At 60.7% G+C, this 55,700-nt stretch carries 54 protein-coding genes and 1 pseudogene; 31 read left to right on the forward strand and 24 right to left on the reverse strand.

The features are described 5' to 3' along the window. The 10 genes from ACI2KB_RS27080 to ACI2KB_RS27125 all read left to right on the forward strand — a co-directional run. On the forward strand, positions 1 to 1,307 hold a 1,307-nt coding region (locus tag ACI2KB_RS27080), incomplete at its 5' end, for a DUF2235 domain-containing protein (protein WP_404639814.1). Then, positions 1,304 to 1,939 carry a DUF2931 family protein gene (locus tag ACI2KB_RS27085; RefSeq protein ID WP_404639816.1) on the forward strand — a complete coding sequence of 212 codons (636 nt, stop codon included), beginning with the start codon at positions 1,304 to 1,306 and terminating at the stop codon, positions 1,937 to 1,939. The genes ACI2KB_RS27080 and ACI2KB_RS27085, both read left to right, overlap by 4 nt. Next, entirely contained in the window at positions 1,926 to 2,414 is a 489-nt protein-coding gene (locus ACI2KB_RS27090; protein WP_404639818.1) for a hypothetical protein, read from the forward strand. Before ACI2KB_RS27085 ends, ACI2KB_RS27090 begins: the two co-directional genes overlap by 14 nt. After that, entirely contained in the window at positions 2,411 to 3,037 is a 627-nt protein-coding gene (locus ACI2KB_RS27095) for a DUF2931 family protein (RefSeq protein WP_404639820.1), read from the forward strand. Before ACI2KB_RS27090 ends, ACI2KB_RS27095 begins: the two co-directional genes overlap by 4 nt. 495 nt (positions 3,038 to 3,532) lie before the next feature. Beyond that, positions 3,533 to 4,786, forward strand: coding sequence for an MdtA/MuxA family multidrug efflux RND transporter periplasmic adaptor subunit (locus ACI2KB_RS27100; protein WP_404639822.1), 1,254 nt, complete (start codon positions 3,533 to 3,535; stop codon positions 4,784 to 4,786). Beyond that, positions 4,783 to 7,974, forward strand: a complete 3,192-nt coding sequence (locus ACI2KB_RS27105) for an efflux RND transporter permease subunit (protein WP_404639824.1) — start codon at positions 4,783 to 4,785, stop codon at positions 7,972 to 7,974. The genes ACI2KB_RS27100 and ACI2KB_RS27105 overlap by 4 nt, the downstream gene beginning before the upstream one ends. Then, positions 7,971 to 11,078, forward strand: coding sequence for an efflux RND transporter permease subunit (locus ACI2KB_RS27110; RefSeq protein WP_404639826.1), 3,108 nt, complete (start codon positions 7,971 to 7,973; stop codon positions 11,076 to 11,078). The genes ACI2KB_RS27105 and ACI2KB_RS27110 overlap by 4 nt, the downstream gene beginning before the upstream one ends. A gap of 16 nt (positions 11,079 to 11,094) precedes the next feature. Continuing rightward, positions 11,095 to 12,540, forward strand: coding sequence for an efflux transporter outer membrane subunit (locus ACI2KB_RS27115; protein WP_404639828.1), 1,446 nt, complete (start codon positions 11,095 to 11,097; stop codon positions 12,538 to 12,540). A 195-nt stretch (positions 12,541 to 12,735) separates the two neighbouring features. After that, positions 12,736 to 13,146 (forward strand): VOC family protein, encoded by a 411-nt coding sequence (locus tag ACI2KB_RS27120; protein WP_404639830.1) that lies wholly within the window; start codon positions 12,736 to 12,738, stop codon positions 13,144 to 13,146. Between the two features lie 19 nt (positions 13,147 to 13,165). Beyond that, positions 13,166 to 13,384, forward strand: a complete 219-nt coding sequence (locus ACI2KB_RS27125) for a 4-oxalocrotonate tautomerase family protein (RefSeq protein ID WP_404639832.1) — start codon at positions 13,166 to 13,168, stop codon at positions 13,382 to 13,384. An 88-nt stretch (positions 13,385 to 13,472) separates the two neighbouring features. Here the strand turns inward: ACI2KB_RS27125 and ACI2KB_RS27130 are convergent, their stop codons facing one another. The 3 genes from ACI2KB_RS27130 to ACI2KB_RS27140 all read right to left on the reverse strand — a co-directional run bounded on the left by ACI2KB_RS27130 (position 13,473) and on the right by ACI2KB_RS27140 (position 16,532). Continuing rightward, entirely contained in the window at positions 13,473 to 14,114 is a 642-nt protein-coding gene (locus tag ACI2KB_RS27130; RefSeq protein WP_404639834.1) for a GAD-like domain-containing protein, read from the reverse strand. An 8-nt stretch (positions 14,115 to 14,122) separates the two neighbouring features. Continuing rightward, complete coding sequence (locus ACI2KB_RS27135; protein ID WP_404639836.1) at positions 14,123 to 15,328, reverse strand: DUF6861 domain-containing protein; 1,206 nt, start codon at positions 15,326 to 15,328, stop codon at positions 14,123 to 14,125. Between the two features lie 316 nt (positions 15,329 to 15,644). Then, positions 15,645 to 16,532, reverse strand: a complete 888-nt coding sequence (locus ACI2KB_RS27140) for a LysR family transcriptional regulator (RefSeq protein WP_404639838.1) — start codon at positions 16,530 to 16,532, stop codon at positions 15,645 to 15,647. A 128-nt stretch (positions 16,533 to 16,660) separates the two neighbouring features. Here ACI2KB_RS27140 and ACI2KB_RS27145 point away from each other — a divergent pair, with 128 nt between their 5' ends. From ACI2KB_RS27145 to ACI2KB_RS27165, 5 genes are all read left to right on the forward strand, one after another. After that, positions 16,661 to 17,374, forward strand: coding sequence for an SDR family NAD(P)-dependent oxidoreductase (locus ACI2KB_RS27145; protein WP_404639840.1), 714 nt, complete (start codon positions 16,661 to 16,663; stop codon positions 17,372 to 17,374). Positions 17,375 to 17,813: 439 nt separating this feature from the next. After that, positions 17,814 to 18,266, forward strand: coding sequence for a (2Fe-2S)-binding protein (locus ACI2KB_RS27150; protein WP_404639842.1), 453 nt, complete (start codon positions 17,814 to 17,816; stop codon positions 18,264 to 18,266). Then, a complete protein-coding gene (locus tag ACI2KB_RS27155; protein WP_404639844.1) occupies positions 18,266 to 20,518 on the forward strand; it encodes a molybdopterin cofactor-binding domain-containing protein in 2,253 nt (750 codons plus the stop codon). The genes ACI2KB_RS27150 and ACI2KB_RS27155 overlap by 1 nt, the downstream gene beginning before the upstream one ends. A gap of 16 nt (positions 20,519 to 20,534) precedes the next feature. Beyond that, positions 20,535 to 21,887 (forward strand): c-type cytochrome, encoded by a 1,353-nt coding sequence (locus ACI2KB_RS27160; protein WP_404639846.1) that lies wholly within the window; start codon positions 20,535 to 20,537, stop codon positions 21,885 to 21,887. Between the two features lie 12 nt (positions 21,888 to 21,899). Next, a complete protein-coding gene (locus ACI2KB_RS27165; protein ID WP_404639848.1) occupies positions 21,900 to 22,919 on the forward strand; it encodes an XdhC family protein in 1,020 nt (339 codons plus the stop codon). 112 nt (positions 22,920 to 23,031) lie between these two features. Here the strand turns inward: ACI2KB_RS27165 and ACI2KB_RS27170 are convergent, their stop codons facing one another. Next, positions 23,032 to 23,406: a lysozyme inhibitor LprI family protein gene (locus ACI2KB_RS27170; protein ID WP_404639850.1), complete on the reverse strand. Its 375-nt coding sequence runs from the start codon at positions 23,404 to 23,406 to the stop codon at positions 23,032 to 23,034. Positions 23,407 to 23,811: 405 nt separating this feature from the next. Continuing rightward, on the reverse strand, positions 23,812 to 24,732 hold the full coding sequence (locus ACI2KB_RS27175; protein ID WP_404639852.1) for a LysR family transcriptional regulator: 921 nt from the start codon (positions 24,730 to 24,732) through the stop codon (positions 23,812 to 23,814). A gap of 236 nt (positions 24,733 to 24,968) precedes the next feature. Between ACI2KB_RS27175 and ACI2KB_RS27180 the strand changes: the two genes are divergently transcribed. Together ACI2KB_RS27180 and ACI2KB_RS27185 are read left to right on the forward strand one after the other, a co-directional pair. After that, the gene (locus ACI2KB_RS27180; RefSeq protein ID WP_404639854.1) at positions 24,969 to 26,096 is read left to right on the forward strand and encodes a TauD/TfdA family dioxygenase; all 1,128 of its coding nucleotides are present in this window, start codon (positions 24,969 to 24,971) and stop codon (positions 26,094 to 26,096) included. Between the two features lies 1 nt (position 26,097). Beyond that, the gene (locus ACI2KB_RS27185) at positions 26,098 to 26,682 is read left to right on the forward strand and encodes an HD domain-containing protein (RefSeq protein ID WP_404639856.1); all 585 of its coding nucleotides are present in this window, start codon (positions 26,098 to 26,100) and stop codon (positions 26,680 to 26,682) included. An 18-nt stretch (positions 26,683 to 26,700) separates the two neighbouring features. Here ACI2KB_RS27185 and ACI2KB_RS27190 read toward each other — a convergent pair whose 3' ends face one another. Both ACI2KB_RS27190 and ACI2KB_RS27195 read right to left on the reverse strand, forming a co-directional pair. Next, the gene (locus ACI2KB_RS27190) at positions 26,701 to 27,072 is read right to left on the reverse strand and encodes a VOC family protein (RefSeq protein ID WP_404639858.1); all 372 of its coding nucleotides are present in this window, start codon (positions 27,070 to 27,072) and stop codon (positions 26,701 to 26,703) included. Between the two features lie 231 nt (positions 27,073 to 27,303). Then, positions 27,304 to 28,215 (reverse strand): LysR family transcriptional regulator, encoded by a 912-nt coding sequence (locus ACI2KB_RS27195; RefSeq protein WP_404639860.1) that lies wholly within the window; start codon positions 28,213 to 28,215, stop codon positions 27,304 to 27,306. 110 nt (positions 28,216 to 28,325) lie between these two features. Here ACI2KB_RS27195 and ACI2KB_RS27200 point away from each other — a divergent pair, with 110 nt between their 5' ends. Both ACI2KB_RS27200 and ACI2KB_RS27205 read left to right on the forward strand, forming a co-directional pair. Continuing rightward, the gene (locus ACI2KB_RS27200; protein WP_404639862.1) at positions 28,326 to 29,438 is read left to right on the forward strand and encodes an alkene reductase; all 1,113 of its coding nucleotides are present in this window, start codon (positions 28,326 to 28,328) and stop codon (positions 29,436 to 29,438) included. Next, entirely contained in the window at positions 29,438 to 29,980 is a 543-nt protein-coding gene (locus ACI2KB_RS27205; RefSeq protein ID WP_404639864.1) for an ester cyclase, read from the forward strand. Before ACI2KB_RS27200 ends, ACI2KB_RS27205 begins: the two co-directional genes overlap by 1 nt. Positions 29,981 to 30,186: 206 nt before the next feature. Here ACI2KB_RS27205 and ACI2KB_RS27210 read toward each other — a convergent pair whose 3' ends face one another. Genes ACI2KB_RS27210 through ACI2KB_RS27220 form a run of 3 tightly spaced genes read right to left on the reverse strand, consistent with a single transcriptional unit; the run spans position 30,187 to position 32,868 of the window. Beyond that, positions 30,187 to 30,327, reverse strand: coding sequence for a hypothetical protein (locus ACI2KB_RS27210; RefSeq protein ID WP_404639866.1), 141 nt, complete (start codon positions 30,325 to 30,327; stop codon positions 30,187 to 30,189). Positions 30,328 to 30,372: 45 nt separating this feature from the next. Further along, positions 30,373 to 31,284 carry a magnesium transporter CorA family protein gene (locus ACI2KB_RS27215; RefSeq protein ID WP_404639868.1) on the reverse strand — a complete coding sequence of 304 codons (912 nt, stop codon included), beginning with the start codon at positions 31,282 to 31,284 and terminating at the stop codon, positions 30,373 to 30,375. 3 nt (positions 31,285 to 31,287) lie between these two features. Then, a complete protein-coding gene (locus ACI2KB_RS27220) occupies positions 31,288 to 32,868 on the reverse strand; it encodes a RimK family protein (protein ID WP_404639870.1) in 1,581 nt (526 codons plus the stop codon). Between the two features lie 94 nt (positions 32,869 to 32,962). On the opposite strand from ACI2KB_RS27220, the gene ACI2KB_RS27225 reads away from it, so the two are divergent. Both ACI2KB_RS27225 and ACI2KB_RS27230 read left to right on the forward strand, forming a co-directional pair. Next, complete coding sequence (locus ACI2KB_RS27225; protein ID WP_404639872.1) at positions 32,963 to 33,424, forward strand: GNAT family N-acetyltransferase; 462 nt, start codon at positions 32,963 to 32,965, stop codon at positions 33,422 to 33,424. A 232-nt stretch (positions 33,425 to 33,656) separates the two neighbouring features. Further along, the gene (locus ACI2KB_RS27230; protein WP_404639874.1) at positions 33,657 to 33,956 is read left to right on the forward strand and encodes a hypothetical protein; all 300 of its coding nucleotides are present in this window, start codon (positions 33,657 to 33,659) and stop codon (positions 33,954 to 33,956) included. A 15-nt stretch (positions 33,957 to 33,971) separates the two neighbouring features. Here ACI2KB_RS27230 and ACI2KB_RS27235 read toward each other — a convergent pair whose 3' ends face one another. The 3 genes from ACI2KB_RS27235 to ACI2KB_RS27245 form a co-directional block, all read right to left on the reverse strand. Continuing rightward, complete coding sequence (locus tag ACI2KB_RS27235; protein WP_404639876.1) at positions 33,972 to 35,564, reverse strand: ATP-binding protein; 1,593 nt, start codon at positions 35,562 to 35,564, stop codon at positions 33,972 to 33,974. Beyond that, positions 35,561 to 36,592, reverse strand: coding sequence for an alcohol dehydrogenase catalytic domain-containing protein (locus tag ACI2KB_RS27240; protein ID WP_404639878.1), 1,032 nt, complete (start codon positions 36,590 to 36,592; stop codon positions 35,561 to 35,563). The genes ACI2KB_RS27235 and ACI2KB_RS27240 overlap by 4 nt, the downstream gene beginning before the upstream one ends. 133 nt (positions 36,593 to 36,725) lie before the next feature. Next, complete coding sequence (locus ACI2KB_RS27245) at positions 36,726 to 37,586, reverse strand: alpha/beta fold hydrolase (RefSeq protein WP_404639880.1); 861 nt, start codon at positions 37,584 to 37,586, stop codon at positions 36,726 to 36,728. A gap of 386 nt (positions 37,587 to 37,972) precedes the next feature. Between ACI2KB_RS27245 and ACI2KB_RS27250 the strand changes: the two genes are divergently transcribed. The 6 genes and pseudogenes from ACI2KB_RS27250 to ACI2KB_RS27275 all read left to right on the forward strand — a co-directional run bounded on the left by ACI2KB_RS27250 (position 37,973) and on the right by ACI2KB_RS27275 (position 41,588). Beyond that, positions 37,973 to 38,926, forward strand: a complete 954-nt coding sequence (locus ACI2KB_RS27250) for a GlxA family transcriptional regulator (RefSeq protein WP_404639882.1) — start codon at positions 37,973 to 37,975, stop codon at positions 38,924 to 38,926. Positions 38,927 to 39,142: 216 nt separating this feature from the next. After that, positions 39,143 to 39,262: pseudogene (locus ACI2KB_RS27255) on the forward strand (SDR family NAD(P)-dependent oxidoreductase); the annotation flags it as partial. A gap of 209 nt (positions 39,263 to 39,471) precedes the next feature. Next, on the forward strand, positions 39,472 to 40,113 hold the full coding sequence (locus tag ACI2KB_RS27260; RefSeq protein WP_404639884.1) for a response regulator transcription factor: 642 nt from the start codon (positions 39,472 to 39,474) through the stop codon (positions 40,111 to 40,113). Positions 40,114 to 40,129: 16 nt separating this feature from the next. Next, on the forward strand, positions 40,130 to 40,546 hold the full coding sequence (locus ACI2KB_RS27265) for a helix-turn-helix domain-containing protein (protein WP_404639886.1): 417 nt from the start codon (positions 40,130 to 40,132) through the stop codon (positions 40,544 to 40,546). Positions 40,547 to 40,549: 3 nt separating this feature from the next. After that, positions 40,550 to 40,921: a response regulator transcription factor gene (locus ACI2KB_RS27270; protein WP_404639888.1), complete on the forward strand. Its 372-nt coding sequence runs from the start codon at positions 40,550 to 40,552 to the stop codon at positions 40,919 to 40,921. 43 nt (positions 40,922 to 40,964) lie between these two features. After that, positions 40,965 to 41,588 carry a glutathione S-transferase family protein gene (locus ACI2KB_RS27275; RefSeq protein ID WP_404639890.1) on the forward strand — a complete coding sequence of 208 codons (624 nt, stop codon included), beginning with the start codon at positions 40,965 to 40,967 and terminating at the stop codon, positions 41,586 to 41,588. 48 nt (positions 41,589 to 41,636) lie between these two features. Here the strand turns inward: ACI2KB_RS27275 and ACI2KB_RS27280 are convergent, their stop codons facing one another. Genes ACI2KB_RS27280 through ACI2KB_RS27305 form a run of 6 tightly spaced genes read right to left on the reverse strand, consistent with a single transcriptional unit; the run spans position 41,637 to position 47,712 of the window. After that, positions 41,637 to 42,005, reverse strand: coding sequence for a Na+/H+ antiporter subunit G (locus ACI2KB_RS27280; RefSeq protein ID WP_404639892.1), 369 nt, complete (start codon positions 42,003 to 42,005; stop codon positions 41,637 to 41,639). Further along, a complete protein-coding gene (locus ACI2KB_RS27285; RefSeq protein WP_404639894.1) occupies positions 42,002 to 42,280 on the reverse strand; it encodes a K+/H+ antiporter subunit F in 279 nt (92 codons plus the stop codon). The genes ACI2KB_RS27280 and ACI2KB_RS27285 overlap by 4 nt, the downstream gene beginning before the upstream one ends. Continuing rightward, a complete protein-coding gene (locus tag ACI2KB_RS27290; protein ID WP_404639896.1) occupies positions 42,277 to 42,765 on the reverse strand; it encodes a Na+/H+ antiporter subunit E in 489 nt (162 codons plus the stop codon). The genes ACI2KB_RS27285 and ACI2KB_RS27290 overlap by 4 nt, the downstream gene beginning before the upstream one ends. Beyond that, entirely contained in the window at positions 42,762 to 44,432 is a 1,671-nt protein-coding gene (locus ACI2KB_RS27295) for a monovalent cation/H+ antiporter subunit D (protein ID WP_404639898.1), read from the reverse strand. Before ACI2KB_RS27295 ends, ACI2KB_RS27290 begins: the two co-directional genes overlap by 4 nt. Then, positions 44,429 to 44,773: a Na+/H+ antiporter subunit C gene (locus tag ACI2KB_RS27300; protein ID WP_404639900.1), complete on the reverse strand. Its 345-nt coding sequence runs from the start codon at positions 44,771 to 44,773 to the stop codon at positions 44,429 to 44,431. The genes ACI2KB_RS27295 and ACI2KB_RS27300 overlap by 4 nt, the downstream gene beginning before the upstream one ends. Next, on the reverse strand, positions 44,773 to 47,712 hold the full coding sequence (locus tag ACI2KB_RS27305; RefSeq protein ID WP_404639902.1) for a monovalent cation/H+ antiporter subunit A: 2,940 nt from the start codon (positions 47,710 to 47,712) through the stop codon (positions 44,773 to 44,775). The genes ACI2KB_RS27300 and ACI2KB_RS27305 overlap by 1 nt, the downstream gene beginning before the upstream one ends. A gap of 346 nt (positions 47,713 to 48,058) precedes the next feature. On the opposite strand from ACI2KB_RS27305, the gene tusA reads away from it, so the two are divergent. Together tusA and pdxB are read left to right on the forward strand one after the other, a co-directional pair. Beyond that, positions 48,059 to 48,313 carry a sulfurtransferase TusA gene (gene tusA, locus ACI2KB_RS27310; RefSeq protein WP_404639904.1) on the forward strand — a complete coding sequence of 85 codons (255 nt, stop codon included), beginning with the start codon at positions 48,059 to 48,061 and terminating at the stop codon, positions 48,311 to 48,313. Between the two features lie 78 nt (positions 48,314 to 48,391). Further along, positions 48,392 to 49,534: a 4-phosphoerythronate dehydrogenase PdxB gene (gene pdxB, locus ACI2KB_RS27315; RefSeq protein ID WP_404639906.1), complete on the forward strand. Its 1,143-nt coding sequence runs from the start codon at positions 48,392 to 48,394 to the stop codon at positions 49,532 to 49,534. On the opposite strand, the gene ACI2KB_RS27320 is transcribed toward pdxB, so the two are convergent. Next, positions 49,531 to 50,511: a zeta toxin family protein gene (locus ACI2KB_RS27320; RefSeq protein ID WP_404639908.1), complete on the reverse strand. Its 981-nt coding sequence runs from the start codon at positions 50,509 to 50,511 to the stop codon at positions 49,531 to 49,533. The genes pdxB and ACI2KB_RS27320 overlap by 4 nt on opposite strands. Before the next feature lie 187 nt (positions 50,512 to 50,698). Continuing rightward, positions 50,699 to 50,872: a PA1571 family protein gene (locus ACI2KB_RS27325; protein WP_404639992.1), complete on the reverse strand. Its 174-nt coding sequence runs from the start codon at positions 50,870 to 50,872 to the stop codon at positions 50,699 to 50,701. A gap of 297 nt (positions 50,873 to 51,169) precedes the next feature. Here ACI2KB_RS27325 and ACI2KB_RS27330 point away from each other — a divergent pair, with 297 nt between their 5' ends. After that, positions 51,170 to 52,945 (forward strand): ABC transporter transmembrane domain-containing protein, encoded by a 1,776-nt coding sequence (locus tag ACI2KB_RS27330; protein ID WP_404639910.1) that lies wholly within the window; start codon positions 51,170 to 51,172, stop codon positions 52,943 to 52,945. Between the two features lie 219 nt (positions 52,946 to 53,164). On the opposite strand, the gene ACI2KB_RS27335 is transcribed toward ACI2KB_RS27330, so the two are convergent. Further along, positions 53,165 to 53,452 (reverse strand): pyrimidine/purine nucleoside phosphorylase, encoded by a 288-nt coding sequence (locus ACI2KB_RS27335; protein ID WP_404639912.1) that lies wholly within the window; start codon positions 53,450 to 53,452, stop codon positions 53,165 to 53,167. 88 nt (positions 53,453 to 53,540) lie between these two features. Next, positions 53,541 to 54,083: an exonuclease domain-containing protein gene (locus ACI2KB_RS27340; RefSeq protein WP_404639914.1), complete on the reverse strand. Its 543-nt coding sequence runs from the start codon at positions 54,081 to 54,083 to the stop codon at positions 53,541 to 53,543. Positions 54,084 to 54,550: 467 nt separating this feature from the next. Here ACI2KB_RS27340 and ACI2KB_RS27345 point away from each other — a divergent pair, with 467 nt between their 5' ends. Further along, positions 54,551 to 55,381: a substrate-binding periplasmic protein gene (locus tag ACI2KB_RS27345; RefSeq protein WP_404639916.1), complete on the forward strand. Its 831-nt coding sequence runs from the start codon at positions 54,551 to 54,553 to the stop codon at positions 55,379 to 55,381. A 48-nt stretch (positions 55,382 to 55,429) separates the two neighbouring features. Here the strand turns inward: ACI2KB_RS27345 and ACI2KB_RS27350 are convergent, their stop codons facing one another. Beyond that, entirely contained in the window at positions 55,430 to 55,597 is a 168-nt protein-coding gene (locus ACI2KB_RS27350) for a DUF2897 family protein (protein WP_108240131.1), read from the reverse strand. Positions 55,598 to 55,700: the final 103 nt, after the last annotated feature.

The raw sequence follows: 55,700 nt of genomic DNA on the forward strand, positions 1-55,700 counted from the left end.
GCAACAAATACGGCTTCGATGGGTTTACCGGGAGCGCGTTTGCGCAGGCGCCGGATAACAGCTACGGGAATGCGCCGAGTAATGTGGTGTATTTGTATCAACTGTATCCCGACGACACCCAAACACCTACTGGTGCTCAGGCCGATATTGGTTACGTCAAGGTTTATGTAGAGGGCATCGGTACGCGGAGTGGTGGTAAAGATGCCACGGTGATTGGTCAAGGCTTAGGACGAGGTGAAACTGGTGTTGTAGCTAGAGTGGCGCAAGCTCCGGGGTTGCTTGAACGACAGCTAGATATTTTCCAGAAGACAAATTCCGGAAAACCAGTCAGGGATATCCAAATTGATATTTTTGGATTTAGCCGTGGTGCCGCCGCCGCCCGCCATTGCGCCAACGAATTTCTCAAGCCGGGCTGCGGGATTTTCAAAGAATTACTTCAGCCTGGGCGCTTTGGGTTGGTGAACAGTTTTGATCCAGCGGTGGGTGTGAAGCTCAACCTGATCGGTTTGTTCGACACTGTGGCGGCCATCTCTTCGCCTGAGCGTGGCGACTGGAGTCCGGCCAACAACGACAACAACGGTGTCAACCTGTACTTGCCTCCCCGCTGTGCCCGCGAAGTGATTCAGTTGGGGGCCCGGGATGAGTGCAGGCTCAATTTCGCACTGAATGGCGTACTGAGTCATCACCTGCAAATCAGCCTTCCCGGCGTGCATTCGGACATTGGCGGAGGCTACCTGCCTAATGCTTGGGAGCGTCTGTGGCTGGTCGAGCCCAAACGGATTGAGGTCGCAGCGGGCCGCTCATTGGAGTCGCATCCGCAATGGCTGGCCATGGTCGCGCAGGCGGAGGCGTTGCGCGCCAGCGGCCTGAATGGCGACGGACGTATCGAAGCCAAAGCCTGGGCGGCTGCTCAGGCTCATCACCGAAGGGATGGCAACGACACGCAGGCCTACTGGCTCACCGTAACGCTGGAGCGAAGCGTTCGTGGGGAGCTCGCGCTGGTCGCGTTGCGCGTGATGCGCGAGCTGGGCGTGCGCCATGGTGTGCCTTTTGACGAGATCAGCGACAGCGATCAGCGCTTCAAGCTGCCCACCGATCTGGCGCCTGTCGCTGACCACATCATCGAGCAGGTGCTGGCGGGTTCTTCGGTCGTGCTTGATCCCGATCAAGAGCGCTTGCTGCGCTCGCGCTACATCCACCAGTCGGCGCACTGGACACCGACCAAAGGTGTGATGCTTGCCAAACCTGCACCGGATAACCGCCGCAACGTGTACCTCGATCAGCCGCAAAAGGGGTACCCGCAATGAAACGGCTGATGCTTTTGATCGTGCTGCTGATCAGCCTCTGCGCCTGTGCCAGAGGTCCACAATCGATACCTCCTCCCAAGCTGCCTTATCACGCGTGGTATTTGAGTTTGGCTGCACCAAGGCACATGGAGGTTTGGGTTGAAACCGTTGATGTGATCGATCAACGCGGATTGCCGTTTTTTTACATTCATGCGGGCGTTGCCGGCTACCCCCGACAGACAGTGGGGTGGCATGTCGCGGGCTCTGCGAAACCTATCAGCAATGTCGATCTCCCAGAACGTCTTTTTCTGCGCTGGCAATCTCTGGTTGAACCGCAAGCCTACAAGATTCGTATCCCGATACCCCAATGGGTGCGTGACGAGATGGTCAAGCCCGAGCGCGTGTTTTGCACTGGTTCTAAAAAATGGAAAGACGACTATCGGGACATCATCAGCTTAGGTATGGCACCGGGTGGAATTGTAAAAGTATGGGTCGGAGGAGCCTGTTTAAAAGATAAGGAAGTAGGCCGCTACCAAGCCGAAATCGAACCCCGCGGCCCATACCTGAACAACAAGGGCGAGTACTACCGCGCGCCCACGCCAGAAGCTAAGGCATGGATCGAGAAAAATGGAATTCCCTATGGCAGTTGGTAAGCGTTGCTCAGCTTTCCCGCTGAGTGCCAGCGGGCTGAATGGTGACGGAAACATTGAGGCCAAAGCCTGGGCGGCTGCTCAGGCTCATCACCGAAGGGATGGCAACGACACGCAGGCCTACTGGCTCACCGTAACGCTGGAGCGAAGCGTTCGTGGGGAACTCGCTCTGGTCGCGTTGCGCGTAATGCGCGAGCTGGGCGTGCGCCATGGTGTGCCTTTTGACGAGATCAGCGACAGCGATCAGCGCTTCAAGCTGCCCTCCGATCTGGCGCCTGTCGCTGACCACATCATCGAGCAGGTGCTGGCGGGTTCTTCGGTGGTTCTGGATCCCAATCAAGAACGACTGCTGCGCTCGCGCTACATCCACCAGTCGGCTCACTGGACACCGGCCAAGGGTGTGATGCTTGCCAAACCTGCACCGGATAACCGCCGCAACGTGTACCCCGATCAGCCGCAAAAGGGGTATCCGCAATGAAACGACTGATGCTTCTAGTTGGGCTGCTGATCAGCCTCTGCGCCTGTGCCAGTGGTCCACAACCGATACCGCCTCCCAAGCTGCCTTATTACGCGTGGTATGTGGGATTGGCTGCGCCCAAGCACATGGAGGTGTGGGTCGAGACAGTGGATGTGATCGACCAGCGAGGGCTGCCGTTTTTCCATGTGACCGGAGGGGTTGCGAGCTATACGGGTAGCGCTAAGGGCTGGCACAACGGAGTGTCGGGTGGAATGCCCATCAACAACGTCGATCTCCCTGAACGTCTTTTTCTGCGCTGGCAGTCGCTGGTTGAACCGCAAGCTTACAAGCTTCGTATTCATATCCCTCAATGGGTGCGAGACGAAATGGTGAAACCGGAGAGAGTGTATTGCCAAGGAGCGAAGGAGTGGATCGATGATTATCGAAAGGTGATTTCACTGGGCATGGCGCCGGGGGGCATCATTAAGGTGTGGCTGGGGGGACCCTGTCTGGCCTTCAAGGAAATCGGCCGCTACCAGGCCGAAATCGAAACCCGTGGCCCGTACCTGAACAACAAGGGCGAGTACTACCGTGCCCCCACGCCGGAAGCCAAGGCATGGATCGAGAAAAATGGAATTCCCTAGGGCAGTTGGTAAGCGTTGCTCAGCGATCCAGCTGCACCGGTCAGCCGCAGCACGGTGGCCGCCATAGAAATCAACAGGTGATAGGTATTCATGGCTGCACCCAAGAGAAATTCCATCATCTGATCAGACGATGAACTGCAAAGATCCCGTTTTGAGCCGCCAACACTGTCATCTATTCAGTGTTTCGACTGTCTTTCGTACCCTTTTTGATACGTCTTGGCAACCATCCCGATACAAACACGATAAACCCTGCAAACCCCACCCCATAAGGCTTTGCCGAGTGTAAATAGTCTGCAAAGTCGGTCTTTACAACTTGTTGTTGCCCTTCTTGCGCGGCTAAATGTTTTGGCGGCGCGCTGATGTTTCCGACCCTGGAATCTTTTCGCCTGCTGCACGGTCCATTGGCGGCATATGGTCATTTAGCCACTACGCTGATCTCTGATGCAGCTCGTGCTGGCCGTTGCACCCTGTCCCTAGTCCACACAGAAGTTTCCAATGACCCAGAATTCAGCAACCCGTTCTCGCAAGCGCATTGTTGTTGCGCTCCTGATCGTTGCAGCCATTGGCGCTGTTGTGGTGTACCTCAAGCACACGCCTGCGTCGGCCCCCGGTGCCGGTGCCGAGAATCCTGCGCTCGCGGCACCCGGCGGGCGGCATGGCGGGCCGGGCATGATGATGGATGCCGGGGCGCCGGTCAGCGTGGCGGTGGGCACAGCGGGTACGGCGGACGTGCCGGTGATTCAGCAGGCGCTGGGCACCGTGATTCCCAATTACTCGGTGACGGTCACCAGCCGGGTCGACGGTGAGTTGATGGCGGTGTATTTCACCGAAGGCCAGTACGTGAAGAAGGGCCAATTGCTGGCGCAGATCGACCCTCGCGCCTATCAGGCGACGCTGGATCAGTATCAGGGCGATCTGGCGCAGAATCAGGCGCTGCTCAAGAGCGCGCAACTGACCGCCGAGCGTTATAAACGACTGTTCGCCAAGGACTCCCTCGCCAAACAGGATCTGGACACGCAGATCGCCACCGTCGGCCAATATGCGGGTGCGGTGAAGGCCGATCAGGGCCAGATCGACGCCGCCAAACTCAATCTGCTCTACGCCAGGATCGTCTCGCCGATTGATGGCTATGTCGGCCTGCGTCTGGTGGATCCGGGCAACATCGTGTCGTCCAGCAGCACCACCGGCATCGTCACGGTGACCCAGACCAACCCCATCGCCGTGACCTTCAGCCTGCCCCAAGCGCAACTGGCTTCGTTGCTGCCCAAGGTGCGCAAGGGTGAAGCCCTGAACGTGCAGGCGCTGGACCAGTTGGGCACCACGCCGCTGGCCACAGGCACACTGAAATTCATCAGCAACGAGATCGACACGGCCACCGGCAGCATCAAGTTGAAAGCGCAGTTCGATAACCCGGACGAGAAGCTGTACCCCAACCAGTTCGTCAACGTGAAGCTGACCACCGACACCCTGCGCAACGCCGTTGTCGTGCCGTCGGCTGCGGTGCAACTGAGCAGCGACGGCGAGTTTTTGTACGTGGTGAAAGATGGCAAGGCCACGCGCCGCACGATCAAGACCGGCCCGGTGATGGGCGATCAGACCGTCATCAGCCAAGGCGTAGCCCAAGGCGAGCAGGTGGTCACGCGGGGCATCGATCACTTGCGTGAAGGCAGCAAGGTCGAGGTGGAGAAACCGGCCACTGAGACAACGGCCAAAACTGCCAAGCCTGCCCAGGGTGCTGTCGCCCCATGAATCCATCGCGACTGTTTATCCAGCGTCCGGTAGCCACCGTGTTGTTGATGCTGGCGGTGATGTTGGCCGGTATTTTCGCCTATCGCTTGCTGGCGACCTCGGCGCTGCCGGAAGTGGACTACCCGACCATTCAGGTCAGCACCTTGTATCCGGGCGCCAGTTCCAGTGTGCTGGCCTCGGCGGTCACCGCCCCGCTTGAACGTCAGTTGGGGCAGATGGCGGGCTTGTCGCAGATGTACTCGACCAGCTCGGCGGGAGCTTCGGTGATCACCCTGAAGTTCTCGCTGGACTTGTCGCTGGACGTGGCCGAGCAGGAAGTGCAGGCCGCCATCAATGCCGCCGACAGCTTGCTGCCCACCGACTTGCCCAACCCGCCGACCTACAAAAAGGTCAACCCGGCGGACACCGCCGTGCTCACGCTGGCGGCGACGTCTGACAGTCTGCCGCTCACTCGCGTACAAGACCTGATCAACACTCGCGTGGCGCTCAAGCTGTCGCAGATTTCCGGCGTGGGCATGGTCAGTCTGGCGGGCGGTCAGCAGCCTGCGGTGAAGATCGAGGTCAACCCCACCAGCCTCGCGGCCCACGGCCTGACGCTGGAAGACGTCTACAGCAAGGTCAACGCCGCCAACGTCAACGGCTCCAAAGGCGGCTTCGACGGCCCGTCCCATTCGATCACCATCGACGCCAACGACCAGTTGCGCGATGCCGTGGAATACGGCGAACTGGTGCTGGCCTACGAGAACGGCGCGGCCTTGCGCCTGAAGGACGTGGCGACCACCGCCGAAGCCCCGCAGGACCAGTACCTGGGCGCCAGCGCCAATGGCAAACCGGCGATTGTGATTGCCGTGCAACGCCAGCCCGGCGCCAACGTTATCGAAGTGGTCGACAGCATCAAGACCAAGCTGGCGACCCTGCAATCGGCCTTGCCGGATTCGGTGAAACTCACCGTCATCAGCGACCGCACCCAGACCATTCGTGCTTCGATCAAGGACGTGCAGATCGAGCTGCTGCTGTCCATCGGTCTGGTGGTGTTGGTGACCTTCGCCTTCCTCGGCAACTTCACTGCCACACTGATTCCGAGCCTCGCCGTGCCGCTGTCGCTGATTGGCACCTTTGGCGTGATGTACCTGGCCGGGTTCAGCATCAACAACCTGACGCTGATGGCGCTGACCATCGCCACCGGCTTCGTGATCGACGACGCCATCGTCGTGGTGGAGAACATCTCGCGGCATCTGGAGGAGGGCGAAGAGCCGATGGCCGCAGCCTTCAAAGGCTCGCAGGAAATCGGCTTCACCATCATCTCCCTGACGTTCTCGCTAATCGCTGTACTCATCCCGCTCCTGTTCATGGGCGATGTCGTGGGGCGGCTGTTTCGCGAGTTCGCCATCACCTTGGCCGTGGCGATTCTGGTGTCGATGATTGTCTCGCTGACCCTGACGCCGATGCTCTGCGGCCATTTGCTGCGCCATGTGCCGGAAGAGGGGAAAGGACGTTTTGCGGCCTGGGGCGATCGTCAGTACCAGAAGGTGCTCGATGGCTATGATCGGGGGCTGGTCTGGGTGCTGGATCATCAAAAACTGACCCTGTTGATCGCCGTCGGCACCGTCGCCCTGACCGGTTTTCTCTATCTGGTCGTGCCCAAAGGCTTCTTCCCGACGCAAGACACCGGGCTGATTCAAGGCTTCACCCGCGCCTCGCAGGACGTGTCGTTCACAGAGATGGCGCGCCGTCAGCAGGCGATGGTGGACGTGGTGCGTCAAGACCCGGCGGTGGAGTCGGTGTCGTCAACCATCGGCGTCGATGGCAACAACGACTCGCTGAACAATGGCCGTTTGCAGATCGAACTCAAGGGCTTTGAAGAGCGCGATGAAACCGCCAGCCAGGTCATAACCCGGTTGGAAAAATCTGCCAGCGCGGTGGCGGGCATTCGCCTGAATCTGGTGTCGTCCCAAGACCTGACCGTCGACGACCAACTGACCCCCAGCCAGTACCAATTCACCCTCGACGACTCGGAAAGCGCCAACCTGTCGGCGCTGATTCCCAAGTTGATGGAGAAGCTGCAAAACCGTCCGGAAATGCGCGATGTCATCGACAATTTGCAGGATCAGGGGCTGGTGGCTTACGTCGAGCTGGATCGCGCAGCGGCCATGCGTTACGGCATCAGCGCCTCGGACGTAGACACCGCGCTGTACAACGCCTTCGGCCAGCGGTTGATTTCCACCATCTTTACCCAGTCCAACCAGTACCGCGTGGTGCTGCAAGTGCCGGGGCATTTCCAACAGTCGCTGGCGGCGTTCGACAATATCTATCTGGCGTCGGCGAGCAGTACCAACGGCAGCAACAGCAGCACCACGACCACATCCAGCACCTCCAGCTCGACCACCAGCAGCACCACAACGACTGCCACGCAGATGGTGCGCCTGACCGACATCGCCAAGGTCGGCCAGCGCACCGGTTCGCTGTCCCTCAGCCGTCTGGATCAGTTCCCGGCGGTCACGGTGTCGTTCAACCTGGCGGACGGTTATTCGCTGGAGCAGGCGCAGCAGGCGATCAGTCAGGTCATGGCCGACCTCAATGCGCCGAGCAGCATCACCCTGCGCTATCAGGGTGCAGCCGAAGCATTCCAGACCGCGACCGGCAACACGCTGTGGCTGATCCTCGCCGCGCTGGTGACGATGTACATCGTGCTGGGCATGCTGTACGAGAGCTTCATTCACCCGGTGACGATCCTCTCGACGCTGCCTTCGGCGGCCATCGGCGCGCTGTTGGCGCTGCTGCTGACCGGCACCGAATTCAGCCTGATTGCGTTGATTGGGGTGATTCTGTTGATCGGCATCGTCAAGAAGAACGCGATCATGATGATCGACTTCGCCCTGGAAGGCCGACAGCACCAGCGCCTGAATGCCCGCGAGGCGATTCATCGGGCGGCGCTGCTGCGTCTACGACCGATTCTGATGACCACGCTGGCAGCGTTGTTCGGTGCCTTGCCGCTGATGTTGGCGACGGGCGCGGGTGCTGAACTGCGCAGGCCGCTGGGTTTGGTGATCGTTGGCGGGCTGTTGCTGAGCCAGATCCTCACGCTGTTCACCACGCCGGTGATTTACCTGTTGTTCGATCGCCTGTCTGAACGCGCCAAAGCCCGTTTCACTCGTAGCAGTGCGCGCACGAATCGAGGCGGGGCATGAACCTTTCGCGGTTGTTCATTCGGCGCCCGGTGGCGACCCTGCTGCTGATCCTGAGCATCACCCTGGCGGGGATTCTCGGCTACAAGCTGCTGCCCGTGGCGCCGCTGCCCCAGGTGGATTTCCCGACGATCATGGTCAGTGCTTCGCTGCCCGGCGCCAGCCCGGAGACCATGGCCGCGACCGTCGCCACGCCACTGGAGCGCAGCCTCGGGCAAATCGCCGGGATCACCGAAATGACGTCCACCAGCAGCCAGGGCTCGACGACCCTGATCCTGCAATTCGAGCTGGATCGCGACATCAACGGCGCCGCTCGCGATGTGCAGGCAGCGATCAACGCCTCCCGCGCCTTGTTGCCCAGTTCGATGCCGTCGCTGCCCACCTATCGCAAGGCCAACCCGTCTGAAGCGCCGGTATTGATGCTGGCCCTGACCTCCTCGACCCGCAGCCCCGGCGAGCTGTATGACCTGGCCTACAGCAAGTTGCAGCAGAAGGTCGCGCAGGTGAATGGCGTTGGCGAAGTGTCGGTGCGCGGCGGTGCATTGCCTGCGGTGCGCATCGATGTGCAGCCCAACCTGCTCAACCACGCCGGGATTTCGCTGGAAACCGTTCGCGAGGCGATCAACAAGGCCACGCAGGCCAAGCCCAAAGGCATTCTGCAAGGGGCAGGGCAGAGCTGGGTCATCGACGCCAACGATCAGATCGACAAGGCCAAGGATTATCAGGGCCTGGTCATCACCTACCAGAACGGCAGCGCCATTCGCCTGCGCGATGTGGCCAACGTCTATGACTCGGTGGAGGACACCTTCGTCGGCGGTTACTACAACGGACAGCCGTCGGTGACCCTGGGCGTGACCCGTCAGGCGGGCGCCAACATGTTGCAGACCATCGACAGTATCAAGGCGCTGCTCCCGGAATTGCAGCGCGAGATCCCGGCCGACGTGCAACTGATCAGCGTGATCGACCGCGGCCCGACCGTGCGTTCTTCATTGCACGACACCGAAGAAACCCTGCTGATCGCCACGCTACTGGTGATCGCCGTGGTCTTTGTCTTCCTGCGCAACGTGCGTGCCACGCTGATTCCGGCGGTGGTGTTGCCGGTATCGCTGATTGGAACGTGTTCGATCATGTACCTGATGGGCTACAGCCTCGACAACCTGTCGCTGATGGCGCTGATCATCTGCACCGGGTTCGTGGTGGACGACGCCATCGTGGTGCTGGAGAACATCGCCCGCTATCAGGAAAGGGGCATGCGCCCGCTGCGTGCGGCATTGATGGGCACTCGCGAGGTGGGCTTTACGGTGCTGTCGATGACCCTGTCGTTGGTGGCGGTGTTCATCCCGATTTTGTTGATGGGCAGCATTGTCGGGCGTCTGTTCCGCGAGTTCGCGGTGACCCTGAGTATCGCGCTGGGGCTGTCGATGATCGTATCGCTGAGCCTGACGCCGGTGCTGTGCGTGATGCTGTTGCGTCAGTCCGATCACAACGACCGCGACCCGCGTTTGTATCGCTGGATCGAGACCGGTCTGGCGAAGATGCAGGGCGCCTATCTGGCGGCGCTGGCGTGGGTGATGCGTCATCGGCTGTTGACCCTGTTCAGCCTGCTGCTGACCGTGGTGTTCAACGTTTACCTGTACGTCACGGTGCCGAAAGGCTTCTTCCCGGCGCAGGACACCGGGGTGTTGATGGGCGCCGTGCGGGCTGACCAGAACATCTCCTTTCAGGCGCTCAAGCCGCACCTGATGCAGATCGCTCACGACCTGGCCGCTGACCCTGACGTCGAGGCGGTGATGTCCTCCACGGGCAGCGGCAGGGCGGGCTCGCGCAATACCGGTGATTTCTTCATTCGGCTTAAGGACTACACCCAACGCACCAGCAGTGCGGCGGCCATCGCCAACCGGCTGACCCGACAGAACAACAAAGTGGCCGGGATTCAGGTGTTCTTGATGCCTGCTGAAGACATTCGCGTTGGAGGTCGTAGCGCCAACGCGACCTATCAGTTCAGCTTGCAGGCGGACGATCTGGATGTGCTGCGCACCTGGGAGCCGAAGGTCGAAGCGGCCCTGCGCGCATTGCCGGAACTGACCGGTATCGACTCGGACTCGCAAACCGGTGGCCAGGAAATGAAACTGCACATCGACCGCGCAGCCGCCAGCCGTCTGGGCGTCAGTGTGAGCGACATCGACAACCTGCTGAACAACGCCTACAGCCAGCGCCAGGTCGCGACGCTGTACAAGACCCTCAACCAGTATCACGTGGTCATGGGCCTGGATCCGGTCTACACCAGCGACGCGACCATGCTCGAACGCATGTATGTGATCAACAGCGACAACCAGCAAGTGCCGCTGACCGCCTTCGCCACCTTCGCCCCGGACAACGCGCCCCTGGCGGTCGCGCATCAGGGCCAGTCGGCGACCAGCACCATTGCGTTCAATTTGCAGGATGGCGTGTCGCTGGAGCAGGCCACGGTGGCGATCAACAAGGCGGTCGACAAGGTCGGCTTGCCCCGTGACGTGCAGTACGGCTTTGCCGGGACCGCGCAAGCCTATGCGGCGCTAGCGGCGAGCATGCCGTGGCTGATCGCGGCGGCGCTGCTGGCGGTGTACATCGTGCTGGGCGTGCTTTACGAGAGCTACGTGCACCCGTTGACCATCCTCTCGACCTTGCCGTCGGCGGGGGTGGGCGCACTGTTGCTGCTCAAGGCGGTGAACATGCAGCTCACGGTGATCGCCTTGATCGGCATCTTGCTGTTGATCGGCATCGTGAAAAAGAACGCGATCATGATGATCGACTTCGCGTTGATGGCCGAGCGCGACCGCAGGATGTCGCCCGAGCAGGCGATCATCGAGGCCTGCCGCATGCGCTTCAGGCCCATCATGATGACCACGCTGGCCGCGTTTTTCGGCGCCTTGCCGCTGGCGTTGGGCAGCGGTGGTGACGCCGACCTGCGCAAACCGCTGGGTGTCGCCATCGCGGGTGGGCTGCTGGTCAGCCAACTGTTGACGCTGTTCACCACGCCTGTGGTGTACCTCTATCTAGACCGCATGAGCCGTGCCTCCCGGCAGTTCTGGCACACGCGTATCCGTCGCACCCCTGTGCACGGCTGACTGAAAGGTTGAATGAATGAACGCTCCATTGCCGTCCCGCTTGTGCATTGCCGTGCTGCTCGCCAGCAGCCTGTTGACCGGCTGCATGGTCGGCCCCGACTATCACAAGCCCACCGCGCCGATCTCCGCCACCTTCAAAGAGGCCGAAGGCTGGAAGGCCGCGCACCCGCAGGATGAATTGCCCAAAGGCCCGTGGTGGGAGCTGTATCAAGACCCGCAACTGAACGCATTGGTGGCGCAGGTTCAGCTCAACAACCAGAACGTTGCGTTGTACGCCGCGCAGTACCAGCAGGCGCTGGCGTTGGTGCGTGAATCCCGGGCGGATCTGTTTCCGACGCTGACCGGCACGGGGTCGAGCACCCGCAGTGAGTCGGCGACCGGTTCGTCTTCGAGCAGTTCTGGAACGACGACAAGCAGCAGCGGCGGGGTGAGAAAAGAACACTCGGCCAGCCTCGACCTGAGCTGGGAAGCCGACATCTGGGGCAAGCTGCGCCGCACCAACGAACAGGACCGCGCCAGCGCCCAGGCCAGTGCCGCAGACCTGGCCAACGCCACGTTGAGCGCGCAGTCGTCGCTGGCGCAGGACTACTTCCAGATGCGCTTGCTCGACCAGCGCATCGCCCTGTACCGCGAAACCATCGCCGGGTACGAGCGCTACCTGCAAATCATCCAGAACAAGTACGACGAGCAAATCGTCTCGCGGGCTGACTTGGCCACCGGCAAGACCCAATTGCAGAGCGCTCAGGCCTCGATGCTCGACCTGCAATGGCAGCGCGCGCAGTTCGAGCACGCCATCGCTCTGTTAATTGGCAAGCCCCCAGCGGACTTCGCCGTGGCGGTCGACCCCGATTGGCGTTACCACGTGCCCGAGGTGCCGTTGGGTGTGCCGAGCCGCTTGCTGGAACGTCGCCCGGACATCGCCGCTGCCGAGCGTGAAATGGCGGCCGCCAACGCCGCTGTCGGGGTGGCGACGGCCGCCTATTATCCTGACCTGACGCTGAGTGCCAGTGGCGGTTATCAAAGCTCAACCATCAGCCACCTGTTCTCGCTGCCCAACCGTTTCTGGTCCATCGGCCCGAGCCTGACCGGCACGATTCTCGACTTCGGCGCCACCAAGGCCCAGGTCGAACAGAAGCAGCACGCTTACGACGCGAGCGTCGCCACCTACCGCCAGACCGTGCTCACGGCGTTGGGTGAGGTCGAGGACTATCTGGTGGAACTGCGCACTTTGCAGCCAGAGCTGGCAGCGCGGCGCAATTCGGCGCAATCAGCGGAGGAATCGGCGTCGGTCAGTCGTGATCAGTACGAAGCGGGCGTGATCGACTACCTGGACGTCGCGACCACTCAGGCCACCAGTTTGAGCGAGCGCCAGACCCTGCTGAGCCTGGTCGCCACGCAACTGGTGACCAGCGTGCAGTTGCAGGCCGCGTTGGGTGGGTCGTGGAGCAATCCGGCTCCATAGATGATCGTGCGCAACCCCTGTAGCCGCCCGGCCGGACTGTTACGGGGGATTGGTGTGCCCTCCGCAGTCCCGAGCATCCTTCCGAAATGTGAGAAGGTGCTTCCCGAAATCTTTGAATTATCAACTCGCGTGTGAACGCTCATGATCTGGTCTTTTGACCTTGCCCGCACAAGGGCGCATCAGGAGCTTCCCGCTATGTCTGAAGCATTGACCCGCGGTATCCACCATCTGGGCCTGGCCGTTCCCGATCTTGAGGCAACGACCGCCTTTTTTTGCAGCGTGCTGGGCTGGAAGGAAGTGGGGCGCAAACCGGAATACCCGGCTGCGTTCGTCTCGGACGGCAGCGTCACCCTGACGCTATGGCAGGTGGCCGAACCGACCAGTGCGGTCGCGTTTGACCGACGCAAGAACGTCGGCCTGCATCACCTGGCGCTGGCAGTGCCCACTCATGTCGCTTTGCAGGAACTGTTCGAACGTGTGCGTGACTATCCTGGTGTGGTCGTTGAGTTCGAACCCCAGCCGATGAGGCCTGGATCGGACGTGCTGCATTTCATCTGCGCCATCCCCGGCGGCGTGCGCGTCGAATTCGCGACCCGTGCCATCTGATCGAACAGGAGAAGTTTCGATGCCTTACGTCAACATCAAAGTCACCCGTGAGGGCACCGCCCCTGGCGCCAGTGCGACCACGCCCGAGCAGAAAAAAGCGCTGATCAAGGGGGTGAGCGAGTTGCTGTTGGAAGTGCTGGGCAAGCCGCTGGACTCAACGTTTGTGGTGATCGAAGAAGTGGATCTGGACAGTTGGGGTGTGGGCGGTGTGACAGTGCCGGAATATCGAAACCGATAGGCGCGCGCGGGAAGACACTCGGTGATTTCCGCTGTCATAGACCCAGGCGCGCAGGGCGGGATTCTGTTGGGGGCTTTTCCGGGGAGCACTATTCCGTCAGCTTCATGATCGTCTCGAAGTCCGGGAAGCCCCAGTCGGTCAGGGGGGAGAGTTGGGATAAGAAAGCGATGTGCTCGATGATTTTCACTTTCTGAAGGTGTTCGAATTTGCCAGGGCCGCCGAGGGCCATGGCGGGGACGAAGCCGTACATTTCGTCGGATTTGAGTGGGCCGAGTTTTTTCAGGGCTTTTTCAAACATGTCATCGAAGTCGTTGGATTCTCTGCTCATTGTGGAAAAGAAAGATCTGATCTTTCCGTCAACTCCAAGTTTTGAGCTTAGCCTGCTATTTATATGATATCGGGCGTAAAAAATATTTAGCCGCATCAAATGCCCATTAAGGCTGTTCCATAAGTACAGATCACCCAGTGCACCTCTCGCGAAGGTTTGGTAGTGTTCTGAGGCGGCGATGCCAGACTCCATTAGCCAGTTCTGAACAACCTGCTCGTACTCGGCGGGGTTAACCGTCCAGAAAATACCGTCACTGTATGCACTCCAGCCATGTTCAGCCCATTGAGAAAGCAGTTGCTCTGGAAGCTTGCCCTTGTAGTTCAGTAGCGATGCGGGAGGCACTTCAGCGCGAAAGTAAACGGGGCCCATATCATCTAAAAAACATTCGAAATACTCTTCCATAAATTTTCCTATTTGCAGCGAGTCAATTTTGCTTTGAGTTTGATGGTTTTTCGTTGGTTGACATCAATATGCATGGCTGCTTTGTCAAGTCCTGAGATCCTCCCCCTCCATTGTGCGCCGATGCTTGAGTTGACTTGTCGATCTCCAAAGTCTGAGATCTTATCTTTCCCTCCTGCGATGAGATCCGGATTATGTAGAGCGGCTAATGTACTCATCTTTTCTGCTGTGATGCGTCGTGCTAGTTCTTTTGATTCATGCGGCGTCAGGCCGTGTTCCTGAAGTGCACTCTCCACACTCTCAAATATGGAGTCCGCCAGACTTTTACGTGCTTTTACCCCGACCTTCGGATCCCGCACCCCATCCCCCGCCTTGAACGCTTCCCGTCCCTTCAAATACTCATCCACCGTCAAATCATTCAGCCCGCCCTGCTGCCCGCCCAACTGCCGGTCAAACTCCGGAATCTTCTTCTCTGGCAGGTTATCAGCGCTGAAGCACGGCACGTTGTGCTCGGGCATGCCCAATGGCTTTTTAACGGGCGGTTGTTCCTGCTTTGGGTGATGCGGGGAAGGCTTCGGCGCCTCCGCTGAATCAACCCGACCGCTGCTCACTGGCCCGCGAGGCTGCAAATCCGGACGCTGTTTCAGGGCGTCTTCGTGTTTGAGCATCCACTGCCCGAGCTTCGCGCCTCTGGCGCTTTGCTGCATGTCGCTGGCGAGCAGCTGCGCCTGGCCACGCCCGCGTCTCAGGTAGGCGACGATGGCGCTGAGCAGCAGCGCGACCATGGCGACGTGGCCCTGAGCGATTTCGCGGGCGGCGCGGGCGACGACCATGGGGTCGCCACAGCAGTAGGGATCGTGGGGTTGCGGGGCGTCCCAGGCGATGTTGATGCCGCGCCAGTAGTAACCGGCAATTTTCGGCAAGCCGTCGACGAAGAACTCGGCCACTGCCGCCAGCCCCAATACGCCGAGAATCCAGCCGCTGGCTTTCAGAGCGATCGCTGAACCTGCGACAGCGCCGGGCACAGCGCCAATGCCTCCCGCGAATGCGCCGATACCACCGCCAATCACGGCGCCGGTCAGCACGCTGCCCACGATGATCAGCGCGGCCTGACTGACTACGTCGAGCAGTTCGCTCAGCACCTCGTCGATGTCCAGATCGGCGAAGCGCTGGCGCATCATCTGCGCGGCCAGCGACAGCGCCTGATGAAACGCCATGCGCACCTGGTGGGCGCGATTGGCCGGGGAGTGCGCGGGTGGCCCGGACAAATGGGTGTGGCCGTCCGAGTGCTGATGGGTTCGGCGTGCGAGCGTGTCGGCGATCAGCCGCTGGAGTTCGAACCACGACGGGACGATGTTGCGAAAGAACACGTGGCCTCTCTGGCGCCAGCCTTGCCGGGACAAGGCGCCATTCAAGGCGTGGGGGAGAGGGCGTTACAGCGACGGCGAGGGGTGTAAGGCGTGGTTGCGATCCCGGAAACGAGAGGGATTATTCCTACGGAAAAGACGTTTAGAAGGTGGTGTAAGGACGGCGCTAGTCCACAAACAATCCACGCTGTTCTACAAACACACCTTGCAGAAAGTCCGCCACCGTTCGGATGGGCAGGTCTTTCTTGTCCTGGGGACGCATCAGCAACCAGACTTCCCGCGTCGGTGGAACGCGGTCCATGGGGCATATCCGCAAACCGGGTGTTTGACGACCAACGTAATGTGGCAACAGCGCCAGCCCCGAGCCGGATTTTGCCGCCATGGCCTGCGCCACGTGATGGCTGGCGCGAAAGGCAATACGCGCCTGCGGAAAGTGACGCACGAGCCACTGTGCATCCGTCAGGTCCGCGTTTTCTTCATTGAAACTGATGAAACTCGGTTCGCCTCCGTCTTCAACAGCCTGACAGACGGCTTCAGTGCCATAGAACCCAAACGCCAGATGCCCCAGCGCTTTGGCGATGAAATGGCCATCCAGAGGGCGGCCAATACGCACGGCGATGTCGGCCTGATGCCGCTCAAGGCTGACCGAGCGCAGGTCGGTCGCCAGATCGATATCCAGACCGGGGTACTGCGCAGGCAGCTTCGACAGTTGTTCGACCAGAAAGCCCTGCGCCAGCGCAGGCGGTGCGTTGACCCGGACCAGCCCTCGGGGCGATGCGTCAGCGCCGCCGCGCCCCAGCGTCTGAACGGCGGCTTCCATGTCGCCAGCCGCTGTCATCGTGCGTATCCCGGCAGGCGTGAGCATGTAGCCCTCCGGTCTGCGTTCGATCAGCTTTTCACCCATTGTGGATTCAAGAGACTGGATGCGTCTGGCGATGGTCGCATGGTTGACCGACAGCGCCCGCGCCGCCGCCGACAGGCTGCCATGGCGGCCTAGCGCGAGGAAAACCCTTACGTCCTGCCAGTCGATGTCTGTGCGTTTTTTATCAGCCATTGAGAGAAGATAGCGAATTTTTAACCGCTGTAAACCGCCGTAGCATCCCCTCCGAACCCACTCAAAGGTCGGCACTGGAAGGCCTCAACCGCCCCGAACAGGCCGATCCCTCATCGGAGCATTGCATCGTGAATCATGAGCAAAAAGTCGCTATCGTCACCGGCGCATCTCAAGGCCTCGGGGCTGCCATCGTTGCAGGCTATCGCAAGGCCGGTTATGGGGTGATCGCCAACTCCCGCAATATCAAACCCTCCACCGACGGTGGCATCATCGCGATCGCGGGCGACATCGCCAGCCGCGAGGTGGCGCAGCAGTTGATCGACGCCGCTCTGGAGCGTTTCGGTCGGGTCGACACATTGATCAATAACGCGGGTATTTTCATCAGCAAGCCCTTCACCGAGTACACCGCCGAGGACTACGACAACGTGCTGCGCACCAACGTCGCTGGATTTTTTCACATCACTCAACTGGCGATTGAAGAAATGCTCAAGCGCCGAAACGGCCATGTCGTGCAAATCACCACGACCCTGGTGCGTCAGGCCCTGACCGCCGTGCCGTCGGGGCTGGCGTTGCTGTCCAAGGGCGGGCTGGAGGCGGTCACCCGTGGCCTGGCCATCGAGTACGCGACCCGCGGTATCCGGGTCAACGCCGTGGCGCCGGGCATCATCAAGACACCGATGCACTCTCAGGAAAACCATGAGTTCCTCAGCAGGCTGCATCCGATGGGACGCATGGGCGAAGAGCAGGACATCGTCGATGCGGTGATGTATCTGGAAAACGGCGCGTTCGTGACCGGCGAAACCCTGAACGTCGATGGTGGGCAGCACGCCGGCCGCTGGTAACGCTGTGTTCAACGAAGCCCTGCGCACTTGCAGGGCTTTTTCATGTTTGGCCGATTGATGAACCCTGTTCAACAGGGCATTTCGTTTTTCCCGCTACTCGTCATGGCCAAAGTTGAATAAGTTGCCATCCAAATACGACTGTTTCTCACGTCGTAGCGCAATCCTCTCGAATGCTTGCCTAATCCTCCGAGCTTGCCGGTACACATGTGGGAAATTGCCGATTTGGGGGCTAGAGTTGATTCGTTATACCTTCACCATTCTTGACAACCACCGATGCTCTGGACGCCTGCACAAAAGTGGGCACCACGGCCTGATGGCGCGGTCACAACCAAGCCGCGCAGGCGTTGGCGGTCTGCCGAGACAGCCTTTCACGATGACCCGCCCCGATGCAGGTCACGCCCTATAACACGCAATACGACCGATGATCAGCGGGTGAACCATGGAACTACGAATCAACCAGAAGACCTATCAGGTCGATGCTGATGCGGATACGCCCTTGTTGTGGGTGATTCGCGACGACCTGGGCATGACCGGTACCAAATACGGCTGTGGCCTGGCGCAATGTGGCGCCTGCTCGGTGCTGGTCGACGGCAATGTGGTGCGCTCCTGCGTTACGCCGGTGGCCGGTGTGGTCGGGCGCGAAGTCACCACGATCGAGGCCATTGAAAACGACGACGTGGGCAAGCGTGTAGTCGCGACCTGGGTCGATCACCAAGTGGCTCAGTGCGGTTACTGCCAGTCCGGGCAGGTCATGGCGGCCACGGCCTTGCTCAAACACAACCCCAAACCGAGCGATGCACAGATCGAAGCGGCGATGGTCAACCTGTGCCGCTGCGGCACTTACAACGCGATTCACGCCGCTGTGCATGACCTCGCGAAAGGGGAAGCCTGATGAACGCCCGTCTTGATGCCATCGAACAAGCGCTGGGCCAGCGTCTGAGCGAGCCGGTCAATTTCTCTCGTCGCCGTTTTCTGACCGGCACGGCCCTTGGCGCGTTGGTGCTGGGCTTCGGGCTGCCGTTGGGGTCGTCCCGCGTGCAGGCGGCCGTCGCTGGCGCGACCACTGAGCGGGGCACACAAGTCCCGGCTTTTCTGGAAATTCGCCCGGACAACACCGTGCACTTGCGCTGCCCGTTCATCGAAGGCGGGCAGGGCACGTTCACTGCCATGGCGCAGATCGTCGGTGAGGAGCTGGACGTCGATCCGTCGCAGTTCTTCGTCGACGCGGCGCCGCCCGGCGAGGCCTATTACGTCATGGAAAACGGCATGCGCATCACCGGTGGCAGCATGTCGGTGCGCATGAGTTATCCGACCATGCGCCGTATGGGCGCGCTGGCCCGTGCGATGTTCTTGCAGGCCGGGGCAGAGAAACTCGGCGTACCGGTGAGCGAGCTGTCCACCGAGCCGGGCAAGGTGGTGCACGCGGCCTCCGGCCGTTCGATCAGCTACGGCGAATTGGCTGAGCGCGCCATGGACCTGCCGGTGCCGGACCCGGCCAGTGTGAAGTTGCGCGACCCAAGCCAGTTCCGCTGGATCGGCAAGCCGGTCAAGCGCCTCGATGCGTATGACAAGTCCACTGGCAAGGCGATGTACAGCATCGACATGAAGGTTGACGGCATGCTGCATGCAGCGGTTCAGCACGCGCCGCGTCTGGGCATGACCGTGGGTAACCTGCGCAATGAAGAGCAGGTCAAGGCCATGAAAGGCGTGCATTCGGTGCACCGTTTGCCGGGCGCCGTGGCGGTGGTCGCGCAGCGTTGGTGGCACGCCAAACGGGCGGTGGAAGCGATTCAGGTCGACTGGCAGGAAGCGCCTGCGAATTCGAGCATGCGGGTGATGCCGGCGAACTTCTCCACGGAGGCCTACGTCCAGCGTCTGGCCGCCGAAAAAGGCCCGGCCCGCGATGACGAGAAAGAAGGTGACGTTGCAAGCGTGTTCGCCAATGCCAAATCAAAGGTCGAGGCCACGTACAACAACCAGTACCTGAACCACGCGCAGCTTGAGCCGTCTTCGGCGTTGGCGCGATTCAACCCCGACGGTTCTTTGGAAGTCTGGCTGCCCAATCAGGCGCCGGATATGTTCCGCGCCGACATAGCCAAGCGCACGGGCCTTGATCCGGAGAAGATCACACTGCATTCGCCATTACTGGGCGGTTTTTTCGGGCGGCACTTTTTGTACGAATCAGCCAATCCATACCCGCAGGCCATCGCGCTGGCGAAGGCGGTCGGCAGGCCGGTCAAGCTGATCTGGAGTCGCGAAGAGGAGTTTTTGCGCGACGCGATGCGCCCTATTGCAGCGGTCAATTTCCGTGGTGCACTGGATAGCGACGGCTGGCCGGTGGCAATCGAAGCGGTCAGCGCCACTGAAGGGCCGACGGAAGGGCTGGCGGGCAAACAGGGCGAGAAGATCGACCCCACCGCACTTGAAGGGCTGGCGGGCAAGTCCTACGCCATCCCCAACAAGCGGATCGCGCAGATCTATGTGAAGGGCTCGGTAATGCTGGGTTACTGGCGTTCGGTCGGTAATTCGCTCAACGACTTTTTCTACGAATCGTTTCTCGATGAGCTGGCCGAAAAGGGCGGCAAGGACCCGTTCGAGTTGCGCCTGCACCTGCTGCGGGACAATCAGCGGCTGACGACCTTGCTCAACGCGGTGGGCGAATTGTCGGGCGGCTGGAAGCGCGGGCCGTTCACTGCCGAAGACGGCAGCAAGCGCGCACGCGGGGTCGCGATGGCGTCGCCATTTGGTACGCAGACGGCCGTGATCGCCGAGGTGTCGATCAAAGACGGTCAAGTGGTGGTTCACGATATCTGGCAGGCGATCGATCCGGGCAGCATCGTCAACCCGGCGATTGTCGAGGCGCAGGTCAACGGCGCCGTGGCGCTGGGGCTGTCGCAGACGCTGGTGGAAGAGGTGGTGTACGTCAACGGCGTGCCGAGAGGGCGTAACTACGATCTGTATCCGATCCTGCCGCCATCGCGGATGGCGCGGGTGCACGTGAAGGTGGTGGAGAGCGGGGAAAAGATGGGCGGCATCGGTGAACCGCCGTTGCCAGCTGTCGCCCCTGCAGTGGCCAACGCCGTGGCGACGTTGACGGGGCAGCGCGTGCGCAGCCTGCCGTTGAGCCGACATTCTTTCACCTGACCTGCACGGAGTGCTCATGAAGAACAGCCGATTCGCAAGAACCGCTGGCTGGTTGGCCGTGCCGTGCCTGATCGCGGCTGGCCTGCTGGCCTGGTATGTCACCCGCGAGCCTGCCTCGCCTTTGCAAAACGATTCAGTGGCCGTGGCCAATATCGACCCGGCCTTGGTGACCCGAGGTGAATACGTCGCTCGCCTCAGTGACTGCGTGGCCTGCCACAGCGTACCGAATGGCAAGCCGTTCGCAGGCGGTCTGGAAATGGCCACGCCGTTGGGGACGATTCACGCCACCAACATCACCCCGGACAAGGACACCGGGATCGGTAACTACAGCCTGGCGGACTTCGACCGCGCTGTGCGCCATGGTGTCGCGCCAGGCGGGCGGCGGTTGTATCCGGCGATGCCGTACCCATCTTACGCCAAGCTCAACGACGATGACGTCCGCGCGCTGTACGCCTTTTTCATGAAGGGCGTAGCGCCGGTCAAGCAAGCCAACGTCGCGAGTTCGATTCCTTGGCCCTTGAACCTGCGCTGGCCGATTGCGTTGTGGAACGGCGTGTTTGCCGACACCACGCCGTACGTGGCCAAGACCGGTCAGGACGAGCAGTGGAATCGCGGCGCTTATCTGGTGCAGGGCGCCGGGCACTGCGGCAGTTGCCACACGCCCCGTGGCCTGGCGTTCAACGAGAAGGCGCTGGATGAGTCTGGCTCGGCATTCGTCTCCGGCGCGCTGCTCGATGGCTGGTACGCACCGAGCCTGCGCAACGACCACAACACCGGGCTGGGCCGCTGGAGTGAGGGCGAGATCGCACAGTTCCTCAAGACCGGGCGTAACCGCCATGCCGTGGTCTTCGGCTCCATGACCGAGGCGTTCAACAACTCCACGCAATTCATGAGCGATGAGGATCTGGCGGCGATTGCCCGTTACCTGAAATCGCTGCCAGGCGACAGCCAGCGTGACGGCGCGCCTTGGCAATATCAGGCGGTCTCAGCGGCGACCCGCCTCGATGCACCGGGTGCTCATACCTACGTGACCCGTTGCGCGTCCTGTCACGGGCTTGACGGTCAGGGCCAACCTGATGCGATGCCGCCACTGGCGGGGGCGACGTCGACGCTGGCCAAAGAAGCGGCCTCGGCGATCAACATCACCCTCAATGGCTCACAGCGAGTAGTTGCAGCCGGGGTGCCGGATGCCTATCGCATGCCGGCCTTCCGTGAGCAGTTGTCGGACCAGCAGATCGCTGAAGTGCTTTCGTTTGTGCGCGGCACATGGGGCAATCAGGGCGGCGCTGTGGATGCGCAAGCGGTCGGCAAGCTGCGTGAGCACACCGATCCGGCAAGCAGTAGCCCGATCATTTTGCAAATGCGCTGAGAGGAACGCCCGATGGAAAGCATCGACCTGTTGGTGTTGCGCACGGCCCGCGACTGGCTCGCTTCGGGGCATCGGGTGTTGCTGGCGACGGTGGCCCGCACCTGGGGTTCGTCGCCGCGCCCGGTGGGGTCGATGATGGCGCTGCGTAACGACGGTCGCGTGGTGGGCAGTGTGTCCGGTGGCTGCATCGAGGACGACCTGATTCACCGCTACACCACTGCTTATGGCGGCAGCGGGCTGCCGGACGCCACGCCTGAGGTGGTGCGTTACGGCGTCAGCGCTGACGAGGCTCATCGCTTCGGCTTGCCCTGCGGCGGCACGCTGGAACTGGTGCTGGAGTTCAGCCCCTCATGGCGGTCTCTAGATGAGTTGTTGAGTCACCTCGACGCCGGGCATCTGGTGCGCCGCCGCTTGACGTTGGAAGGTAATGAGGTCGCGCTGGAACGCAGCGCGATGCCGGAGCAGTTCAGCTTCGACGGCCAGCAGATGCTCAACACGCTGGGGCCAGGGTATCGATTGCTGATGATCGGTGCCGGTGCGTTGGCCGAGTATTTGGCAACCATGGCGCTGTTCAATGGCTTCAAGGTCACGGTCTGCGATCCGCGCCCCGAGTACGTCGAGACGTGGGCGGTGAGCGGGGTCGAAAAGGTGGTGGGCATGCCGGATGACGTGGTGCGGGATTTTGCGGTCGACCTGCGCACCTGCATCGTTGCCCTGAGTCACGACCCCAAACTGGATGATCTGGCGCTGTTGGAAGCGTTGCAAAGCCCCGCGTTCTACATCGGCGCCATCGGTTCGCGGCGCAACAGCCAATTGCGCCGTGAGCGCTTGATCGAGCATTTCGGCGAGACCGATCGCTCGCTTGAACGTCTGCATGGCCCGATGGGCATTTACATCGGCAGCAAGACCCCGGCGGAAATCGCGGTCAGCGTCATGGCCGAGATTCTCGCCGCGAAAAACGGCATCACCCTGCCGGGCGCGGCCAACGTTGCCGAGGCCAAAAGCCTGCGTGAGCGGGTCGGGGCACGTTGATCTGGTTCCCCAACGTTGCCTGAAGATGAGCCTGAGGCTGCCGTTTCCGTATGGTCGGCAGCTTCCGGCCCTTGATTATTGATAAGCAGCGGATGAAAAAAGTGGGTAGCGCTTATTCCACTTGCGACAGCTTGGCGTCGTCGCAACCCGAAGCGCGGCATTCGCGCTCGATGGCTTTGAGTATCACGATACGCGCTTCGGTCTTCTCGTTGGCACAGTCCAGGTAGAGCAGGCCATCGTTGGAGCAGGCGTTGTCACGAATCTTGATCCACTGGATCTGGGCGTCTTTGACTTTTTTCTTTTGCTCCGGGTTTAGCACGCTCACCGTCTTCTTGTATTGCTCGTTGATGTCCTGATCTGACTGAACCATTTTCAGCGACGCGCAGTAGGTTCGGTCATAGGCGTTGCGAGGGTTGTCGCAACTCAGTGCAAAAGCCGATGCGGATACCAGTGTCAGCATTGCGCCAACCAACAAAGACTTGATCACTTACTTCTCTCCTTGAATGCCCTCTATGGGTTAGAGGTGGCGGCGCAGAATTTATCACGAGTGCGGAGGATCGATGAAGCCGATGCTCGGGTTCGTTTCGTCGCTCACCCGGATTACCCGGACATCGGCATCACCGTTTCACAACGCTCAGGCCCCACTGACGACCCGGCGGCGGACTGGAAGAACGTGGTCACATGGTCACGGGCGACTTCTACCTATGGAGGAGGCAGCGTTCATCGTCATCGATACGGTGCGCTGTGGAATCGCACTGCTGAAAAGCTGGCACAGACAGAGCGTGAACTGCGCGCGTTGAACATTCATGTGCGCATCGTCGACGATCCGAGCCAGGCCGTGAGCGACGCGCAGTCCCTGTCGCGTGCACCGATTGACGGCTGCGAAGTGAGGTCACGCCTGAGTCGAGTTCATGGTGGATTTGAACCACTCAACGATGGGCGCGATCAGGGCGTTGTTGCGATGACGGGTTCGCAACAGATACCCGTGATCCTGGCGGGTGACGGTCGGTCCCAGCGGCAGCAGCAGCCCGTCTTGTATGGCCTGCTCGGCCAGTGCGCCCCACGCCAGCACCAGGCCATGGCCTTGAATCGCAGCGTTCAACAGCAGCGGATAGTTGTTGAACGTGAAGCTGGTCTGTTCATTCAGCTTGCCAAACCCCGCCAGATCGGACCAGCGTGCCCAGTCCAGCCAGCGCGGGTTGCGCTCGTCCATGTGCAGCAGCGCGACAGCGCGCAAATCGCGTTCAGTCACCTCGTTTCCCAGCGCATGCAGCTGTGCAAAGCCCGGGCTGCACACAGGGAAGACGCACTCGGGTGCCAGCATGATTTCGCCTTCACGCCCTGAATTGCGCTGATCGAAGCTGATGGAAAGATCGGCTTCGTGCAGGAGGGCAGCGTCCAGCGTGTCGACAGGGAGGACCTGAAACCGCACGTCCGGAAACGCGCTCTGCAACACGTGCAATCGGGGTAACAACCAGAGGTGTGAAAAGCCGAAGTTCGCCGCGATGGTGATCAGCGGAACCTGCTGCGTCAGGCCGACGCGGGCGCGCTCAAGGGCGGCATGCAGATGGGTCAACACTGGAGAAAGTTCTTCGTGAAAGCGCTTGCCCGTTGGTGTCGGGCGCAAGCGATTGCCCGAGCGGTCAAGTAGCGCACCGCCCACGGTGTCTTCCAGGCTCCTGATCTGCTGGGAAATGGCCGGTTGGGTGGTCCCGGTCTCTTTCGCAGCAGCGGTCATGGACCCGAGCCTCACCGCGGCTTCGAACGCCATCAGTGCCTTCAGCGCCGGGAGGTTGCGGTGGTTATCTTTCATAAGGTTTTTGCATGGTCTGTATAAAGTTTGGGCAGCTACCGGCACTGCCTCTCGCTGGCTAGAGTGCCCACTAAGAAGCAACGAAAAGCGCCAGCGCATCCTCACACACAACGTCGCCTGCTGCCAATTCGCAAAGTGCATGCATTAGAAAGCTGCATGGTGACGCGACGAACCGGCGCTTCAACTCGCGCTTCTTTCCAGGAATGAATGCTTCCCAAACCCTCAGGACTTGCCCCATGCACGCCACCGAACTGGACATTCAACAGACGCCACCCGCCATCAAGTTGCTCACCGAATCCGGCGAGTACGAAGTGCCAGCCCTTTGGCTGCGAGAGAAGACGCAGGACCCGGATGCCACTGATTCGCTCACTCAGCAGCGCTTGTTTGACTCGCACCTCATCGACCCTGACATTCGTCTGATCGATGTGCAGCACGTCTCGGCGGGGCAGGTGCAACTGGCCTTCAGCGACGGCTATTGCGCCACGTATTCGACCAAGGAACTGATGGCAGAGCTGGTCGATGCTGATCACGCGCCGTCAACGGTGGCGTGGGGGAGCGATCTGGATCAAAGCCTGATTCGCCACGACTGGCGCGCGATGAACCACGACCCGGCATTCGAGGCCGCACTGACGGCGTATCTCAAGTACGGCTACATCGTGCTGACCCACGTTCCGAACACGCCGGAGCAGGTGCTGGCGGTGGGCAGCAAGTTTGGTTATGTGAAGGAAACCAACTTCGGACAATACTTCGAGGTGTACTCCAAACCTCAGGCCAATGATCTGGCGTACCGCAGCGTCCGATTGGGGCCGCACACCGACAACCCTTATCGCGATCCGGTGCCCGGTATTCAGTTGCTGCATTGCCTGATCAACGAAACTTCGGGCGGCCTGTCGACGCTGGTGGACAGCATCAAGGTGGTCGAGGCATTGAAAGCGCAAGACCTGCCCGGTTACCTGTTGCTCAAGAACACCCCGGTGCGCTTCCGCTTCGTGGACAAGGGCGTCGAGCTGACCACCCGCAGGCCGATGATCAAAACCGACGAAGCCGGCCAGACCCTGGGTGTGCATTACAGCCCGCGGCTGGACAGTTTGCCGCTGTTGGGGGCGGCGGACATGCGCGCGTTTCATCTGGCCCGCAAGCGCCTGGCCGAGCTGTTCAATCACCCGGATTACGAGGTCAGATTCCGCCTGCAGGCTGGCGAGTTGATGTTGTTCGACAACAGCCGCGTGCTGCACGGGCGCACCCACTACGACCCGGCGCAAGGTCATCGCCATCTGCAGGGCTGCTACATCGATCTTGATGGACCCCGTGAGCGGTTGAGCGAGATCTTCAAACGAAACCGTACATCCGAAGAGGCTGCCTGATATGGACCAGGTCGAATTCATCCGCATGAAAGACGGCACGTTCGAGGAGTATCACTTCCTTGAACACCTTGAAAAAGAATTCAACAAAGGGCTGCCCGAGAGGATTCTGAACGCTTTGCAAGGGTTGGCGACGACGCTTTCGGGCTACCAGATCAACCGCCTGGAACATTCCCTGCAAACCGCCGCTCGCGCTGAGGCGGACGGGGCAGACGAGGAGATGATCGTTGGTGCATTGATCCACGACATTGGCGACGACCTGGCGCCCTATAACCACTCCCAATTCGCGGCGTCGGTGATTCGGCCCTACGTGCGTGGCGAGGTGGCCTGGATCCTTCACCATCATGGCCTGTTCCAGAATTTCTACTACGCCCATCACTTCGGTGGCGATCGTAACGAGCGGGATCGCTACAAGGATCACCCTTGTTATTCGCTCTGCGTGGATTTCTGCGAGCGCTGGGATCAGGCGTCGTTCGACCCCGACTACCCGACACCGGATCTGCAACACTTCGCGCCCATGGTACGGCGGATTTTCAGCCGCAAACCGTTCGATCCCCAAGTGATCGGGAAGGAGTATTCGTTGTCCTGAGGGGCTTTCTTCGCGCGTTCATGGCGCCACGATGACTTCCACCGTGACGCCCGCGGCCAATGGCACCCACAGCTGAAAGTCGCTGCCGTCATCGGGTGTATGGATCTGGTGGTCGAGGCCGCTGGCGTTGACCCGGTCGAGTAGGGCGGTCCACTCGGTCAGGTCGGCGACGCGCAGAGCAATGTGGTCGATGCGCGACGACAACCAGGTCGCGGGCGAGCCGCCCGTGGCCTGGCTCAAGTGAATCAGGGGGCGCTCATCACGGTAGAGCCAGACGCCGGGCACCCGGAAATTCGGGCGATGGCCAGCCCTCAAACCGATTACTTCGGTGAAGAAACGGACCGTCGCGTCGAGGTCCGGGGTAACGATATTGGCGTGATCCAGGTACATGGGAAGGCCTGCTTTGCCCGTGAGGTCATTGATGGAGTGAACTCATTGTGCAAATCAGTCTTGATGTTGAAAATTGGGCTGGTGTTTGACGGATTTTCAAAAAAACCGGAAAGATCGGCTCGCGCAGCGAGCCCAGAGCGCTGAATATCTGCGTGCGCTCAGCCTGCCTTCCAGATGCCGCGTCGTGGCGTAGCTAACACGGTCCCTTGTAGCAGTCCTGCCGACCGGCCGTTAGAGAGCGGTTTCTTGCGCAGCCCGTTCAAAGCGCTCGCGCAGGAAATCCAGCAATGCTCGCACCCTCGGCGGCAGGTAGCGATTGCGCGGGTACAGCGCATGCACCGGCGCCTCGGCGGTTTGCCAATCGGGCATCACCAACTGTAAACGACCCGCCGCCAGATCGGCGTTGATGTCCCAGATCGACTTGAGGGTGATGCCATGACCGTCGATGGCCCATTGACGGGCCAGGGCGCCGTCGTTGGTCTCGCGGGCGGCTTCCAGTGGCACCTTGAATACGCAGCTTTCATCGCCTCGTTGCAGACGCCACTCGCTGGACCAGCCTGACGAGCCCGCGATGATGTGGTCGAAGTTCGTCAGTTGATCCGGGTGATCAGGCATGCCCTTGCGCCGCAGATATGCCGGGGAGGCGCACAGCACCCGGCGATTGGTGGCCAGCGGGCGGGCGATCAGCGAACTGTCCGGCGGCACGCCAAAACGGATCATCAGGTCCACGTCGTCGGCGATCAGATGAGACAGCGAATCAGAGAGCAGCAACGCAGGCACCACCTGGGGATACCGCGCGGTGAACTCGTCAAGCCAGGGGTTGAGCACGTGGCGACCGAAGTCCGAGGTGGCCGAGATACGAATCTTGCCGCGAATTTCCTTCTTCTCCACCGACAGCGCCGCGCGGGCGTCGTCCAGTGCCTGCAAGGCCTGACGGCAATGTTGCAGGTAAATCCGGCCCTCGTCGGTCAGCCGCAATTGGCGTGTGGTGCGTTCGAACAGGCGGGTGTCGAGGGACGACTCAAGTTTGAGCAAACGTGCACTTGCCGCTGCCGGTGACAGGCCCAGTTTGCGACCGGCCGCTGAAAGCCCGCCGGATTGAGCAGCCTCGACGAACAGCCGAATGGCTTCCAGGTTGTCCATGACTTTTCCAGATTTTTTGAAAATCCATCAAAGATTAACCCAATTATCAAATCGGATCGCCAAACGCACACTGAGTCCATCAACCGCCACTGACTCAGGAATCCTTCACCATGCCACCCTCAACGAACCTGTTCACCCCCATTGCCTTCGCTGGCCTGAACGCCCCGCACCGCGTGGTGATGGCCCCCATGACCCGCGCTCGCAGCACTCAGCCCGGCGACATCCCCAATTCGCTCAACGCGCAGTATTACGCCCAGCGCGCCTCGGCTGCGTTGATCGTCACTGAAGCCTCGCAGATCTCGCCTCAGGGCAAGGGCTACTCCTTCACCCCAGGTATCTACAGCGAAGCGCAAGTGGAGGGCTGGCGCGGCATCACCCAGGCGGTGCACGCCGAAGGCGGTCGCATCTTCCTGCAACTGTGGCACGTGGGGCGCATGTCGCACCCGGACTTCCACGGTGGCGAGCTGCCGGTGGCGCCGTCTGCCGAGCCGTTCGAAGGGCAGATCTGGAAAGTCGACCCCGTCACCGGGCAAGGCGCCATGGTCGACAGCCCGACGCCCCGTGCCTTGAGCCGCATTGAAATCGCGCAAATCGTCGACGACTTCCGCCAGGCTGCATGTCGCGCCATCCGCGCCGGTTTCGATGGCGTGGAAGTGCACGGCGCCAACGGCTATCTGGTGGATCAGTTCCTGCGCACCACCTCCAACAAACGCACCGACGAATACGGCGGCTCTCGCAGTAATCGCCTGCGCTTTCTGCGGGAAGTGATCGACGCGATCAGCGATGAAATCGGCGCCGAACGCACGGCCATTCGCCTGGCGCCGTTCCTCACCGCGCGGGGCATGGACTGCCCGGACATTCTGCCCACCATCCTCGAAGCTGCTGAATACCTGCAAGCCAAAGGCATTGGCTACCTGCACCTGGTGGAAGCCGACTGGGACGATGCGCCGGTCTTCACCGAGTCATTCCGCAAGTCCCTGCGTGAACGTTTCAGCCGCCCGATCATCGTCGCTGGTCACTACGACCGTGAGCGCGCCGAATGGGTGATCGCCCAAGGCTACGCCGACCTTGTGGCGTTTGGCAGGGCCTTCGTCGGCAACCCTGACTTGCCAACGCGTCTGCAACACAACCTGCCCCTTGCGGCACTCGATCCGTCGACCCTGTTTGGGGGCGCTGCTGAGGGCTACGTCGACTACCCACCTGCCAACACTGGAGAAATCTGATGCGTGCTTTGATCACTGGCCTGCTGGCCGCTGCTGCCCTGACTTCTGCGCTGACCCAAACGGCCGTCGCTGCCGAAACACCGTTGATTGCACCCAACGTGCTGATCACCGATCCCGCTGCGACGCCAGAACACGTGCAGGCCCAAACGCTGGCTGCGCGCCGTTACGCGACCTTCTGGGCTTCCGGAAACCCGGACCTGGCTCGCGCTGCGCTGGCCCCTGACTTCATGGACCGCACCCTGCCAGCGGGGCGCCCGCAAGGCATCGCAGGGCCCTTGGCCGCGTCCAAAGGGTTTCTGACGGCCGTGCCGGACCTCGCGGTGGAGGTCCAGCAAATGATCGTCAGCGGCGATCGCGTCGTCTCGCACCTGCGCTTCACTGGGCATTTCACCGGCATGTTCAACGGTGTGAAAGGGCAGGGGCAGGCGGTTAACTTCATCGCCACCGACATCTACCGCATCGCCGATGGCCGCATCGCTGAAAACTGGCATCTGGAAGACAACCTGACCTTCCTTCAGCAAATCGGGGTGGTTCATCCCTGAAAAACAAGCGCCGACGTGGCCATGCCGTGCACGTCGGCGCTCGTCTTTCAGGCGCTCGCCACAGCTCAGTGATTGCTCATCAGGACCATCGCCACCACGCTGAAGCTCAGAGCGTTGGTGGATAGCCTGGACATCGACATATGAAGGACAGCGGCCGTTTGACGGAGGAGGGCGTCCATGCCCCTGTAACGTCACCGCAGCGGTTGTCAGCTTCGAGGGTTTTCCCGATCCGCTCGACGGCCCTGCGCTGATGGCTCGCGTTGCGTGCGATGGTCGAGCAGGCTGATCACGGTACCCAGCACCGCGATCACACCCATCATCACCAAACCGATGTCTGAGGCTTGCATCTTTGACTCCTGAACGTTGTGTGCGAAGGAAATGAAGGGGGTTGGTCAGGCCATGCGGCGCAGGGCGACGACCATCCCGGCACCCAGCACTGTCATGCCCAAAACCAGCGCCGGGAACGATATCCACCAGGGCACGCCTGCGGTCATCATGCTGAACTCAGACATGCCGCCAATGCCGGCAATCAGGTTCAGCGGCAAGAACACGACGTTGATCAGGGTGAGTTTGCGCAGCGCCAGGTTCATGCCGTTGTTGGCGAGGTTGCCCCGGGATTCGATGAGGTTGGCGAACACCTTGGCGTGGATTCTGGCTTGCTGATAGCTCTGCTCGTTTTCGATGATCAGGTCGTTGAGTGTGTCCAGTTGGTCGGGGCTGAAACCTTGCCGCTGCCCATGGCTGCGCAACAGGGTGAGTACCGTACCGTTGCCGTGAATCGCGTTGACGTAGTACACGAGGCTTTCGCTGAGGTTGTACATCTGCGCCAGTTGGCGGTTGTCCATCGCTTCAGTGAATTGCTGCTGAATCTCGCGGGCGACCTGTTTCACCACGCGCAAATGCCCCAGGTAGTGATGAACGCTTTCGGCCAGCAGCGCCATGAGCACATCCAGTGGTCCGGTCAGGTCCGGTTCGTCCTTCACGTTCGAGAGCAGCGAGTTGCTGGCGCAGATCACCACCAGTCGCTGCTCGCTCAACACCACGCCGAAAGACGACACATTGAAGGCCCGGCCGTCGAAGCTCTCCGGGCGCTTCCAGATCAGGAACAGGTGATCGGGCTTGATCTCGATTCGGGCCACTTCGTCCGGGTCCAGCGAGGACTCCATGGCTTGTGCGCTGATGCCGAGCCGCGCCTGCAAGGCCACTTGTTGATGGGCATCCGGTGCGATGCACAGCCACACCTCGGCGTTGTGTTCAGGTGCCGCGCGCAGGGCACCGGATTGAATGCAGTAGCCTTCAACCATCGTTCACCACGCCTGTCCACGGTGTTTTCGTTCGAGTCGATGGGTGAAGGCCTGCAACACCCGACGATACAACTCGTCCCCCAGCACGGCGTCTTCGATTCCGGCATCCAGATTGGGGTTGTCGTTCACTTCGATGACCAACACGCGATCGCCGGCCTGCTTGAGATCGACGCCATAAAGCCCATCGCCGATCAGCCGTGCGGTGTCCACGGCCAGCTTTATGACGGCGACCGGGGCCTGCTCCACCGGGACAGCACGACACAGGCCGTTGACTTCACCGGCCAACGCTTTGTGGTTGTAGATCTGCCAGTGTCCCTTGGACATGAAGTACTGGCAGGCATAGAGCGCTTCGCCGTTGAGTACGCCCACCCGCCAGTCGTAATCGGTGTAGCAATATTCCTGCGCGAGCAGCAGCACCGAGTGTTCGAACAGTTCCTGTGCGGCGGCGTGCAGCGCCTGCGCGTCGGCGACCTTGATCACGCCTCGCGAGAAACAGCCGTCCGGGATTTTCAGCACCAGTGGAAAGCCCAGGCGACGACCCACCCGTTCCAGTTCCTGAGGGCGGTCCTTGTAGAGAATGTCGGTGGCAGGCATACCCAGCCCCCGGCGCTTGAGCAGGTCGGCCAGGTAGACCTTGTTGGTGCAGCGAAGAATGGAGGAGGGGTCATCGATGACCACCAGACCTTCGCTCTCGGCCTTTTTGGCGAACCGATAGGTATGGTCGTCCACCCGCGTGGTTTCGCGGATGAACAGGGCGTCGAACTCGGCCAGGCGCGCATAGTCCTTTTTCTCGATCAGTTCGATGTCGATGCCCAACTGCTTGCCGGTTTCGACGAAGCGTTCCAGCGCTCGGGGGTTGGAGGGGGGCAGTGCTTCGGTCGGGTCGTGAAGGATCGCCAGATCGTAACGGGCCACCCGGCGAGAGGCCGGTTGACGCCAGGTACGTCGGTTGAAAGCATCCAGCGCGTCAGCGAAGACGTGCTGCTGTTCGTCGCGAAGCCGGTGCAGCGCACCCGCTTTGATCCCGGCGATCTGCCAGGTTTCGCCGCGACGAAACTCCACCAGCAGGATTGGGCAAGGGAAGCTCTCGAAGAGCTGGCGACCCAGCTCTTGGAGCGAGGCGATGGAAGCCTTGCCGAAATACAACGACAGTGTGAACGCTTCAGTGCTGCCGTAGGGATGATTGGCCAGCGCTCGTTCCAGCGTGCGTTCAAGATCGTCCAGCCCGACGCCATACAAGGCCTTGCGAGCCAGTTCGCTGACCGTTCTCACCGAGGGAAACACCTTGTGGCCACGGGCTTCGGCGAGTAGCGAGCAGTAGTAGCCTTGCCCCAGGTATTTGTAATGACGGCACAGGTTGATGACCTGGGTGCGAGGGGGGAAATCGTCGCTGTGCTCCAGGTAATCCTGCGCCAGCATCAGGCTTTCGCTGGGCAGGTAGTCGGCCCAGTCCTCCTTGCGTTCGACCAGAATCAGCAATCGACTGCCAGAAGGGTGGGGACTGGGAGGTGCCTCGACGAGGGTGATTGTCGAACCTTCGGATTTGTCCAATACTGCGTTCACGTTGGCTGGCACCGCTGACATGAGTAATCGATCCGTATTGAAGAAGACGCCGCTTCAATAAATCACGGGCCTTTGGGCCTGTCCCGGTTCGTTACTCAAACATTACGGTGTTGCCATGCTTTTTGATGTTCACGTTGCGTCGATGGACGATGTGCAGGCTCTGGTCGAGCTGGAGCAGGAATGTTTCACCCTCGACCGCTTGCGTCAGCGCCATTTCCACAGGATGGTCAGCCGGGCGAACGCCAGTCTGATCGTCGTCACCGCGCAGAAAAAACTTGCCGGTTATGCCCTGGTGTTGTTTCGTCGGGGCACCTCCGTTGCACGTCTGTATTCGATTGCTGTCAGCCGGGCCTGGCGCGGGCATGGATTGGGGCAGCGTTTGCTGGATGAAGCGCAGACCTGTGCATTGGCCCGCCATTGCACGCGGTTGCGACTGGAGGTGCGCCCCGACAATCCCGCCGCCATCAGCCTCTACGAAGCCAACGGATATCAGCGTTTCGCATGCGTCGAGCATTACTACGAAGACCACACCGAAGCGCTGCGTTACGAAAAGCACCTTATATGCGATGGCCTGTGAGTGGTCGACCCTTGAAACACCTGTTGATGGCGGGCCTCGTTGCTGCTTCGCAATCGCCACCCTATACCTGAGTGTGGGGTCGCTATGCCAACCGACTATGGCGCACCTTTCCCCGGCGCTGGATCATACGGCCAGACCCCACTTTCATTCATGCGTTGCTCACTTCGGCTGCTCTCGGTGCAGAGGGCCGTCAACGGGGATTCCGATGCGCATTTCATCTGCAAGAAAAATCGTGGTCATACAGGCACATCCCCATCTCTCGTCGACGTGCGCACAGTTGATGCATGCGTCGATGGCGCAACTCAAAGGCGCTGACGGTTGCGTCGACTGTCATGTGCATGTGCAGGGGCAGTCATGGGGGCGTTGGGTGATCGAGTGCGCGTGGTCGACGCTGGAGACCATGGACGCAAGCACCGACGCGATATTCCGGCCTGCGTTCGAGCAGTTGATCGAGCGCAATCTATTACGCTCGATTGCCATCTATGAACGTGACGACGCCACCGAGCATGACCTGCTGTCGTGTCTCTCCTGAGCGGCAGGGGAGCTGTCAGACGGGGCGCTTCAGGCCGGGCAGGGTGATCGTGACCTTCGCGCCCGATGAGCCATCGTCCCGGTTCTCCAGTTGAATCAGGCCGCCCGCAGCCTCGATGATCGAGCGGCAGATCGGCAGGCCCATGCCCATGCCGGTGGTCTTGGTGGTGAAGAAGCTTTCGAACAGTTTGTGCTCAAGGCCGGGAGCGATGCCGGGGCCGCTGTCCAGCACTTCGAAACGCACGTCCTGGCCGTCCGGGCTGGTACTTCGCAGCGTCAGTTCCCGAGACGCAGATGCGGTCGAGGCCATGGCTTGAGCGGCGTTCATCACCAGGTTGACGATCACCTGCTGCAACAGCACCCGGTCGGCACGAACCGGTGGCAGTGCGCCGGCCAGCTCGGTGGTCAGGCGGATCGAATGCTTGCGCAGTTCATGATCGGTGAACTGCAGCGAGTCCTGAACCACTTCGTTGATGGCCACGTCCGATTCTTCAGCGGGGCGACGCAGCGCCATGGCGCGAATGCGGCCGATGACATCGTCGGTCCTTTGTGCCTCGTCTATGATCTGCAACAGCGCGTTTTCGATCTCCTGCAAATCAGGCTGCGGCCGTTTGAGCCAGCGCAGGGCGGCTTGCGCGTAAGTGGAAATCGAGGTGAGGGGCTGTTTGATTTCATGGGCGATCGACGCACTCAACTCGCCCAGTATCGAGATACGTGCCACATGGGCGAGTTCGGTCTGCATGATCTCCAGCGCATGACGCGCTGCCGCCAGTTCGGACAGGTCGATGATGCCGATCAGGATCACTCCGCGCGCCAGATTTTCTTTGGAGAAACAGGCCGTGAACAGGCACTCGAACGCGGTGCCGTCGATGGTTCTCAAGCGTGTGACTTCGATGTTGTTGGGCAATCCCGCCAGGGATTTGACGACGCAGCGGGCGTAAACCTGAATGCTCTCGTCCGGCCAATAGCGATCAACCGTGCCGAGCATTTCGGCGCGGTTGCCACGACCGAAGAGGCGCAGGCTGTGGTCGTTCAGGTCGAGCACGCGGGTGCTGCGCATCATGTCGCGCACCACTTCAGGATGGGCCAGAAAGTAAGGCTCCAGATCACGCACCCCGGCATCGAGTAGTGCACGGATTTTGGGGCCGACGGCGGTGAAGTCCAGCTCCCAGAACGAGGCCGCCATGGCCTGAAACAGATTGCGATAACGGTACTCGCTGGCCTTGAGATGGCGCTCCAGTTCCTTGGCCGAGGAAATGTCGTGGCCGGTTTCCAGCACGCCGACGGGGTTGCCCGCCGCATCCCTGCGCAGGGACCAGCGGACGTTCACCAAACGACGGGAGCCCGTTTCGGTCAGCCGCGACAACTCGCCTTCCCAATAACCGTCCGCCAGCACCTTGGCGTCGGCGCAGGCGTGTGGATCGCGGTGGTGTTCGCACTTCAGCAGGGCGCGCGCGTTGGCGCCCAGCGCGGTGTGCGAGGGCCACCCGTACAGGGCGGCCGACGCAGCATTCCAGAAGTGGATGGTTCCTTCCATGTCACGCACGAACACCGCGTCGTGAAAGCGCTCGAATACGTGCGCTTCGGCGGGCGTGATCGGTGGTGTCATGGCGTGGGCGTTCCCATGACCAGCACCGCGCGCAGCTTCACGTCGGCGCGCATCATGCGGGCGTATGCTTCGGCGGCTTGTTCGAGCGGGAACGTCTCCACCAGCGGGCGAATGGCCTGAAGGTTGGCGAAGGCCAGGGTCTGTTCGTTGTCGATGACGGTGCCGGTGAGGGCACCACTGACCGAGCGCGCGCCGAAGATCAGGTCGGTGGCGTTGATGGCGAGGGGTTCGCCCGGAACTGCGACGACCACCAACTGACCACGCGGCGACAAACCGGGAATGGTGTCGGTCATGCCTTGCGCCGAAGGCGCCGTGCCAAGCACCACCTTCGCGCCACCCAGGCTGCGCAGCACTTCGGCGACGTTTTCGGTGGTCGCATCGATGTAGCGGTGCGCGCCCAAAGACAGCGCCATGTCTGCCTTGTTGGCGCCTCGCGCGATCACCACGGTGTGAAAGCCCATCTTGCGCGCGAACTGCACGCCCAGATGCCCCAGCCCGCCCAGCCCGTGGATGGCGACCACATCACCCGCCTGAGCGCCGGAGTGACGCAAGGCGTTGAATGTCGTCAGGCCCGCACACAGCAGGGGTGCGGCCTCGGCGGCGTCCAGGTCTTCCGGCACGTTCACCAGCCCGCGAGCCTCGGCCACCATGATTTCGGCGTAACCGCCGTCGGTGGTCATCCCGGTGATCACCGGGTTCTGGCAGGTCACCGGGTCGCCCTGTCGGCACGATGGGCAGGTGCCGTCTTCTCCCGCGAGGAAACCAACGCCGACCCGTTGCCCGACGCTCCAGCCCTGAACACCATCGCCCAGTGCGTCGATGCGGCCAATGACTTCATGGCCTGGTACGCGAGGGTAGGGGACGCCTGCGAAGCCCTCCACCGTGGCGCTGTCGGAGTGGCACACGCCGCAGGCTTCGACCCGGATGCGCACCTGGCCAATGCCCGGTATCGGAATGGGGCGTTCGACCAGCTCCAGTTGGCCGGGGGCGGTGGCGACAACAGCTTTGTAAGTAGTCGGGGATGTCATGAATGATCGCTCTCTAAACGTGTTGAATGGGCAGCGGTGAGCGGCGCGTCTCGCCATTGTCGAGACGCCGCCCTCCGTTGCCGTGAAAACTCAGCGGGCCAGCGGTGGGATGTGTGGCCCGGTTGATCGGGTGTCAGTCGTTGTCGGCATTCACGAACGCCGCGATGTGTCGGGCAGCGGTTCGGGGAAACTGCAATTGAGGCCCGTGGCCTGCAGCTGGAAAGGTCACGGTGTGCAGCGTCGGCAACTGGCCGCTCAGCGCGTACCAGTTCTCTACCGGAAAGGCGATGTCGTGGTCCGCGCCCAAGTGCAGCACCGGCACGGTCGTGGTTTTCAGGACCTGCAATACGGCGTCCGCCGGGAACACCGGGTTTTTCGGTCCGTCCCCCAACTGCGCCCCGGCCCATTCGTGGGGCACCTCGGGGCTGGCATCGTCGCGCTTGACCGCGAGTCGTTCCCAGGCGCGTTTGGCCGCGCTGCGGCTGGTCGCGGAGGACGGCTCGAAAAACAGACTGACGAAATCGTCGAAGTCGTTTTCACGGCGAGCCAACTCGTAGAACAGCGGCTCGCCGGTCTTGACCAGCACGCCCGGCGGCGTGGTCGCGATCAACACCAGATGGCTCACCGACTGCGGCGCCTGAGCGAGCACGATTTGCGCGGCCACGCCGCCGATCGACCAGCCGCCAATGACCACCCGCCCCAGTTTCAGGGCGGTGATCAGCTCAAGGGTGTCCTTCGCAAGCGAGGCGGGGTTGTAGGTCTTCTCGCCGGTCGAGCGGCCCAGACCGCTGTAGTCGAAAACGGTGACCTCGAAACCCTGCTGCACCAAGCTGTCGAGAAACACCGGATCCCACGCGTCCATCGTTCCACGAAACCGAACACACAACACGAGAGGAATGCCGTGCCCAAACGTTCGATAGGCGAGTGTTCGGCCACCGATTTCCACGTAACGCACAGGGGCATGAAAACTTACGGATTGCTCAGCCATAGTCATTTGCTCTTCGTGATCAAGCCTATTAAGAAAACGAGGGGCAGAACGGAATATTGTTGCTGTCCCTTGATGATCTTGCGGTTTTTATTAGTACGAGCGAATGAACAGGATTAATAGGATTCTGGTGCGTATTGCATTAGTTCTGTCATGGCGTTTTTTATAGAACTTTTACAGTTGCGCGCCATGGGGCACTGCACATTTCATGCAGTATCAATGAAGAAGTGAATGGCTGGACAACTGTCGATTCACGATGAAATTCATTATAGGATGCGACCCCGATCATCCCCCGATGAGCTGTCACTTCCTTATTCGCATCGTGCCGTGCGTTGACGCGAATTGAAACGACATTTACGGTCATGTTTTCGGACATGGCGCCAGACGGAGCGAACATGCACAGAATCGGCTATTTCCTGACCGATGGATTTCAGGTCATGGCGTTGGGCACCCAGTCGGTGTTCGAATTCGCCAACGTCGTCGCCAAGGAGCAGGTCTATCAGGTCACCAATTATTCGCTGCGCGGGGGCGTGGTCACCTCCTCCATCGGGGCGTCGGTGAATACGCAGTCAGTGACGTCCGAATCCCGGGCGGATACGTGGATGGTGTCCGGCATCGTTGATCCGATCGGCCATGTCAGCACCGCCGAGGAACTGGATTTTCTCAAGCGGGCGGCAGGTCAGGCGCAGCGGGTGGGCGGCATGTGCACGGGAGCCTTCGTGCTGGCGCAAGCCGGTCTGCTCGAAGGCAAGAAAGTCACCACCCACTGGGCCTATGCCAGCATTCTCAAGGACCGTTTTCCGGGCACATTCGTCGAACCGGATTCGATCTTCATCAATGACGGTGCCATCTGGACGTCTGCCGGGCTGTCGGCGGCAATGGACCTGGCACTGGGCATGGTCGAAAAAGACCTGGGCCATGGGGTCGCCAACCGCGTCGCCAAGGTGCTCGTCATGTACCACCGACGCTCTGGCGGGCAATCCCAGCATTCTGAAATGCTCAATATCGCGCCCAAATCCGACCGCGTTCAGGTGGCACTGGACTATGCCCGGGCGCACCTGAGCGATGACTTGAGCGCGGAAGTTCTGGCGCGGACCGTCCACCTCAGCGAGCGGCAGTTCCGCCGGGTCTTTCTGTCGGAAACCGGCCTGTCACCGGCCAAGGCCGTGGAGCAGCTTCGGTTGGAAACCGCGCGGAACATGATCCAGCGCGGTCAGCATTCGCTGGAAATCATCGCCCGCGAGACCGGGTTTCGCGACCGTCGTCATCTGCGCGAGGTGTTCGTTCGCAAGCTGGGTGTCTCGCCGCAATCGCTCAGGCGCGAAGCCAGGGAAGGGGACACGGATTAACCGGAAACAGGCCCTTTATCTGTCTTGAAAAACAGCTCTTTTTTATCGTTCGGTCGTCATGAATGGGGAGGCTAGTTGTTCATACCCTAACCTTAAGTATGAGTTGACCCGTTGTCCGCTCAAGTACACAGTTCGTCGCATACCGTTAATGCACTGTCTCCAGGTCAAGTGGCGCACTTTCGAATTCCCGAACTTATGACAACAGGACAGATGGCCATGCAACTGACCGATAACACTATTTTTATCACAGGCGGCACATCAGGCATTGGCCGTGGCCTGGCGGAAGCGTTCCATAAGTTGGGCAATAAAGTCATTATCGCGGGCCGCAGAAAGGCGGCGGGTCTTGCCACCGACGCACCGGAAGTGACGGTCGCCGCCATTCAGGCGCTGCGCGACAACTCCGCTCTCAAGCGCATGCGCAGGTTCATGGTTTCAACCAGTCGTTGGTCGACAACCCGATTCCGGTGGGCTGATCCAGCAATGTGAGCGCTGGCCGTTCGACGCCCGGTAAAGCTCGAACGGCAGTGATGAGACAGGAGGTTGACATGCACAACATGACCCTGGCGATCACGACCCGCATGAGCGATTCGGTCGTGTTCGTCGTGGACGACGATCCGGTGCTCAGGGAGGCGCTCGCGAGCCTGCTCAGGTCGGTCGGCTATCGCGTCGTTGCCCTGGGTGACCCGGATGAACTGTTCTCGCACCCGCTGGCGAAACGGGCAGGGTGCCTGATTCTGGATGTCCGGTTGCAGGGTTGCAGCGGGTTCGACCTGCAGCAGCGCCTGACGGATTCGGGCAGTCGACTGCCCATCATCTTCATCACCGGTCATGGCGACATTCCCATGTCGGTGCGCGCGATGAAAGCGGGCGCGACGGATTTCCTCACCAAACCCTTTCGCTCACAGGCGTTGATCGACGCGGTCGCGAGTGCGTTGACAGGGTACGCCGAGTACCTGGAACAACAGCGGGCGGTCGATGTGTTGCGCAAGCGATTCGATTGCCTGACGCCCCGAGAACGGCAAGTCATGGGCGGTGTGGCCAACGGCTTTTTGAACAAGCAGATCGCCAGCCAACTGGAGGTCAGCGAGATCACGGTAAAGCTGCACCGCGCCAACATGATGCGCAAATTGCACGCCAGCACCGTGGCCGATGTGGTACGGGCAAGTCATCAACTGCAACTGCCGTAGGGCAGAGAGAAGGCCCATGTCTACACTGCCAGCCCTTGATCTCAACGTCATCACCGACGCCTGCGACGATGGTCCATTCAAACGGCCACAAGAGTCGCTGGCGCCATGGCGCGTGAAAAAGGCCAAGGACCTGATGATTCGTCTCATGGCCCAAGGCTGCTCGATCGAGTGGATCGCCAAGGAATGTGCGATTTCCAGAAGCCACTTTTCCCGTGCATTCAAAAACGCCACCGGCATGGCCCCGCACGACTGGTTTCGTAGGGAGCAGATTCGCCGGGCGGAAGCGCTGCTACGTCAACGCAAATTGCCCATTTGTCAGGTGGCCCACGAGTGCGGGTTTTCGGATCAGTCGTACTTCACTCGGGTCTTCAGGAAACTGAACGGCACCAGCCCAAAGTCCTGGCAATCAAACGCCTGCATGCCCGAGGCCTAGTGCGTGGACCGCGTGCCTCGTATCGCCATCGTCGATGATGACCAATCCTGCCGGATGGCCCTTGCCAGTCTGGTGCGTTCGCTTGGCCATGAGCCTCGTCTGTTTGCCAGTGCCGAAGCGTTTCTTGCAACGTTCGATGTTGAAACGGTCGATTGCCTGATTTGTGACGTGCAGATGCCGGGCATGGACGGTCTGGCGTTACAGCGTGCACTGGCGAGCGAAGGGCGGTCGATGCCGATCATCTTCATCACCGCGTATCCCCGAGAGCCGGCGCGCGCACGTGCGATGGCCGCGGGGGCGCTGTGCTTTCTGGGCAAGCCCTATGACGCGCACATCATCATCGAGTGGATCGAGCGTGCCGTGACGAAGGGCTGAAGCCTCATTAAACTGTCCGCTTTCTTCAGGCAAGGACGCGGACATGCTTCGGATACTGGGCAAAGCCTCTTCAATCAACGTACGAAAAGTGCTGTGGGCCTGCACTGAAGTCGGCCTGCCGTTCCAGCGTGAAGACTGGGGATCGGGTTTTCAGCCTACTCATGTGCCCGAGTTTCTGGCGCTGAACCCCAACGCGATGGTACCGGTGATTCAGGACGGCGATTTCACCTTGTGGGAATCCAACACCATCCTCCGCTACCTGGCGTCACGCTACGGTGAGGCGGGTTTGTACCCGGTCGATCCGCAGGCGCGGGCGCGGGTCGATCAATGGATCGACTGGCAGGCTTCGGACCTGAACAAGTCCTGGAGCTATGCGTTCATGGCGTTGGTGCGGCAGTCGCCCTTGCATCAGGATTTGCAGATGCTTGCCGCCAGTTGCGCGGAGTGGGCGCGCTACATGAACGTACTGGACGCGCAACTGGCATCGACCGGCGCCTATGTGGCAGGCGAGCATTTTACGCTGGCCGACATCCCCATTGGTTTGTCCGTGAACCGTTGGTTCGAGACGCCGCTTGCGCATCCCCCTCTACCTGCTGTTCACGACTACTACGACCGCCTGAATCAGCGTGTCGGGTTTCGTGAGCATGGGCGCAACGGTATACCTTAGCGCCCTGGCCGTTTTTGTCCTCGCTGGTCCTACTGAAATCGGCGAGTCTCATCGTCCCTCATGTTGCCCCTCCGACACCTCCGGCGGCACATCTGCATCCCCCGCCATGCGCTTGCGAAACAACCCGGTTCGGGCCAGCAGCAAGGTGGTCACCGGCACGGTGATCGCCAGCAGAATCGGGATCAGCCATGCATGCAGAATCGGCCCTTCTTTCAGCGCCGAGAAGTAGATGATCGAGGCCAGCGCCACGCACCAGGCGCCGATGGTCGAGGCCAGCGCCGGTGGGTGCATGCGCTGAAAAAACTCTTTCATGCGCAACAGCCCCAACGCCCCGATCAAGGCAAACACGCTGCTGGCGACCAGCAACACGGCTGTGAGCCCCTGTGCCCACATCGGCAACACCACCAGCGTATTCATTCGATCACCTCGCCACGCAGCAGGAATTTGGCCAAGGCGAACGAGCCAACGAAGCCGAACAGGGCGATCAGCAGCGCCGCTTCGAAATAGGTGTCACTGGCATAACGGATCCCCAGCACCAGCATCATCAGCATGGCCAGCAGGTACAGGTAGTCCAGCGCCAGCACCCGGTCCTGGGCGGACGGGCCTTTGAACAGGCGGATCAGGGTCAGCACCATCGCCAGAGTAAACAGCGACAGGCTGAGCAGGATCGCAACGTTGAGCAGCGGACTCATTGGAAGATCTCCATCAACGGGCGTTCGTAAGTGCGCTTGAAGTGCTCGATGAAGCGCGCTTCATCATCCAGGTCGAACACGTGCATCAGCAGCACACTGCGGTCCAGTGCCAGCTCCGACCAAACCGTGCCGGGCACCACCGTACACACCATCGAAAGCGCGGCCAGACCATGGGCGTCATGCAGGTCCAGCGGGATTTTGACGAACGCCGAACGGGGTGGTTTTTGCCCGGCGCGCAACACGCCCCAGGCCACTTGCAGGTTGGAGACCAGCACGTCCCGCCCGACCAGAAAGAACAGTTTGATCGCCACACCCGGTTTGCGAATGCGTGCCGGTTGCGGGCGCAACGGCGCAAACAGGATCGGCGCGAGAAACGCCAGTAACGCGCCTAACAGCAGGTTGCCCGCGCTTACGGAAAGGTTGAGCAATAACCACAGCGCCCAAAGCGACAGCGACAAGAGCGGCGCAGGAAACAGGCGCTTCATGGCTGCACCTCCATATCGGGTGACGGCACGGGTTTGGCCGCCATCACCGACAGCACGTATTGCTGTGGGTCATGCAGCGCTTGAGCGGTGTCCTGGGTGTAGCGCAACAATCCTTCTGCTTTGAACGTCAGGACGATGCAGGTCGCGAGCAGCAGGGTGATAGGGACGCATTCATACATGCGCAGAGCCGGGGACGGGCGATCCTGGGCGGTCCAGAAACGTTTGACGCCGACGCGCACAAAGGCGAACAGCGAGGCCAGCCCCGAAACGATCAACAACGTGACCAGCGTCCAACTGTCGGCCCTGATCGCTTCATCTTTGGCCACGTCCAGCCCCAGCGGATTGAGCAGGGCGCTGATCAGCGTCAGCTTGGCGAGAAAGCCCGAGAGCGGTGGCATGCCGATGATCAGCAGCGCGCACACGATGAAACTCAAACCCAGAAAGGCCATGGTCCAGGGGATCACCTGACCGACCACTGCTTTCTGTTCGTCATCCAGGTTGGTGCCCGGCACCGGGTGCAGAGATTCAAGCGCCTTGGGCAGTTGATCGGCGTCGTCTTCCAGCGGGATTTCGTTGGCCGAACGTGAGCGCTCGATCAGTTCGGCCAACAGGAACAAGGCCGCCAGCGCCAACGTTGAACTCACCAGATAAAACAGCGCACCAGCAGTGAGGCTCGGCTGGCCGAAGCCGATGGCTGACAGAAGAATACCCGCCGACACCAAAATACTCAGGCTGGCCATGCGCTCCAGCCGCTGGGCCGCCACGATGGAGATCGCGGCCACGGCCAGTGTCGCCATCCCGCCCCAGATCAGCCAGTCGCCACCGAAGAATGCCGACGCCCCGGCTTGCCCTGAAAACAGCAGTGTCCACAGGCGCAGCAGGGTGTAGGCGCCGACTTTGGTCATCAAGGCAAACAGCGCCGCCACCGGCGCACTGGCCGCCGAGTAAGCAGGCACCAGCCAGAAGTTCAGCGGCCACATCCCGGCCTTGGCCAGAAAGGCCACCGCCAGAATGGCCGCGCCTGCGTGCAAAAGGCCCAGATCTGCCTCGGAGACTTGTGGAATTTTGATCGCGAGATCGGCCAGGTTCAGAGTGCCGGTCACCCCGTAAATCAGCGCCGCACCAATCAGAAACAACGATGAGGCCAGCAGGTTGATGGTGATGTAATGCAGCCCTGCCGACACCCGCGCACGGCCCGACCCGTGAAGCATCAGGCCGTAGGAGGCAGCAAGCAGGACCTCGAAGAACACGAACAGGTTGAACAGGTCGGCTGTCAGAAACGCGCCGTACAGGCCCATGAGCTGAATCTGGAACAGTGCATGAAAGCTCGCACCTGCCCGGTCCCAACGGGCCAGCGCGAAGAGCAACGCGCAGAAGGCGACGATGCCGGTCAGCACCAGCATCAACGCAGACAAGTGATCGACCACCAGCACGATGCCGAACGGCGCTTCCCAGTTGCCCGGCAAATACACGCCGATGGAGCCGGTCGTGCCGGTTTTCTGCACCCACATCATCAGGGTGATGGAAATGGCCAGGCCGAGCGCGGTGGACAACAGGTTGATCCGCGCCTTCAGCGGCCTGTGTTTTTCGCCCAGCCACAGCATCAACGCGGCGGTCAGGGTGGGCAGCAGGATTGGTGCGATGATCAGTTGGGTCATCAGACTCATTCACTGCCCTCCCGGCCGTCGACGTGGTCGTTGCCGGTCAAACCGCGAGACGCCAGCAGGACCACCAGAAACAGCGCGGTCATGGCGAAGCTGATAACGATGGCCGTGAGCACCAGGGCCTGGGGCAGCGGGTCGGTGTAATTGAACAGGTCTTGAGGCACGCCGTCCTTGATGATCGGCTCCTTGCCGATGAACAGGCTGCCCATGCTGAAGATGAACAGGTTCACGCCGTAGGACAGCAGGCACAGGCCCATGACTACCTGAAAAGTCCGAGGGCGCAGGATCAGCCAGACACCGGAGGCGGCGAGCACGCCGATGGCAATCGCGATGACTTCTTCCATCACTGAATTCCTTGTGAGGGGGTGGGGGCGAGTGCCGGATCAATCGGCTGTGGTAACGACGTCGGGCGATGGCTGCGCACGGATTGGTGAGCCAGCGCGGTCAGGATCAACAGCGTCGAGCCGACCACTACGGCGTACACGCCAATGTCGAAGAACAGCGCACTGGCCACGTGGAAATCCCCGAACAGCGGCAGGTGAAGATGGGCAGTGTGAGTGGTCATGAACGGATAACCCAGCGCCATCGAGCCAAGCCCCGTGGCCAGCGCGAAGAACAGGCCGGTGCCCATCCAGCGCAGCGGGCGCAAGCTCATATGAGCTTCGACCCACTGGGTGCCTGCCACCATGTACTGAAGAATGAACGCCACCGACATCACAAGCCCCGCGACGAAACCGCCGCCCGGTTGGTTATGGCCGCGCATGAACAGGTACATCGAGACCACGAACGCCACTGGCAACAGCAGGCGCACCAGCACGGCGGGCACCATCATGAAGCCCAGCGCGGTGTCTTTGGCGTTACGGGGGTTGACCAGATCGGTGACCACATCCCGCGCCAGCAAACGCTGTTGCGCGGGCAGCAGGATGCTTTCTTTCGGCGGCCGGAAGCGACGTAACAGCGCGAAGACCGTCAGTGCGACCACCGCCAATACGGTGATTTCACCAAAGGTGTCGAAGCCGCGGAAATCCACCAGCATCACGTTGACCGCGTTGGTTCCGCCGCCCTGAGACAGCGCGCGGCTGAGGTAGAACTCGGAAATCACGTTTGGCGTAGGGCGAGTCAGCATGGCGTAGGACAGCAGCGCCATGCCGCCGCCCACTGCCACTGACAATACGAAGTCGCGCACCCGACGGGCGCGAGCACGATTGCGCGAACGAGGCGGTGGGGCGACGTTCTCGTTGCGTCGTGGCAGCCAGCGCAGGCCGAGCAGGATCAACACCGTGGTCACCACTTCGACGGCCAGTTGGGTCAAGGCCAGATCCGGCGCGGAGAACCAGACGAACGTCACGCACGTCATCAAGCCGCAGACGCCGACCATGGTCACGGCTGCCAGTCGGTGGTACTTGGCCTGCCATGCCGCACCAAGGGCGCAGGCGATGGCGATCAACCACAGCATGACGAACACACCCGACCCCGGAATTTTCGGGCGATCGCCCCAGGTCAGGCCACCGTCGTACATCGGCACGAAGCCTGCGATCACCGACACGAACACCATCAGGAATAACTGGGCTTGCAGGCGTCGGGTTGTCAGCAGGTTTTCAAGACCGCGTGCCGCGAGCAGCTTGAGCACCAGCACTCGCTCGAACAGGCGCTTGCCATTCAGGCGCCAGATCAGCGGCGGACCTTTGAAGCGGGCACGCTTGAAGTGAGGGCGCAGCAACAGGTAAAGCAGGATACCCGCGCCCATGGCGATAAGGCTCATGATCATCGGCGCATTCCAGCCGTGCCAGATGGCCAGGCTGTATTCGGGCAGTTCGCCGCCGACGACAGGTTGTGCGGCAGCGGCCAGCAGCGGGCCGACCGACAGCGCCGGGAAAATCCCGACGATCAGGCAGGTCAGCACCAGCAATTCAACCGGCACCCGCATCCAACGTGGCGGCTCGTGAGGCGTGTGAGGCAGGTCAGTGGCCTTGGGGCCGAAGAATACGTCCACCGTGAAGCGCAGGGAATAGGCGACGCTGAAGGTCCCGGCAATGGTCGCGATCACCGGCAACGCCGCCTCGACCCACGCGGTGGAGGAGATGAACACGGTTTCGGCGAAGAACATTTCCTTGGACAGAAAGCCGTTGAGCAGCGGCACCCCGGCCATCGCAGCGCTGGCGACCATGGCCAGTGTCGCGGTGTAGGGCATGAGTTTGATCAGGCCGCTGAGCTTGCGGATGTCCCGCGTGCCGCTTTCGTGGTCGATGATCCCGGCGGCCATGAACAGCGAGGCCTTGAAGGTGGCGTGGTTGAGAATGTGGAACACCGCGGCGACCGCTGCGAGAGGGCTGTTCAGGCCGAGCAACAGGGTGATCAAACCCAGATGGCTGATGGTGGAGTAGGCGAGCAGGCCCTTTAGGTCGGTCTGGAAAATCGCCGAATACGCGCCGATCACCAAGGTGCAGGCCCCTGCGCCGCTGACGATCCAGAACCACTGCTCGCTGCCCGACAGTGCGGGCCACAGCCGCGCCAGCAGAAACACCCCGGCCTTGACCATGGTCGCCGAATGCAGATACGCCGACACCGGCGTCGGCGCGGCCATGGCGTGGGGCAGCCAGAAATGGAAAGGAAATTGTGCGCTTTTGCTGAGGGCGCCAAGGAGGATCAGCGTCAGCAAAACCGGGTACAGGGCGTGGGCACGAATCACGTTGCCGGATGCCAGCACACGATCCAGGTCGTAACTGCCGACCACATGCCCGAGCAGCATGACCCCCACCAGCAGCGCCAGACCGCCCGCGCCAGTGACCATCAGCGCCATGTAGGCGCCGCGTCGGGCGTCGGCGCGGTGGTGCCAATAGCCGATCAACAAGAAAGAAAAGACGCTGGTCAATTCCCAGAAAAACACGATCTGAATCAGGTTGCCGGACATCACCAGGCCCAGCATCGCGCCCATGAATGCCAGAAAGAACGAAAAGAATCGGGGGACGGGGTCTTCGGGCGACATGTAATAACGGGCGTAGAGCGAGACCAGCGTGCCGATGCCCAACACCAGCATCGAGAACAGCCAGGCGAAGCCGTCGAGGCGTAACACGACGTTCAGGCCCAGGCTGGGCAGCCAGAAAAATTCTTCACGCATCACGCCGCCGTGGGCGATTTGCGGGTACCAGAGTGCCACCTGAATCACGCCGATCAGGGCGATCAGGCCAGCCAGAAGGGATTCGCTGTTGCGAGCGTTGTGCGGCAAAAGCGCCGCCAGACAGCTGCCAACAAAAGGCAGAAGCAGTAGAACTATCAGGGACATAGGCTTCTAATCTGCGCAAAAATGTCTAGGATCATACGGGCCGGGGTGTTCATCACCAACCACCAAGATGTCGCAGAATCCTACAAAGAGAGTAGGCAGCAGCGTAGTTGACCGCACAGAGTGGGGATGGTTGATGGCAATTTAGGCCGTTGGCGCGCCGTGGGTGGCAATTCGCTCCCATCAGGTTACGGTTCTTGCCCTTACCCTGTAGCAGTCCGGCTTGCAGGCGGCAGCGGTTTCAAGGACGACAGGGTTTTGTGGTGTCTGCACCCGCTCCGCCAGACTACCAACGGTTGGCGCACTCGCCCATTTAAGCGACAATGCCCGCCAGTTTCCGGAGTGCCCCATGTCTGATTCCCTCGAAAGCCTTGCCGTTGACGCCGTTCTCGACGCAACGGGCCTCAATTGCCCTGAACCGGTGATGATGCTGCACCAGAAAGTGCGCGACCTCCCCGCAGGCGGGCTGCTGAAGGTCATCGCCACCGATCCCTCGACCCAGCGCGACATCCCCAAATTCTGCGTGTTTCTGGATCATGAACTGGTCGATAAACAGGCCGCCGATGGCGTGTACCTGTACTGGATCCGTAAGAAACTCGCCTGATATTCCTCCGCTCCCCGGCACGGTGCTGGCCCTCGCGCGCGTCAGCGCCTACACTGCCGCGACCTCAGGGAGCCCACCATGCGCATAGTTGCTGACGAAAACATTCCACTGCTCGACGCCTTTTTCTCCGGTTTTGGCGAAATCCGCCGTTATCCAGGGCGCACCCTCGACCGCGCCGCCGTGGCCGATGCCGACATTCTGCTGGTGCGCTCGGTGACCAAGGTTAGCCGTGAGTTGCTGGAAGGCTCCTCAGTCCGCTTCGTCGGCACCTGCACCATCGGCACTGACCATCTGGACCTCGATTATTTCAACGAAGCGGGCATTCAATGGTCCAGCGCACCGGGCTGCAACGCCCGCGGCGTGGTGGATTACGTACTCGGCAGTCTGCTGACCCTCGCCGAAATCGAAGGAGTGGACCTCAATCAACGTACCTATGGTGTCGTGGGCGCAGGCCAGGTGGGCGGCCGTTTGATCAAGGTGTTGCAGGGGTTGGGCTGGAACGTACTGGTCTGTGACCCGCCACGGCAGGCAGCGCAGGGAGGCGACTACGTCAGCCTCGACGAAATTATCGCCCGTTGCGACGTGATCAGCCTGCACACCCCGTTGAACAAAAGTGGCGACCTGCCGACTTGGCATCTGTTTGATCGCACGCGTCTCCAACAGCTCAAGCACGGCGCATGGCTGATCAACGCCGCCCGCGGCCCGATTGTGGACAACATCGCGCTGCGCGACGTGTTGCTCGAACGCGAAGACCTGCAAGCGGTGCTGGATGTCTGGGAAGAGGAGCCCAAGGTCGACGTTGAGCTGGCCGACCTGTGTGTCATTGGCACCCCGCACATCGCCGGTTACAGCCTGGATGGTCGGCAACGCGGTACGGCGCAGATCTATCAGGCCCTTTGTACGCACCTTGGCCAGCCTCCGGTGATCCAGCTCGAAGACCTGCTGCCCCGACAATGGCTGGCGCAGGTCTCGCTCGATGCTGCGACCGATCCGGTCTGGGCGCTGAACATGCTCTGCCGAGGGGTTTATGATCCGCGCCGGGATGATGCGGAATTCCGCCGCAGCCTGGTGGGCGACAGCGCGAGTCAGCGCCTGGCCTTCGACGCCTTGCGCAAGCACTATCCACCGCGCCGGGAAATCGAAGGTCTGAAGGTCGGCATCGTCGGTCACTCGGACGTCTTGCAGCGGATCGTCAAGGCTCTGGGCGCCGTTACGGTTTAACGGAACACGTATTTCACCACGTACGCATACAGGTCGTTGAACACCTGATAGGGCACAGGCTCGATGCTGCGCTCTGCCTTGGCCAACGCAATGTGCGAGGCCTTCAGGGTTTCGCCGCGCTCTTCAAGGGACACGATTGGAGTGTTGACGAGTTTGGCGTAGTTGTTGAACGAACAGGGCTTGTTCGCTTCTGGGTTACGTACGATGCGCATGTTGTGATCCTCCGGATTGAGGGTGGCGCCACTGTCGTCGACGATCGCTTCCGGTGTCAGGTCGTCGGGCTTGGTGCATCGGCTCTGACAGACCACGCGACGATTGCGCAGCGTCCCGAATCCGCGTTCGTACATCGTGATGGTCGAACCGACCGAGGTCGCGCAGGCATTTTCAAAGGCGGTGAGGATCGATTGTGCATTGGCCATGCTCTCGTCAATGTTCGACAGCATCACGAAACGTTCCAGGGTCTTGTCGTCGATGCTTTTCAGCGCTCGCTCGATGGTAGAGACGTGAGCGAACTCACGTTTGCAACCGATCAGGTGAACGTCAAAGACGTACCCCTTGCTGGCCGCGTAGGTAGGCAGTTGCGCAAAATCGATACTGTCCAGAGCGGTTTCGATAATGATGTTGTAGTTCTTTTCGAACGCGTCTTGAAAGATTTTTTGCCCCAACTCCCAGATGAACTTTTCGGTGTGCTCATAGGCGTGCAACACGCCGCATTCAATCATCTCCTGATACTGCGGATGATATTCGCGGTATTCGAGCAAGTAAGGCCTGATGAAGTTTTGATAGCGGTTGGTTTTCAGCAGGGTGTTTTCCAGCAGGTAGGTTTTACCTGAGCCCTGAACACCGGCAACGATCAGCATTGAGGGCTGCGTTTTAGCGTTCGGCTCGGAAACTGAGTCGAAAATAGTGGGGGCGATCAGGCTGTAGGCCTTGTTAACGTCGTCGGTTGTGTAGCTATAGAGTGTTGTTTGTGTCATGCGAATGCCTTCCTTGATGAGTAAACAGGTTCAGGTTGAACAGAAAGGCACGTAATCGAAGGTCGCTGTTTCGGTCAATTCAGTCTGGGTAGGACGTTTCATCACAAGTGGTAGGGCGACGAAGATAGACAAACGGATACGCATAAAAAACCCGGCGCGCGGGCCGGGTTTCAAGTCAGTCTGTTCATCAATCTTGTTTTTCAGGTTTGACCCAGTACTTTTCGCATTCCTGACATGCGGCCTGAACCATTTCTTCAGTAATCAGGATTTGATTCCCGTGTTCATCGAGAATGGCGCCGCCCAGTTGAGACTGGGGCTGGGGCCGTACAATCGTTTCTTGATTGCTGCTCTGTAAGCTCATGGCCTGTCTCCTCATCAGGTTGTGCGTTTCAATACACCTATAACGTAGCCGCGCTTGATGAATGCGCCGTGACATCCCTGGACGCATCAAGCGTTCAAACAGTCCACCAGAACACGGTGCAAACTGCCACCCCGCTGTTAGACCGATCCACGCTAACCCTCCCTTGATAACGTCATAACGCATGTGGACACCCTTTACCTGACTCACTGTAATCGCCTGAGTTCAGCCAGGCTCGACGAGCGTGCACCTTCGCGGCGGTGTACGCTCTGGCATCGTGTGGTCTCTCAGGTGCATTTCATGGCTTCAATGTTTTCCGGACGTCAGCGTCATGCCATTCGTCTGGCGCTGCGGATGATCGCGCCTTATCGCAAACAGGCCATCGGCGCATTGGTGGCGCTGATCGTCACGGCAGCGATCACCTTGTCGATGGGGCAGGGGATCAGATTGATGGTCGATCAGGGCTTTTTGACCCGCTCGCCAGCGTTGCTCAACGAGAGCATCGCGCTGTTCATGGCGCTGGTGGTGGCCCTCGCGGTGGGCACCTTTACCCGGTTTTATCTGGTGTCATGGATCGGCGAGCGCGTCGTGGCCGACTTGCGCAAAGAGGTGTTCGACCATCTGGTCAGCCTGCACCCCGGTTTTTACGAGAACAACCGCAGTTCTGAAATCCAGTCGCGTCTGACCGCTGACACCACGTTGCTGCAATCGGTGATCGGCTCGTCGTTGTCGATGTTCCTGCGCAACGCGCTGATGGTGATCGGCGGGGTGATCTTGCTGTTTTTCACCAACCCCAAACTGACCAGTATCGTGGTGGTGGCCTTGCCGCTGGTGGTGGCGCCGATCCTGATTTTCGGCCGTCGTGTGCGCAGCCTGTCGCGGGAAAGCCAGGATCGGGTCGCGGACGTGGGCAGCTATGTGTCCGAAGCCTTGGGGCAGATCAAGACCGTGCAGGCCTACAACCACCAGGAACAGGACCGACAGCGCTTCTCGTTGACCGCTGAAGGCGCATTCGACACGGCGCGCAAGCGGATTCTTCAACGCTCATGGCTGATAACGCTGGTGATCGTGCTGGTGTTGGGGGCGGTGGCAGTGATGCTGTGGGTGGGCGGGATGGACGTCATCGCCGGTCGTATTTCTGGCGGGGAACTGGCGGCGTTCGTGTTCTACAGCCTGATCGTCGGCAGTGCGTTCGGCACCCTCAGCGAAGTCATCGGCGAGATGCAGCGCGCTGCGGGCGCCGCCGAGCGTATCACCGAGCTGTTGCAGGCGCGCAGCGAAATCACCCCGCCAAGCCGTGACCTGCTGACACTCCCTGAGCGCGTCAGCGGCCAACTGACACTGGAAAACATCAGCTTCGCCTACCCGTCGAGGCCCGAACGCAATGCGGTCGAAGGCCTGAGCTTAACCATTGAAGCCGGGGAAACCCTCGCGCTGGTGGGGCCTTCGGGGGCAGGAAAATCGACATTGTTCGACTTGTTGCTGCGTTTTTACGACCCGCAGCAAGGACGGGTACTGATCGAAGGACTGCCCGCCGAACGCCTCGATCCGCTGGACCTGCGTCGTTGTTTTGCCTGGGTGTCCCAAACGCCCGCGCTGTTTTTCGGCAGCGTCGAAGACAACATTCGCTATGGCAATCCAAAAGCCAGCGAGGAGCAGGTGAAGGCGGCGGCGCGCATCGCTCACGCCCATGAGTTCATCGAGCTGTTGCCGCAGGGTTATCAGACGCACTTGGGGGATGGGGGCATGGGGTTGTCAGGCGGGCAGCGTCAGCGGCTGGCGATTGCGCGGGCGCTGTTGGCCAATGCGCCGATCCTGCTGCTCGATGAAGCGACCAGTGCGTTGGATGCGCAAAGCGAGCATTTGATTCAACAGGCGTTGCCGACCTTGATGAAGGACCGTACGACGCTGGTCATTGCCCATCGGCTGGCAACGGTGCAGAACGCGGACCGGATCGCCGTGATGGATCAGGGGAGATTAGTGGCGGTGGGAACGCATGCCGAATTGATTGCAACCAATGCGCTGTACGCGCGGTTGGCGGCGTTGCAATTCAATGTACAAGGAGCAGGTGTGTAAGGGGCTGTACCATCGCTGCGGTTCGATGCAACCTTGTGGGAGTTCTATGTTACTTGGTCAAGTCGCTTTCGCCACCCAGGCGGCTCCCACAGGTTCGTCGAACCGGGGTCTGAATCCGGCTCGGTCAGTGTGGGAGCCGCCTTGGTGGCGAATGCAGTTGATCAGTCGCCATAAAACGCCCACCAGTGCGTTCGACCGGCAGGCGAGTCTCTCGGTGCTTCAATCCTTGCGGTATTCGCACAGGTAAGCGGTTTCGACGCCGACTTCCAGGTCGAACTTGCTGTTGGCCGGTACGCGGAACTGGTCGCCTGCGTTGAAGGTTTCCCAGTCGGAGGCGCCGGGCAGCAGCACTTTCAGCGAGCCGGAGACGACATGCATGATTTCGCGGTCAGCGGTGCCGAAATTGTACTTTCCGGGAGCCATGACGCCGATGGTGGCCGGGCCATCGGCTTGCTGGAAGGCGATGGACTTGACGGTGCCGTCGAAATACTCGTTGACCTTGAACATGGCTGATCTCCTTGGAAGGGCTGAAAAAGGTCGGACAGTATGCCCAACGTACAAAAGGCCGTCATCCGCTTTGATAAATGCGTCGCCTTCAGCCCGGCGCCACCAATGGCAGCAGTCGGGCGGTGTTTCTGGCGTCGCTCAGTGCGCGGTGCTGCTGGCCGTTGAAATGCATGCCCGCCAGTTGTAGCGCCGTGTTCAGGCCGCAGGGCTTTTGCAATTGACGGGCGTGGGCAAAGCGCTGTTTGAGGTTGATGTGCGGCAGGCTGCTCAGGTCGCTGGTCAATTGGTGCTGTTGCCATTGCAGTTCGAACTGCTGGCGATCGTAATCCCCCCAACTGACCCAACCCACCAGACGAGACCGGTGATGGCTCATCCAGCGTTCGAATTGCGGCCAGATCGTCGGCAAAGGTTGCGCACTGTCAATCTGGGCTTGCTGTATGTGGGTCAGTTCGCGACAAAACGGCGTCAATTGCGGCCTGCGAACGGGGCGAACGAAGCGTTCGAAATGATCGACTTCCCGTCCTTCCGAATTGACCACGCAGGCGCCGATTTCAATGATTTCCATCTCTGCCACTGGCCAGCCGCCTTCTTCGGTGGTGGCCTCCAGATCTATCACCAACCAATGGGGCATCTCGAACTCCAGTTTCTTAACCCGTGGCACCGACATGCAGCGTAGCCACATTCACGCGGCGGCGTCCAACCCGCTGCGGGTGTGCGATGTCTGGGACCGTGTGGGTCAACGGTGGTTTGCCGGGCGAAACAGCTTTTTATCGGGCAACGGTCGTAAATCGGGTCCGAGCCCTTGCCTGGTGACAACGCCCATCATAAATTGCGGCGCGAACGTTTTTTTGTAAGCACCTTTGTAGGCCCGGGTGCGGGGCGTCGTCGACACAGGCTACGGACGAAGGATCGGGCTGCATATCGGCCATTTCCCGGACATCCCTGACATCGGAGCCTTGCATGAACCAGATAGCACTGTCGTTGCCCAGGTGACTGGAGCGAGAATCAAGCGGGTTTTGAGTTGATTTGAGCGTTGTCTAATTGTCCGTGAACGCATAGCTTACGCGTACTCCTATTCGCCAGAGGTGCTTTGTCTTGATGTCTACGCCGGTGCGGATGGCTTTGAACACGTTGCTCTTGGCGACGACCACGTTGTGGGCTTGGCAGGCAGGTGCGGCGCAGTTGGTGCGTATTGGTGCGGCGCATTTTCCGCCCTACACGATTCGCCCTGAACGGGGTGAAGACACCGGGCTGTTGCCGCAAATGGTCGATGCGTTGAACGCCATGCAGAGTGACTATCGCTTCGAGATGGTCCCGACGTCCATTCCTCGTCGTTTCCGCGATTTCCAGCAGGAACGTTTCGACATGGCCATCTTTGAAAATCCCGGTTGGGGCTGGAAAGACATCCCGCACGAGGATGTGGACATGGGGCTTGAAGACGCGGAAATCTTTGTCGCTCACCGTGTCGCGGGGCGTACGCAAGCGTATTTCGAAGAGTTGAAGGGCAAGCGTCTGGCGCTGTTCAGCGGCTATCACTACGCATTCGCCCATTTCAACGCCGACCCCAAGTTTCTGGCCGAGCATTACAACGCCACGCTGACCTATTCCCATGACAGCAACCTGGCGATGGTGCTGCGTGACCGGGCGGACATCGCCTTGGTCACGCGCTCCTACCTGAGCACATTCATCGCCGCCAACCCGCAGGACGCCGGGCAGTTTTTGGTGTCGGACCGGGTGGATCAGGTGTATCGACACTTTGCTCTGTTGCGCCCGAATGCACCGATCACCGGGGAGAAGTTCAGCGACCTGTTGCGTCAACTCCGGGAGAACGGACAGATGTTCAAGATATTCCAGCCGTTCCGTATCGCGGTCACGCCACAGGCCAGCCACCATGCAGTGGCATTGGACGACGGTGACAGTCGGGATTGAGAAGAGGGGAAGCAGGCGGTGGTGTTGCACCGCCCGCTGATAACGGCTTCAGCGATCGCGCGCTTCCTTGGCGTCCATTTCCGCGTTGCGCTCGTGCACGCGTCGCAATTGTTCTTCGGTCAGGGGCAGTTTTTTCGCCGAATCCTTGAGCATCAGCAAACCACCGACGATCGAGCCGATTGCAATGACCAGAATTAACCAGGCGTACCAGGGCATGGGGGCTCTCTCCTTCTTGTGATACCGCTTTGAGCAGTGGCGCTGCTCAGTGGTTCCATTCCAGGGGATGCGTGGTTATAGAGTTGGTGTCGTGCTCGCCATT

Source organism: Pseudomonas sp. NPDC088444 (assembly GCF_044900175.1).
GTDB lineage: Bacteria > Pseudomonadota > Gammaproteobacteria > Pseudomonadales > Pseudomonadaceae > Aquipseudomonas.

Coding starts and splice junctions, on each gene's coding strand:
- ACI2KB_RS27085 (WP_404639816.1), top strand. CDS start 1,304: ATGAAACGGCTGATGCTTTTGATCGTGCTGCTGATCAGCCTCTGCGCC.
- ACI2KB_RS27090 (WP_404639818.1), top strand. CDS start 1,926: ATGGCAGTTGGTAAGCGTTGCTCAGCTTTCCCGCTGAGTGCCAGCGGG.
- ACI2KB_RS27095 (WP_404639820.1), top strand. CDS start 2,411: ATGAAACGACTGATGCTTCTAGTTGGGCTGCTGATCAGCCTCTGCGCC.
- ACI2KB_RS27100 (WP_404639822.1), top strand. CDS start 3,533: ATGACCCAGAATTCAGCAACCCGTTCTCGCAAGCGCATTGTTGTTGCG.
- ACI2KB_RS27105 (WP_404639824.1), top strand. CDS start 4,783: ATGAATCCATCGCGACTGTTTATCCAGCGTCCGGTAGCCACCGTGTTG.
- ACI2KB_RS27110 (WP_404639826.1), top strand. CDS start 7,971: ATGAACCTTTCGCGGTTGTTCATTCGGCGCCCGGTGGCGACCCTGCTG.
- ACI2KB_RS27115 (WP_404639828.1), top strand. CDS start 11,095: ATGAACGCTCCATTGCCGTCCCGCTTGTGCATTGCCGTGCTGCTCGCC.
- ACI2KB_RS27120 (WP_404639830.1), top strand. CDS start 12,736: ATGTCTGAAGCATTGACCCGCGGTATCCACCATCTGGGCCTGGCCGTT.
- ACI2KB_RS27125 (WP_404639832.1), top strand. CDS start 13,166: ATGCCTTACGTCAACATCAAAGTCACCCGTGAGGGCACCGCCCCTGGC.
- ACI2KB_RS27130 (WP_404639834.1), bottom strand. CDS start 14,114: ATGGAAGAGTATTTCGAATGTTTTTTAGATGATATGGGCCCCGTTTAC.
- ACI2KB_RS27135 (WP_404639836.1), bottom strand. CDS start 15,328: ATGGCGTTTCATCAGGCGCTGTCGCTGGCCGCGCAGATGATGCGCCAG.
- ACI2KB_RS27140 (WP_404639838.1), bottom strand. CDS start 16,532: ATGGCTGATAAAAAACGCACAGACATCGACTGGCAGGACGTAAGGGTT.
- ACI2KB_RS27150 (WP_404639842.1), top strand. CDS start 17,814: ATGGAACTACGAATCAACCAGAAGACCTATCAGGTCGATGCTGATGCG.
- ACI2KB_RS27155 (WP_404639844.1), top strand. CDS start 18,266: ATGAACGCCCGTCTTGATGCCATCGAACAAGCGCTGGGCCAGCGTCTG.
- ACI2KB_RS27160 (WP_404639846.1), top strand. CDS start 20,535: ATGAAGAACAGCCGATTCGCAAGAACCGCTGGCTGGTTGGCCGTGCCG.
- ACI2KB_RS27165 (WP_404639848.1), top strand. CDS start 21,900: ATGGAAAGCATCGACCTGTTGGTGTTGCGCACGGCCCGCGACTGGCTC.
- ACI2KB_RS27175 (WP_404639852.1), bottom strand. CDS start 24,732: ATGAAAGATAACCACCGCAACCTCCCGGCGCTGAAGGCACTGATGGCG.
- ACI2KB_RS27180 (WP_404639854.1), top strand. CDS start 24,969: ATGCACGCCACCGAACTGGACATTCAACAGACGCCACCCGCCATCAAG.
- ACI2KB_RS27185 (WP_404639856.1), top strand. CDS start 26,098: ATGGACCAGGTCGAATTCATCCGCATGAAAGACGGCACGTTCGAGGAG.
- ACI2KB_RS27190 (WP_404639858.1), bottom strand. CDS start 27,072: ATGTACCTGGATCACGCCAATATCGTTACCCCGGACCTCGACGCGACG.
- ACI2KB_RS27195 (WP_404639860.1), bottom strand. CDS start 28,215: ATGGACAACCTGGAAGCCATTCGGCTGTTCGTCGAGGCTGCTCAATCC.
- ACI2KB_RS27200 (WP_404639862.1), top strand. CDS start 28,326: ATGCCACCCTCAACGAACCTGTTCACCCCCATTGCCTTCGCTGGCCTG.
- ACI2KB_RS27205 (WP_404639864.1), top strand. CDS start 29,438: ATGCGTGCTTTGATCACTGGCCTGCTGGCCGCTGCTGCCCTGACTTCT.
- ACI2KB_RS27210 (WP_404639866.1), bottom strand. CDS start 30,327: ATGCAAGCCTCAGACATCGGTTTGGTGATGATGGGTGTGATCGCGGTG.
- ACI2KB_RS27215 (WP_404639868.1), bottom strand. CDS start 31,284: ATGGTTGAAGGCTACTGCATTCAATCCGGTGCCCTGCGCGCGGCACCT.
- ACI2KB_RS27220 (WP_404639870.1), bottom strand. CDS start 32,868: ATGTCAGCGGTGCCAGCCAACGTGAACGCAGTATTGGACAAATCCGAA.
- ACI2KB_RS27225 (WP_404639872.1), top strand. CDS start 32,963: ATGCTTTTTGATGTTCACGTTGCGTCGATGGACGATGTGCAGGCTCTG.
- ACI2KB_RS27235 (WP_404639876.1), bottom strand. CDS start 35,564: ATGACACCACCGATCACGCCCGCCGAAGCGCACGTATTCGAGCGCTTT.
- ACI2KB_RS27240 (WP_404639878.1), bottom strand. CDS start 36,592: ATGACATCCCCGACTACTTACAAAGCTGTTGTCGCCACCGCCCCCGGC.
- ACI2KB_RS27245 (WP_404639880.1), bottom strand. CDS start 37,586: ATGACTATGGCTGAGCAATCCGTAAGTTTTCATGCCCCTGTGCGTTAC.
- ACI2KB_RS27250 (WP_404639882.1), top strand. CDS start 37,973: ATGCACAGAATCGGCTATTTCCTGACCGATGGATTTCAGGTCATGGCG.
- ACI2KB_RS27260 (WP_404639884.1), top strand. CDS start 39,472: ATGCACAACATGACCCTGGCGATCACGACCCGCATGAGCGATTCGGTC.
- ACI2KB_RS27265 (WP_404639886.1), top strand. CDS start 40,130: ATGTCTACACTGCCAGCCCTTGATCTCAACGTCATCACCGACGCCTGC.
- ACI2KB_RS27275 (WP_404639890.1), top strand. CDS start 40,965: ATGCTTCGGATACTGGGCAAAGCCTCTTCAATCAACGTACGAAAAGTG.
- ACI2KB_RS27280 (WP_404639892.1), bottom strand. CDS start 42,005: ATGAATACGCTGGTGGTGTTGCCGATGTGGGCACAGGGGCTCACAGCC.
- ACI2KB_RS27285 (WP_404639894.1), bottom strand. CDS start 42,280: ATGAGTCCGCTGCTCAACGTTGCGATCCTGCTCAGCCTGTCGCTGTTT.
- ACI2KB_RS27290 (WP_404639896.1), bottom strand. CDS start 42,765: ATGAAGCGCCTGTTTCCTGCGCCGCTCTTGTCGCTGTCGCTTTGGGCG.
- ACI2KB_RS27295 (WP_404639898.1), bottom strand. CDS start 44,432: ATGAGTCTGATGACCCAACTGATCATCGCACCAATCCTGCTGCCCACC.
- ACI2KB_RS27300 (WP_404639900.1), bottom strand. CDS start 44,773: ATGGAAGAAGTCATCGCGATTGCCATCGGCGTGCTCGCCGCCTCCGGT.
- ACI2KB_RS27305 (WP_404639902.1), bottom strand. CDS start 47,712: ATGTCCCTGATAGTTCTACTGCTTCTGCCTTTTGTTGGCAGCTGTCTG.
- tusA (WP_404639904.1), top strand. CDS start 48,059: ATGTCTGATTCCCTCGAAAGCCTTGCCGTTGACGCCGTTCTCGACGCA.
- pdxB (WP_404639906.1), top strand. CDS start 48,392: ATGCGCATAGTTGCTGACGAAAACATTCCACTGCTCGACGCCTTTTTC.
- ACI2KB_RS27320 (WP_404639908.1), bottom strand. CDS start 50,511: ATGACACAAACAACACTCTATAGCTACACAACCGACGACGTTAACAAG.
- ACI2KB_RS27325 (WP_404639992.1), bottom strand. CDS start 50,872: ATGAGCTTACAGAGCAGCAATCAAGAAACGATTGTACGGCCCCAGCCC.
- ACI2KB_RS27330 (WP_404639910.1), top strand. CDS start 51,170: ATGGCTTCAATGTTTTCCGGACGTCAGCGTCATGCCATTCGTCTGGCG.
- ACI2KB_RS27335 (WP_404639912.1), bottom strand. CDS start 53,452: ATGTTCAAGGTCAACGAGTATTTCGACGGCACCGTCAAGTCCATCGCC.
- ACI2KB_RS27340 (WP_404639914.1), bottom strand. CDS start 54,083: ATGCCCCATTGGTTGGTGATAGATCTGGAGGCCACCACCGAAGAAGGC.
- ACI2KB_RS27345 (WP_404639916.1), top strand. CDS start 54,551: ATGTCTACGCCGGTGCGGATGGCTTTGAACACGTTGCTCTTGGCGACG.
- ACI2KB_RS27350 (WP_108240131.1), bottom strand. CDS start 55,597: ATGCCCTGGTACGCCTGGTTAATTCTGGTCATTGCAATCGGCTCGATC.